Annotated in this window: 46 protein-coding genes and 2 pseudogenes; 25 read left to right on the forward strand and 23 right to left on the reverse strand. The window is 59.4% G+C overall.

The annotated features are described in order from the left end of the window. Positions 1-566 precede the first annotated feature (566 nt). From AEQ67_RS09445 to AEQ67_RS09465, 5 genes are all read left to right on the forward strand, one after another. The gene (locus tag AEQ67_RS09445; RefSeq protein WP_059403623.1) at positions 567-1,895 is read left to right on the forward strand and encodes a deoxyguanosinetriphosphate triphosphohydrolase; all 1,329 of its coding nucleotides are present in this window, start codon (positions 567-569) and stop codon (positions 1,893-1,895) included. 180 nt (positions 1,896-2,075) lie between these two features. After that, positions 2,076-2,468, forward strand: a complete 393-nt coding sequence (locus tag AEQ67_RS33650) for a response regulator (protein WP_082377808.1) — start codon at positions 2,076-2,078, stop codon at positions 2,466-2,468. Between the two features lie 243 nt (positions 2,469-2,711). Next, a complete protein-coding gene (locus tag AEQ67_RS09455) occupies positions 2,712-3,338 on the forward strand; it encodes a response regulator transcription factor (protein WP_059403625.1) in 627 nt (208 codons plus the stop codon). A gap of 8 nt (positions 3,339-3,346) precedes the next feature. Continuing rightward, the gene (locus AEQ67_RS09460) at positions 3,347-7,018 is read left to right on the forward strand and encodes a transporter substrate-binding domain-containing protein (RefSeq protein ID WP_059403626.1); all 3,672 of its coding nucleotides are present in this window, start codon (positions 3,347-3,349) and stop codon (positions 7,016-7,018) included. A 49-nt stretch (positions 7,019-7,067) separates the two neighbouring features. Continuing rightward, complete coding sequence (locus AEQ67_RS09465; RefSeq protein WP_059403627.1) at positions 7,068-10,013, forward strand: HD domain-containing phosphohydrolase; 2,946 nt, start codon at positions 7,068-7,070, stop codon at positions 10,011-10,013. Here the strand turns inward: AEQ67_RS09465 and AEQ67_RS09470 are convergent, their stop codons facing one another. Further along, positions 10,014-10,496: a GAF domain-containing protein gene (locus AEQ67_RS09470; protein WP_059403628.1), complete on the reverse strand. Its 483-nt coding sequence runs from the start codon at positions 10,494-10,496 to the stop codon at positions 10,014-10,016. Then, entirely contained in the window at positions 10,493-11,383 is an 891-nt protein-coding gene (locus AEQ67_RS09475) for an ATP-binding protein (RefSeq protein WP_059403629.1), read from the reverse strand. Before AEQ67_RS09475 ends, AEQ67_RS09470 begins: the two co-directional genes overlap by 4 nt. Before the next feature lie 165 nt (positions 11,384-11,548). Here AEQ67_RS09475 and AEQ67_RS09480 point away from each other — a divergent pair, with 165 nt between their 5' ends. After that, positions 11,549-13,870, forward strand: coding sequence for a hybrid sensor histidine kinase/response regulator (locus AEQ67_RS09480; protein WP_177333639.1), 2,322 nt, complete (start codon positions 11,549-11,551; stop codon positions 13,868-13,870). On the opposite strand, the gene AEQ67_RS09485 is transcribed toward AEQ67_RS09480, so the two are convergent. The 3 genes from AEQ67_RS09485 to msrB all read right to left on the reverse strand — a co-directional run bounded on the left by AEQ67_RS09485 (position 13,854) and on the right by msrB (position 15,553). Continuing rightward, on the reverse strand, positions 13,854-14,315 hold the full coding sequence (locus AEQ67_RS09485) for a MarR family winged helix-turn-helix transcriptional regulator (protein WP_059403631.1): 462 nt from the start codon (positions 14,313-14,315) through the stop codon (positions 13,854-13,856). The genes AEQ67_RS09480 and AEQ67_RS09485 overlap by 17 nt on opposite strands. Continuing rightward, complete coding sequence (locus AEQ67_RS09490; protein WP_059403632.1) at positions 14,312-14,797, reverse strand: glutathione peroxidase; 486 nt, start codon at positions 14,795-14,797, stop codon at positions 14,312-14,314. Before AEQ67_RS09490 ends, AEQ67_RS09485 begins: the two co-directional genes overlap by 4 nt. A 360-nt stretch (positions 14,798-15,157) precedes the next feature. Next, the gene (gene msrB / locus AEQ67_RS09495; protein WP_059403633.1) at positions 15,158-15,553 is read right to left on the reverse strand and encodes a peptide-methionine (R)-S-oxide reductase MsrB; all 396 of its coding nucleotides are present in this window, start codon (positions 15,551-15,553) and stop codon (positions 15,158-15,160) included. 226 nt (positions 15,554-15,779) lie between these two features. Here msrB and AEQ67_RS09500 point away from each other — a divergent pair, with 226 nt between their 5' ends. Continuing rightward, entirely contained in the window at positions 15,780-16,991 is a 1,212-nt protein-coding gene (locus tag AEQ67_RS09500; protein WP_059403634.1) for a pyridoxal phosphate-dependent aminotransferase, read from the forward strand. A gap of 317 nt (positions 16,992-17,308) precedes the next feature. Next, a complete protein-coding gene (gene htpX, locus AEQ67_RS09505) occupies positions 17,309-18,196 on the forward strand; it encodes a protease HtpX (protein ID WP_059403635.1) in 888 nt (295 codons plus the stop codon). A gap of 203 nt (positions 18,197-18,399) precedes the next feature. On the opposite strand, the gene AEQ67_RS09510 is transcribed toward htpX, so the two are convergent. Further along, the gene (locus tag AEQ67_RS09510) at positions 18,400-19,053 is read right to left on the reverse strand and encodes a thiopurine S-methyltransferase (protein ID WP_059403636.1); all 654 of its coding nucleotides are present in this window, start codon (positions 19,051-19,053) and stop codon (positions 18,400-18,402) included. A 103-nt stretch (positions 19,054-19,156) separates the two neighbouring features. On the opposite strand from AEQ67_RS09510, the gene AEQ67_RS09515 reads away from it, so the two are divergent. Then, positions 19,157-19,924, forward strand: coding sequence for a DODA-type extradiol aromatic ring-opening family dioxygenase (locus AEQ67_RS09515; protein ID WP_059403637.1), 768 nt, complete (start codon positions 19,157-19,159; stop codon positions 19,922-19,924). A gap of 156 nt (positions 19,925-20,080) precedes the next feature. On the opposite strand, the gene AEQ67_RS09520 is transcribed toward AEQ67_RS09515, so the two are convergent. Next, a complete protein-coding gene (locus tag AEQ67_RS09520; protein WP_059403638.1) occupies positions 20,081-21,754 on the reverse strand; it encodes a DEAD/DEAH box helicase in 1,674 nt (557 codons plus the stop codon). A gap of 422 nt (positions 21,755-22,176) precedes the next feature. Here AEQ67_RS09520 and AEQ67_RS09525 point away from each other — a divergent pair, with 422 nt between their 5' ends. Continuing rightward, a complete protein-coding gene (locus AEQ67_RS09525; RefSeq protein WP_059403639.1) occupies positions 22,177-22,968 on the forward strand; it encodes a crotonase/enoyl-CoA hydratase family protein in 792 nt (263 codons plus the stop codon). A 117-nt stretch (positions 22,969-23,085) separates the two neighbouring features. Here AEQ67_RS09525 and AEQ67_RS09530 read toward each other — a convergent pair whose 3' ends face one another. After that, positions 23,086-23,841, reverse strand: coding sequence for a spermidine synthase (locus AEQ67_RS09530; protein WP_059403640.1), 756 nt, complete (start codon positions 23,839-23,841; stop codon positions 23,086-23,088). Between the two features lie 147 nt (positions 23,842-23,988). On the opposite strand from AEQ67_RS09530, the gene AEQ67_RS09535 reads away from it, so the two are divergent. Beyond that, positions 23,989-25,335 carry a class II 3-deoxy-7-phosphoheptulonate synthase gene (locus tag AEQ67_RS09535; RefSeq protein WP_059403641.1) on the forward strand — a complete coding sequence of 449 codons (1,347 nt, stop codon included), beginning with the start codon at positions 23,989-23,991 and terminating at the stop codon, positions 25,333-25,335. Positions 25,336-25,466: 131 nt separating this feature from the next. On the opposite strand, the gene AEQ67_RS09540 is transcribed toward AEQ67_RS09535, so the two are convergent. Continuing rightward, positions 25,467-26,696 carry a winged helix-turn-helix domain-containing protein gene (locus AEQ67_RS09540; RefSeq protein ID WP_059403642.1) on the reverse strand — a complete coding sequence of 410 codons (1,230 nt, stop codon included), beginning with the start codon at positions 26,694-26,696 and terminating at the stop codon, positions 25,467-25,469. A 64-nt stretch (positions 26,697-26,760) separates the two neighbouring features. Continuing rightward, entirely contained in the window at positions 26,761-26,976 is a 216-nt protein-coding gene (locus AEQ67_RS09545) for a DUF1127 domain-containing protein (RefSeq protein ID WP_059403643.1), read from the reverse strand. Positions 26,977-27,071: 95 nt separating this feature from the next. Here AEQ67_RS09545 and AEQ67_RS09550 point away from each other — a divergent pair, with 95 nt between their 5' ends. Continuing rightward, positions 27,072-27,926, forward strand: a complete 855-nt coding sequence (locus AEQ67_RS09550; protein WP_059403644.1) for a LysR substrate-binding domain-containing protein — start codon at positions 27,072-27,074, stop codon at positions 27,924-27,926. On the opposite strand, the gene AEQ67_RS09555 is transcribed toward AEQ67_RS09550, so the two are convergent. Further along, positions 27,916-28,665, reverse strand: a complete 750-nt coding sequence (locus AEQ67_RS09555) for a sulfite exporter TauE/SafE family protein (protein WP_082377809.1) — start codon at positions 28,663-28,665, stop codon at positions 27,916-27,918. The genes AEQ67_RS09550 and AEQ67_RS09555 overlap by 11 nt on opposite strands. A 110-nt stretch (positions 28,666-28,775) precedes the next feature. On the opposite strand from AEQ67_RS09555, the gene AEQ67_RS09560 reads away from it, so the two are divergent. The 4 genes from AEQ67_RS09560 (at position 28,776) to AEQ67_RS09575 (ending at position 32,056) form a co-directional block, all read left to right on the forward strand. Continuing rightward, positions 28,776-29,732: a LysR family transcriptional regulator gene (locus tag AEQ67_RS09560; protein WP_059403646.1), complete on the forward strand. Its 957-nt coding sequence runs from the start codon at positions 28,776-28,778 to the stop codon at positions 29,730-29,732. Positions 29,733-29,800: 68 nt separating this feature from the next. Then, complete coding sequence (locus AEQ67_RS09565) at positions 29,801-30,262, forward strand: MarR family winged helix-turn-helix transcriptional regulator (protein WP_059403663.1); 462 nt, start codon at positions 29,801-29,803, stop codon at positions 30,260-30,262. Positions 30,263-30,587: 325 nt separating this feature from the next. Next, a complete protein-coding gene (locus tag AEQ67_RS09570) occupies positions 30,588-31,007 on the forward strand; it encodes an organic hydroperoxide resistance protein (protein ID WP_059403647.1) in 420 nt (139 codons plus the stop codon). Positions 31,008-31,039: 32 nt separating this feature from the next. Next, positions 31,040-32,056: an alpha/beta hydrolase gene (locus AEQ67_RS09575; protein WP_059403648.1), complete on the forward strand. Its 1,017-nt coding sequence runs from the start codon at positions 31,040-31,042 to the stop codon at positions 32,054-32,056. 204 nt (positions 32,057-32,260) lie between these two features. Here the strand turns inward: AEQ67_RS09575 and AEQ67_RS09580 are convergent, their stop codons facing one another. Beyond that, the gene (locus AEQ67_RS09580; RefSeq protein ID WP_007943632.1) at positions 32,261-32,830 is read right to left on the reverse strand and encodes an elongation factor P; all 570 of its coding nucleotides are present in this window, start codon (positions 32,828-32,830) and stop codon (positions 32,261-32,263) included. A 48-nt stretch (positions 32,831-32,878) separates the two neighbouring features. Further along, the gene (gene earP / locus AEQ67_RS09585) at positions 32,879-34,021 is read right to left on the reverse strand and encodes an elongation factor P maturation arginine rhamnosyltransferase EarP (protein ID WP_059403649.1); all 1,143 of its coding nucleotides are present in this window, start codon (positions 34,019-34,021) and stop codon (positions 32,879-32,881) included. Between the two features lie 124 nt (positions 34,022-34,145). On the opposite strand from earP, the gene AEQ67_RS09590 reads away from it, so the two are divergent. Next, positions 34,146-34,556 (forward strand): hypothetical protein, encoded by a 411-nt coding sequence (locus AEQ67_RS09590; protein ID WP_059403650.1) that lies wholly within the window; start codon positions 34,146-34,148, stop codon positions 34,554-34,556. A gap of 2 nt (positions 34,557-34,558) precedes the next feature. Next, positions 34,559-35,041 (forward strand): GreA/GreB family elongation factor, encoded by a 483-nt coding sequence (locus AEQ67_RS09595; protein WP_059403651.1) that lies wholly within the window; start codon positions 34,559-34,561, stop codon positions 35,039-35,041. Between the two features lie 8 nt (positions 35,042-35,049). On the opposite strand, the gene cysB is transcribed toward AEQ67_RS09595, so the two are convergent. From cysB to AEQ67_RS09620, 5 genes and pseudogenes are all read right to left on the reverse strand, one after another. Continuing rightward, positions 35,050-36,024, reverse strand: a complete 975-nt coding sequence (cysB, locus tag AEQ67_RS09600) for an HTH-type transcriptional regulator CysB (RefSeq protein ID WP_008148549.1) — start codon at positions 36,022-36,024, stop codon at positions 35,050-35,052. A 137-nt stretch (positions 36,025-36,161) separates the two neighbouring features. Further along, on the reverse strand, positions 36,162-36,665 hold the full coding sequence (locus AEQ67_RS09605; protein WP_059403652.1) for a universal stress protein: 504 nt from the start codon (positions 36,663-36,665) through the stop codon (positions 36,162-36,164). A gap of 95 nt (positions 36,666-36,760) precedes the next feature. Then, positions 36,761-37,666, reverse strand: a complete 906-nt coding sequence (locus AEQ67_RS09610) for a 5'-nucleotidase (RefSeq protein WP_059403653.1) — start codon at positions 37,664-37,666, stop codon at positions 36,761-36,763. Between the two features lie 25 nt (positions 37,667-37,691). After that, on the reverse strand, positions 37,692-38,648 hold the full coding sequence (locus tag AEQ67_RS09615; protein WP_059403654.1) for a putative 2-dehydropantoate 2-reductase: 957 nt from the start codon (positions 38,646-38,648) through the stop codon (positions 37,692-37,694). Then, positions 38,645-39,029: pseudogene (locus AEQ67_RS09620) on the reverse strand (thioredoxin). The gene AEQ67_RS09615 and the pseudogene AEQ67_RS09620 overlap by 4 nt, the downstream one beginning before the upstream one ends. On the opposite strand from AEQ67_RS09620, the gene AEQ67_RS09625 reads away from it, so the two are divergent. Next, complete coding sequence (locus tag AEQ67_RS09625; protein WP_059403655.1) at positions 39,028-39,471, forward strand: PilZ domain-containing protein; 444 nt, start codon at positions 39,028-39,030, stop codon at positions 39,469-39,471. The pseudogene AEQ67_RS09620 and the gene AEQ67_RS09625 sit on opposite strands and share 2 nt — an antisense overlap. A gap of 161 nt (positions 39,472-39,632) precedes the next feature. After that, complete coding sequence (locus AEQ67_RS09630) at positions 39,633-40,709, forward strand: 3-deoxy-7-phosphoheptulonate synthase (protein ID WP_059403656.1); 1,077 nt, start codon at positions 39,633-39,635, stop codon at positions 40,707-40,709. Positions 40,710-40,772: 63 nt separating this feature from the next. Here AEQ67_RS09630 and AEQ67_RS09635 read toward each other — a convergent pair whose 3' ends face one another. After that, positions 40,773-41,060 carry a GNAT family N-acetyltransferase gene (locus AEQ67_RS09635; protein ID WP_020800382.1) on the reverse strand — a complete coding sequence of 96 codons (288 nt, stop codon included), beginning with the start codon at positions 41,058-41,060 and terminating at the stop codon, positions 40,773-40,775. Between the two features lie 638 nt (positions 41,061-41,698). On the opposite strand from AEQ67_RS09635, the gene oprI reads away from it, so the two are divergent. Beyond that, complete coding sequence (gene oprI, locus AEQ67_RS09640) at positions 41,699-41,950, forward strand: outer membrane lipoprotei OprI (RefSeq protein WP_003199355.1); 252 nt, start codon at positions 41,699-41,701, stop codon at positions 41,948-41,950. Between the two features lie 122 nt (positions 41,951-42,072). On the opposite strand, the gene AEQ67_RS09645 is transcribed toward oprI, so the two are convergent. From AEQ67_RS09645 to AEQ67_RS09655, 3 genes are all read right to left on the reverse strand, one after another. Beyond that, positions 42,073-43,044, reverse strand: coding sequence for a L,D-transpeptidase family protein (locus AEQ67_RS09645; protein ID WP_059403657.1), 972 nt, complete (start codon positions 43,042-43,044; stop codon positions 42,073-42,075). Between the two features lie 102 nt (positions 43,045-43,146). Further along, positions 43,147-43,440 (reverse strand): hypothetical protein, encoded by a 294-nt coding sequence (locus tag AEQ67_RS09650; protein ID WP_003226812.1) that lies wholly within the window; start codon positions 43,438-43,440, stop codon positions 43,147-43,149. 56 nt (positions 43,441-43,496) lie between these two features. Then, positions 43,497-44,102: an arylesterase gene (locus AEQ67_RS09655; protein ID WP_059403658.1), complete on the reverse strand. Its 606-nt coding sequence runs from the start codon at positions 44,100-44,102 to the stop codon at positions 43,497-43,499. Positions 44,103-44,112: 10 nt separating this feature from the next. Here AEQ67_RS09655 and AEQ67_RS09660 point away from each other — a divergent pair, with 10 nt between their 5' ends. Genes AEQ67_RS09660 through greB form a run of 3 tightly spaced genes read left to right on the forward strand, consistent with a single transcriptional unit; the run spans position 44,113 to position 47,836 of the window. After that, complete coding sequence (locus AEQ67_RS09660; RefSeq protein WP_059403659.1) at positions 44,113-44,796, forward strand: ABC transporter ATP-binding protein; 684 nt, start codon at positions 44,113-44,115, stop codon at positions 44,794-44,796. Further along, the gene (locus AEQ67_RS09665) at positions 44,796-47,300 is read left to right on the forward strand and encodes an ABC transporter permease (RefSeq protein ID WP_059403660.1); all 2,505 of its coding nucleotides are present in this window, start codon (positions 44,796-44,798) and stop codon (positions 47,298-47,300) included. The genes AEQ67_RS09660 and AEQ67_RS09665 overlap by 1 nt, the downstream gene beginning before the upstream one ends. 38 nt (positions 47,301-47,338) lie before the next feature. Further along, positions 47,339-47,836 carry a transcription elongation factor GreB gene (greB, locus tag AEQ67_RS09670; protein ID WP_059403661.1) on the forward strand — a complete coding sequence of 166 codons (498 nt, stop codon included), beginning with the start codon at positions 47,339-47,341 and terminating at the stop codon, positions 47,834-47,836. Positions 47,837-47,839: 3 nt separating this feature from the next. Here greB and AEQ67_RS09675 read toward each other — a convergent pair whose 3' ends face one another. Further along, positions 47,840-48,148, reverse strand: a complete 309-nt coding sequence (locus AEQ67_RS09675; protein WP_059403662.1) for a hypothetical protein — start codon at positions 48,146-48,148, stop codon at positions 47,840-47,842. A 735-nt stretch (positions 48,149-48,883) separates the two neighbouring features. Here AEQ67_RS09675 and AEQ67_RS34910 point away from each other — a divergent pair. Continuing rightward, positions 48,884-49,049, forward strand: a pseudogene (locus AEQ67_RS34910) (IS5/IS1182 family transposase); the annotation flags it as partial.

Genomic DNA, 49,049 nt, shown 5'->3' on the forward strand with positions numbered 1-49,049 from the left:
CGGTTATCCTGTTGAAACGCGTCATCGTTAACGACCTTCGCTGGCAAGCCAGCTCCTACAGGTCGAGCGTTAGCTCGCCCACAGCTTTTGCGAGCAAGCTCGGCTCCTACGGAGCAGCGAACGCAACACCTGAAAACCACCACCCTCTGTAGGAGCTGGCTTGCCAGCGAAGCATTCGAATGCGCCACGGTTGTCCTGTTGAAACGCGTCATCGTTAACGACCTTCGCTGGCAAGCCAGCTCCTACAGGTCGAGCGTTAGATCGCCTGCAACTTTTGCGAGCAAGCTCGGCTCCTACGGAGCAGCGAATGCAAACCTGAAAACCACCACCCCCTGTAGGAGCTGGCTTGCCAGCGAAGCATTCGAATGCGCCATGGTTATCCTGTTGAAACGCGTCATCGTTAACCTCCTTCGCTGGCAAGCCAGCTCCTACAGGTCGGGGGGCATCTGTGAGAAAGACATCACCGGCAAGCCGTGCACCTACAGCTGCGTGCGTGTTTTTCCCTTGCAGGTCCAGACGCGAACCCGGAAGCTAGGGATTCAGTCACCTGACGGAGAGAACCAGCCTTGGATTGGCAAACCCTGCTTACCCGCGAACGCCTCGGAAAGCCTCTGCACAGCCCGCAAGAACTCGGCCGCAGTCCTTTCCATAAAGACCACGACCGCATTATTTTCTCGGGGGCGTTTCGCCGTCTCGGGCGCAAGACGCAGGTCCATCCGGTCTCCAGCAACGATCACATCCACACGCGATTGACCCACTCGCTGGAAGTCAGCTGTGTCGGTCGTTCACTGGGCATGCGTGTCGGTGAAACCATCCGTAGCGCCCTGCCCGACTGGTGCGAACCGAGCGATCTGGGGATGGTCGTGCAATCGGCCTGCCTGGCCCACGACATCGGCAATCCGCCCTTCGGTCACTCCGGCGAAGACGCGATTCGCCACTGGTTCCAGCAAGCTGCCGGCCGTGGCTGGCTGGATGCAATGAGCGAAGTCGAACGCGACGACTTCCTCAATTTCGAAGGCAACGCACAAGGCTTCCGGGTACTCACCCAGCTGGAATATCACCAGTTCGACGGCGGCACCCGGTTGACCTATGCCACCCTTGGTACTTATCTCAAATACCCATGGACGGCCAAACACGCCGATTCGCTGGGCTACAAGAAACACAAGTTCGGCTGCTATCAGAGTGAGTTGCCGTTGCTGGAGCAGATCGCCCATAAACTCGGCCTGCCGCAACTCGAGGAACAGCGCTGGGCCCGCCATCCGCTGGTTTATCTGATGGAGGCTGCGGATGACATCTGCTACGCGCTGATCGATCTGGAAGACGGTCTCGAGATGGAATTACTGGACTACGCCGAAGTCGAGTCCCTGTTGCTGGACCTGGTAGGCGATGATCTTCCGGAAACCTATCGTCAGCTCGGGCCGAAAGATTCGCGGCGACGCAAACTGGCGATTCTGCGCGGCAAAGCCATCGAGCACCTGACCAACGCCGCCGCCCGCGCCTTTGTCGAGCAACAGGACGCATTGCTCGCCGGTACGCTGCCTGGCGATCTGGTGGAGCACATGCACGGTCCGGCCAAGCGTTGCGTACTGAATGCCAAGGACATGGCGCGCAAAAAAATATTCCAGGACAAGCGCAAGACCCTCCACGAAATCGGCGCGTACACCACGCTGGAAATTCTGCTCAACGCCTTCTGCGGCGCGGCGCTGGAACAGCACAACGGTCGAACACCCTCCTTCAAGAGTCGCCGCATCCTCGACCTGTTAGGCAACAATGCGCCCGACCCGAATGGCCCGTTGCACACCTCGTTTCTGCGCATGATCGACTTCATTGCCGGCATGACCGACAGCTATGCGAGCGACATGGCGCTGGAGATGACCGGGCGATCAAGCCGCTGATGACAATGGTCGATCAGCCATTACGCCGTACGGAATGGCTGATCAGCCACTAAAAACCCAACTGCATTCAACGCGTGCTGAATCGCCCTACATGTCATGGCGAGCGAACTGATCGATTGCCCGGTATTCTCGCGAAATAATTCCGCTTCCCTCTGTTCGACAGATGAGTGTGAATAACCAATGTTCAAAGACGATCTACGCATCTTGCTGGTGGAAGATCATCCCTTTCAACTCAGGGCGACTCAGTACCTGCTTGAGAGTTACGGCTTCACCCAACTGACCACCACTGACAGTGCCGAAGGTGCCTTGCATCAGATGCTCGGTGCTGTGCAACCATTCGATATTCTTTTGTGTGACCAATGCCTTCCCGACCTTCCCGGAATTGAATTGGTTGAATTGGCCAGTCATCGAGGGATGATCAGACAAGCCATACTTCTAAGCAGCCTGACGCCGATTGAACTGGACGGACTTGAAAGAATGGCGCACAAACATGGGCTGCCCTTACTGGGCTACTTGATAAAACCACTGAAACAATCAGAATTTAGAAACTTATTGACCTTGGCATCTTTATAAAAACCCATCTAAAAACCACTCAAAACCAAACTTGAAACTTACATCTGAAAAACTTTATAAACGTTGACCAAACACCCATAACTTTCAGCTAGCATCATAGAAAACCTTGTTGATGCGTAGTCCTTTTCCTCTTACTTTGTAGGATTATTCCTATATTGCTGCTACGGGTCCGTCAGATCATGTGTCACCTCAACTATCTGAGCTAAGGTGCGCGCTTTATTTGAACTCGCATGGGATTTGATTATGAACTCCGTTTTTATTGTCGACGATCACCCTGTCATCCGCCTTGCCGTTCGAATGTTGCTTGAACACGAAGGTTACAAAGTCGTCGGTGAAACTGATAATGGGGTCGACGCCATGCAGATGGTTCGCGAATGCATGCCCGATCTGGTCATACTCGACATCAGCATTCCGAAACTGGATGGGCTGGAAGTTCTCTCACGCTTCAACGCAATGAGTACCCCCCTAAAAACTTTAGTGTTAACTGCGCAGTGCCCGACGATGTTCGGTATCCGTTGCATGCAATCCGGTGCATCAGGGTATGTGTGCAAACAGGAAGACCTGAGTGAACTGGTCAGCGCCATCAAAGCGGTATTGTCAGGTTACAACTACTTCCCAAGTCAGGCCTTGAACCCTGTTCGCAGTGAAGACGCACGTTACGCCGACCTGGAGTTGTTCAAGTCAGTCAATGACCGGGAGTTGATGGTATTGCAACTTTTCGCCCAAGGCCGAACCAACAAGGAAATTGCCAAAGGCATGTTCCTGAGTAATAAAACCGTCAGCACCTATAAAAAACGACTCATGCAAAAGCTCAAGGCTCAATCGCTGGTCGAGCTCATCGAAATGGCAAAACGTAACGCGTTAGTGTGAGAGACAGGATGCCCAGTCGTATAAAGGATTATCTGCTACTGATGGCCGCGGGCGTATGCCTGAGCACTTCGGTGGCCGCTGCGCAGACCGCCAGCGAGCACTACACCCTGCTCAGTCGCTCAACGACCGGAAACCTGGAAGTCCAGCTGGATAAATCACAACGGCAATGGGTCAAGAATAAACGTGAACTGATCCTCGGCACCTCAGCCCCGGATTATCCTCCCTTCGACTTGACTATCAGCGGCCACGACTATGAAGGTTTCACCGCCGATTACGCGGGCATCCTCAGCAAGACCACCGGTTTGCCAATCAAGGTTCAGCGCTTCGCCTCCCGCGGTGCGGCGATCGAGGCGCTTGAAAACGGCGAAGTCGACCTGCTCGGCACCGCCAATGGATTCGAGGCACGCAACGCCGACATTGTGCTTTCCACGCCCTACGCCGTGGATCAACCGGTTCTGGTAACGCGCGAAGGGGAAACCCGGTCCCTGACCGATGGCCTTGCCGATTTGCGGCTGAGCATGGTGTATCACTATTTGCCGCTGGAAGAGGTCAAGGCGATGTATCCGAAGGCGATCATCACCTCCTATCCGTCCTACCAGAATGCGATCAACGCGGTGGCCTTCGACCAGGCTGACGTGTTTCTCGGCGACACCATTTCTACCCATTACATGATCAACAAGGGGTATCTGAGCAACATCCGCATGGCCAACTTTGGCAAACACGAAGCCCACGGTTTCAGTTTTGCCGTGCACAAGAACAACCCGGAACTGCTGGGCATCATCAATGCGATGCTCATGCTCGTACCCACCAGCGAGCGAGAAAACATTGCCAAGCGCTGGAGTGCCGGCAGTGACATTTTGCTCACCGATCAAAAGCTGGATCTCAGCTACAGCGAGGAACGCTGGCTGGCGCAACATCCGGTGGTACGCGTAGTGGTCAATGAGGCCTTCGCACCGCTGACGTTTTTCGACAGTGACGGCAATTTTCGTGGTGTCACCGCCGACCTGCTCGAGCTGATCAGATTGCGCACCGGCTTGCGCTTCGACATCCATCGCAGCCGAACCAATGGCGAGATGATCGAGCAGATCGAGAACAATCAAGCTGACCTGATCCCCGCCCTGCTGCCCAGTACCTCACGTGAAACGACGTTAAACTTCACCCGTCCCTATCTGCAAAACTCTTTCGTCCTGCTGACGCGCAAAGCCGCTGACAGCCCGAAAAATCTTGCGCAACTCCAGGATAAACGCCTGGCCATCACCCAGGGCAATCCGTTGCTCGACTACCTGCGCAGCGAGTTCCCGCGAATCCACCTGATTGAAACCGCAGACACATTCAGCGCCGTGGAATTGCTCGCCGAGGGCAAGGCGGAAGGTGCGGTGAACTCGCTGGTGATTGCCAACTACTTCATCTCATCGCGCCTGTTCGAGCACACACTTCAAATCAGCACCACCATCGGCACCCGACAAGCCGCATTCGCGCTCGCCACCAGCCGCGACGCCAAAGAACTTAACTCGATTCTCAACAAGGCGTTGCTGAGCATCGCGCCAGAAGAGCTGGGCATCATCAACAGCCGCTGGCGTGGGTATTCGGCGTCTTCGCAAAGCACCTGGCGCAGCTATCACCGAGTGTTCTTTCAGGTCGTTATCGGTGCCGGTGTCCTGCTGCTGATTTCCGTTGCCTGGAACGCCTACATGCGTCGTCAGATCAACCAGCGCAAGGCGGCCGAGCGTGCGTTGAACGATCAATTCGAATTCATGCGATCACTGGTCAACGGCACGCCCCATCCGATTTACGTGCGTGATCGTCAGGGCCTGCTGCAAAGCTGTAACGACAGTTACCTGGAAGCCTTCTGCGCAAAACGTGAGGACGTGATCGGTAAAAGCGTCATGCAGGGCAACATGAGCAATGCGTTCGAAGCCTGGGAATATCAGGCCGACTATCAGCGCGTCGTGGCCGAGGGCATCCCGTTGATTCTCGACCGTGCGCTGCATATCGGTGGCCGCAGGCTGACGATTTACCACTGGATTCTTCCCTACCGTGATTCGAGCGGTGAAGTGCAAGGCATCATCGGTGGCTGGATCGACATCAGCGAACGTCGGCAACTGTTCGATGATCTGCGCTGCGCGAAAGAGCGCGCCGATGAAGCCAATCGAGCCAAAAGCACGTTTCTGGCCACCATGAGTCATGAGATCCGCACCCCGATGAATGCAGTCATCGGCATGCTCGAGCTGACACTAAAGCGTATCGAACACAACCACCCGGATCGTCCGGCCATCGATGTGGCGTACAACTCGGCAAGGGACCTGCTGGAACTGATCGGCGACATTCTCGATATTGCACGGATTGAATCCGGACACCTGAGCCTGAGCCCGGAGCGGGTCAATCCAGGAGAGATCATTGCGTCGGTGGTGCGGATTTTCGATGGACTGGCTCGCCAGAAGAATCTCGAACTGCGAGTGGAGTTCCACCCTGCCAACCCGGCGATCGACGTCTTGCTGGACCCGATGCGTTTCAAGCAGGTGTTGTCCAACCTGATCAGCAACGCCATCAAGTTTACGGAGCAGGGCCAGGTAAGGATTACCGTCGACCTGCACCCGACCGTCGACCCTGAACGGGTGCAGATGCAGTTACATGTTCAGGACAGCGGCATCGGCATCAGCGAACAGGATCAGCAGCGCTTGTTCGAACCCTTCGCCCAGGCCAGTGATACGGGCCAGTCAGGCCGAGGGGGCGCAGGGCTCGGGTTGGTGATCAGCCGCAGCCTGTGCGAAATGATGGGTGGCAGTCTGCACTTGAGCAGCCAGCCGGGTTTCGGCACTCGTGTCCAGGTTTCGTTGAACCTGGCAACACTGCCACTCGAGCCGTTGCTGGCAACACTGCCACTCGAGCCGTTGCTGGCAACTGCTGAAGCGCACATCCACACCACCACGACCCCGTTGAACGTTTTAGTGGTCGATGATCACCCGGCCAATCGCTTGCTCATGTGCCAGCAACTGGAGTTCCTGGGGCATCGATTCAGCGTCGCCGTTGATGGCCAGGCGGGATTCGAGGCGTGGAAAGCCGAGCCGTTCGATCTGGTGATTGCCGATTGCAACATGCCAACCCTCAATGGATACGAACTGGCCCGCGCCATTCGTCACCATGAACGACAAACCCGACGCCTGCCCTGCACCCTCCTGGGGTTCACCGCCAACGCACAACCGGAAGAAGTACAACGCTGCAAACAGGCCGGGATGGACGACTGCCTGTTCAAACCCCTCACCCTGACAGCGTTGAGCCAATGGATTGAAGGGCTCGAGCCAACCGTCCGCGATCCGGCCTTTAGTCTGCAAGGGCTGCGCCTGTTGACGGGGGGTAACCCGGCATTGGACCTGCGTTTACTGACCGAACTGCTGAGCAGCAACCGTCAGGACCGAGAAGCCTTGTTGGTGCTGTCCCAAGCCGAGGGCGCGCAGTCATTTCTCGACATTGCCCACAAAATCAAGGGCGCCGCACGAATCGTCCAGGCCTCCCGGTTGATCGATAGCTGCGAGGCGCTGGAGAAGGCCTGCCATCACGTGTTTGACCACCAGGAAGTGGCCGATTGCAGCAAGGCCTTGGAGCGCACCATGCTCGAACTGGAGCACGCGTTGCAGCAACAAATCGGAGAAAACGACAAAAGCAGAATGACAGAGCCTTAACTATGCTTGATCGCTGAGCAGTGTGTTAACCATCATGGAGAGACCTGCAATGCCCAGCCCACTGCGCCCGGATCAACGGCAGTTGCCGCTGCACGTCCATATCAGTGTGATGTTCACCTTCCTGCTGTTGCTGACCGGGGTGGTGCTGGGGATTTTCAACTACGGACAAACCACGCAGATCATTCTTTCCAGCAGTGAGAAGCTCTTCAACCGCATCGAGCAGGAAGTGCGCCTGGACCTGCACAACACCTATGAACCGATTCGTCACCTCTTAAGCCTGCTGGTGGAAAACCCGGCGGCCCAGGCACCGGACCTGGAACAACGCCTGGCCCTGCTCAAACCCTTCAGTCAGTCCCTCAAGGACAACCCCGATCTGGCATCGCTGTACCTGGGCTATGGCAACGGCGATTTCTTCATGGTTCGTCCGCTGCGCACCGCCGAGCTGAAAACCCTGCTCAAGGCCCCGCAGACGGCGGCCTATCAAGTGTGGAGCATTGAGCGAAACAGCAGCGGCCAGGACCATTCCCAGGGATTGTTTTTTGATCAGGACCTGGCTCTCATCAGTCGCCAGGACAATCCCGACGAAACCTTCGATCCACGAACCCGCGCCTGGTTCTCCAGCGCCAGCCGCGACCGCGATCAGATCACCACCGAACCTTACCTCTTCTTTTCCACCCATCACATCGGCACCACCCTGGCCCGGCGCAGTGGCGACAACGTGGTCATGGGCGCCGACCTGACCCTGGCCGAACTTTCCGCGACCCTGGCCAAACATGTCGTCACCCCCAGTACCGAAATCGTGCTGTTCGATGCCGAAGGCAATGCCATCGCTTATCCCGACAGCCGCAAACTGATCATCGACGATCAAACAGCGCATCTGGCCAAGGCGGCTGACCTGAGCCCCAGTCTCGGCGCATTGCTCAACCATCCCCCGGCAGGCAATCGCCTGGATGCGGCCGGTCGGCAATGGATCGTCGCCCGCAGCACCATGCAGGAGGGCGGCCCTCAAGGACTGCAACTGGCGCTGTTGGTGCCGGAAGATGAATTGCTCGTCGATGCCTATCGCATGCGCTGGCAAGGTGCGCTGATCACCTTGGCCACGCTGTTGTTGTGTCTGCCGTTGGGCTGGCTGACCTCCAGAATCCTGGTCAAACCCTTGCGCGCTCTGGTGCAGGAAGCCGATGCGATTCGCAGCTTCAATTTCAATTTCCCGGCATCCCGTCGCTCTCTAGTGCTTGAGGTCGACCAATTGAGCCTCTCGATGCTGCGCATGAAGGACACCCTGGCGAGCTTTTTTCAGATCACCGACAGCCTGAGCGCCGAGACCCGCTTCGCTCCGTTGCTGGAAAGGGTGCTGTTTGAAACCGTGAAAATCGGTCAGGCGCAGGCGGGTCTGCTCTACCTGCGCGAAAGTGATGGCGATCTCATGGAGCCGCAGGGGCTGGTGATCAACGGCACGTCACAGGCATTGTCATCGTTCGACATTCGGGCACACGAACTCCAGAGTCCACGCAGCCCCGCATGGCTGCAACAACTGGCGAATGCCGACAATGTAGTGGTCAATCTCGGTTTCGAACAGGCCGGGGATTTGCAGAGGGTCTTGCTTGCGCTGGAATCTCCCCGGGTTCACCTGATCGGTATCCGGTTGCACAACCGTCATAACGAAACCGTGGGCCTGCTGATCCTGTTGTTGGCCGACAGCGGCCATGAGAGCGATCTGGAAAAACTACGGCCGGACCGCATCGCGTTTCTCCAGGCCGTCTCCGGCGCGGCTGCGGTGAGCATTGAAAGCCAGCGTCTGCAGGCCAAACAAAAACAGCTGCTGGATGCCTTCATTCAATTGCTCGCCGGTGCGATTGACGCCAAAAGCCCCTACACCGGCGGTCATTGCCAACGAGTACCGGCATTGACGCTGATGCTCGCCCAGGCTGCCGCTGCCAGCCAGGACCCGGCCTTCAGCGGCTATCAACCCACCGAAGACGAGTGGGAGGCGTTGCACATCGCCGCCTGGCTGCATGACTGCGGCAAGGTCACCACCCCGGAATACGTCGTCGACAAAGCAACGAAACTAGAAACCCTGAACGACCGTATCCACGAAATCCGCACCCGTTTCGAAGTGCTCAAGCGCGATGCCTGGATCAACTACTGGCAAGCCATTGCCCTGGGCGGTGACGAGCAGCACCTGGCCGAACAGCGCAATGCCACGTTGGCGGGGCTGGACGATGATTTTGCCTTCGTTGCCCGTTGCAATCTGGGTGGCGAGGCGATGGCCGAGTCCGACCTGCAACGCCTAAGCAGCCTGGCCCAACGCACCTGGACCCGGACGCTGGATGACCGGCTGGGCGTTTCCTGGGAAGAGAACCGACGCCAGGCCCGTACCCCGGCGCCGACCCTGCCAGTCAGCGAGCCGCTGCTGGCGGATAAACCCGAACACCTGTTCGAACGTGCCGAAGCCGAACGGATTCCCGAAGACAATCCCTGGGGTTTCAAGCTCGATGTGCCGCGCTACAAGTACAACCGGGGCGAGCTGTACAACCTGAGCATTGCCCGAGGCACCCTGACGCGGGAGGAGCGTTACATCATCAATCACCACATGGTGCAGACGATCCGGATGCTCAGCCACCTGCCCTTCCCCGCCCATCTCAACAACGTCGCGGAAATCGCCGGCGGCCACCACGAAAAAATGGACGGCACCGGATATCCCAAACGGTTGAAGCGCGAAGAAATGAGCCTGCCGGCGCGGATGATGGCGATTGCCGATATTTTCGAAGCGCTGACCGCCGCCGATCGCCCCTACAAGAAAGCCAAGACGTTGAGCGAAGCGCTGGGGATCATGGCAACGATGTGCCGTGACGCCCACATCGATCCGCAATTGTTCGAGCTGTTCATCAATGCGCACATCTATCTGCAATACGCCAATCGATTTCTCGACCCACAACAGATTGACGCGGTGGACCCGACAAGCCTGCTGGTCAAGGCAGGCTTGAGGGCATGATCAGCAGTCGGTCAGACGCAGGAAAATCGCGGCCAGTTGCTCGATGCCTGCCTGATCTTCTGCGGTAAAACGTGCCAGGCTCGGGCTGTCGAGGTCCAGCACACCGATCAATCGACCGTCCTTGACCAGTGGCACGACCAGTTCGCTGTTCGACGCGCTGTCGCAAGCGATATGCCCGGGGAACGCGTGCACGTCTTCGACGAGCTGGGTCTGCAAGCTCGCCGCCGCCGCTCCGCAGACACCGCGACCGAAGGGAATCCGCACGCAGGCGATCTGCCCCTGAAACGGGCCGAGCACCAGTTCTTCGTTGCGATTGAGGTAGAAACCGGCCCAGTTCAGGTCTTCGAGCTGGTTGTACAGAAACGCCGAAAACTGTGCGGCGTTGGCAATGAAATCCCGCTCGTCCGCCAGCAATGACTCCAACTGTGCCGACAGCATGCCGTAGCCTTCGAGGCCCTGGCCGCTCTGTTTTAAATCGATCATGCCTTGTGCTCCAACAGCTTGAGCCCGACCCAATAGCGGGCAAATTGATACGCGCAACGTCCGTTGCGATTGCCCCGCCCCGTTGCCCAGCGCACCGCGAGGATGTCCAGTTCCTCGTTACGCTGCCACTCAAGGCCCGCCTTGTCGGCCAGTTGACCGATCCAGTGTTCGACGACGTTGAGGAAGTGTTCCTGGGTAAACGGATAGAACGACAGCCACAGGCCAAAACGATCCGACAGCGCGATCTTGTCTTCCACCGCCTCGCTGGGATGCAGTTCGCCGTCGACCCGTTTCCAGTTTTCGTTATCGCTTTCCTTTTCCGGCACCAGGTGGCGACGGTTGGACGTGGCGTACAGCAACACGTTATCCGGGGCCTGTTCGAGAGAACCGTCGAGCACGCTTTTAAGCACGCGATAATCGCCTTCGCCCGATTCGAACGACAGGTCGTCGCAAAACAGCACGAAACGCTGGGGCAACCTGGCAATCTGTTCGACCACGCGCGGCAAGTCTGCCAGGTGATCGCGTTCGATCTCGATCAGCCGCAGACCGTCCTCGGCGTGTTCGGACAGTAACGCGCGAACCAGCGACGACTTACCGGTGCCGCGCGAGCCCCAGAGCAGCGCGTGGTTGGCGGGCATGCCATCGAGGAACTGTTGGGTATTGCGCCCCAGTTGCTCCACTTGGCGGTCGACACCGATCAGGTCGGACAACCGCGTGTCGAGGCTGACTTGCAACGGCAGCAGAAAACCGCTGCGCCCTTCGCGTTGCCAGCGTGCGGCCAGGCAATGATTCCAGTCGATGGCTTGCCGAGGTGCGGGCAGCAGCGGTTCGATACGGGCCAGGACGGCATCGGCGCGTTCAAGAAAAGCATTTAATCGGGAATCCACGTCTTCTCCTCGGGCACGTTCACAGTGATGATGATGCTACAGCACCGAAACAAGCGATCAATGCCCTGTTCATCCCTTGATACAAGGACTCGCGAGAACATCGGTATCCATGCATGATCGGCTATGCTTGAGCAGCGAAGGGAAACGGAAGTGGTTCAACACCCCATGGATATCAAGTTCACCAACCGGCTGTCGTACAAACAAGCCCGGCTTACCGTGCTCGTCGGTTTCATTCTGGGCACGCTGCTCAGCCTGCTGCAAATAGGCATCGATTATGCCAGTGAAGACGCCTCCATCAACCGTGAAATACGGTCTTTGCTGGAAATCAGCCATAACCCTGCCTCACGCATCGCTTACAACATCGATGCCGAACTCTCTCAGGAATTGACCCTAGGCCTGCTGCGCTCGCCCGCCATCGTCGGCGCACAGTTGACCGACAACAACGGCACCGTGCTCGCCAGCGTCAAGCGACCGGGGCTGCAAAGCGACTATCGAATGCTCAGCGACGCCCTGTTCGGCGCCAACCGGCAGTTCGAAGACCGTCTCTATCTGGATCACTTGCCGGCAGAGTCCCTCGGCACCCTGAGACTGGATGTCGACACCTTCTCATTCGGCAGCCGCTTCCTGCGTCGGGCCGAAGTGACCCTGCTCAATGGCTTCGCTCGCAGCCTGCTGCTGACCGGGATCCTGCTGGCACTGTTCTACGTGATGCTGACCAAGCCGTTGGTGCGGGTCATCCGCGAACTCAGTGGCCGCGATCCGCGCAGCACGGAGCCGACCTCGCTGGAGTGTCCGACGGGCCATGAGAACGATGAGATCGGCGTACTGGTGGAGGCCGCCAACCAGCAATTTGAAAACACTGCCACCGAAATCCAGCAACGGCGCAACGCTGAAAATCGCCTGACTGATTACCTCAGCGAACTGGAAAACATCGTCTCGGCCCGCACGGCGGAACTCAAGGCGATCAATGCCAGGCTCAGCCAATCCAATCGAGAGCTGGAAGTCGCCCGCAGTACGGCGCTGGACATGGCCGAAGCGCGCTCGGTGTTCCTGGCCAACATGAGCCACGAGATCCGCACGCCCCTCAACGGTTTGCTGGGGATGATCGCGCTGTCCCTGGACGGCCCGCTCAATGGCGAGCAACAGCAACAGCTGTCCATCGCCCATGACTCGGGCAAAGTGCTGGTGGAACTGCTCAACGATATCCTCGATCTGTCGAAGTTCGATGCCGGCCAACTTGAGCTTGAACATATTCCGTTCGACCTCGGCTCGCTGATCGAGGACACCGCCAACCTGCTGTCGCAGAACGCCGCGCCGAACGTTGAGCTGAGCTGCCTGATCGATCCGCAGTTTCCGGCCCTGGTGCTCGGGGATCCGACCCGGGTCCGGCAGATCGTCAGTAACCTGTTGTCCAACGCCCTCAAATTCACCCGATTCGGTCGGGTCGACGTACGCCTGTCGACGTTCGAAGACGGTGTCAGAATCGAAGTCTGCGACACCGGCATCGGTATCGCACAGGACGCCCAGGTCAAGATCTTCCAGCCCTTCACCCAGGCCGGCGCCGGCATTACCCGGCAATTTGGCGGGACCGGGCTCGGGTTGGCGCTGACCTACAACCTCTGCGAAGCCATGCAAGGGCGCCTCACCATCAGCTCGGAAGCGGGCTTCGGAAGCCAGTTTTGCGCCGACCTGCCGCTGCCTAGCCACACCCGAGCCCTTGCGCCAGCAACGTTGCAGGGCAAGGTCATCGCCATCACCAGCTCCAGCAGCGGTCTGGCAGAACTGTTGAAAACCTTGTTGCCCGGTTGGGGGCTCGACTATGAACAGCGTTCCATCGACGAGCCGATGATTGGCCTGAACCCCGATGTATTGATCACCGATTGCCCCGAATGCCTGTTTGGCCTGCGCACCACCTGCGCGGCGCCGATTCTGCTGGTTACCGCCTACGGCAACTTCATGCCCAGCGAAGAAGCCAGCGCCCTCGCCCCCTTGCAGCAACAGGCGCGGCCGCTGGCGCGCAACGCGTTGTACCAGACCCTGCGGCGCGTGCTGCAACCGGAACTGAACACAATCAACGGAGCCCGGCTCGAGACCCTTTCACCCCTGCGCCGCGGACGGGTGCTGCTGGTGGAGGACAACCCGGTCAACCAATTGGTGGCCAAGGGCATGCTCGGCAAACTCGGCTGCGAGGTGATTGTCGCCGCGCACGGTGGCGAGGCCCTGGATCAGCTTGAGCACAAGGAATTCGATCTGGTCCTGATGGACTGCAACATGCCGGTGATGGATGGCTACGAAGCCAGTCGGCAAATCCGTCGCAGCGGCCGCTGGCCACAACTGCCCATTGTCGCCCTGACCGCCAACGCCATGTCCGAAGAACGTGAACGCTGCCGTGCGGCGGGCATGAGCGATTACCTGGCCAAACCCTTCCGCCGGGAAGAACTCGCCGCCCTGCTGGACGTGTGGATTCCCGCTACGACAGTGCTTTGATCTGCCCCAACAGGTGATCGAGGCCGTCGCGCAGATCGTTCAGGCGATCCAGATCAACCCCGCTGTCGCATAACAGGCGAGCCTTGAGCGGCCCGACCTGATCGCGCAGCGCCTTGCCGGTGGGCGACAAACTCAAATGCACCTCACGCTCATCCCGAGCCGAACGCTGACGCTGGACCAGTTGCAGTTGCTCAAGACGCTTGAGCAGCGGCGTCAGCGTGCCGGAGTCCAGTGCCAGGCGTTCGCCCAACGCCTTGACCGTCGGCTGCTCCGGGGCGGTTTCCTGCCATTCCCACAACACCAGCATCGCCAGGTATTGCGGGTACGTCAGGCCGAGCTGATCGAGCATCGGCTTGTAGGCGCGGATCACCGCCCGGGAAGCGGCGTACAGCTTGAAGCAGAGCTGGCTGTCGAGCTTCAGGGAATCGACTGACAACGTGTTCATTTGAGCAGGGCTTCAATCTCGCGGCTCAGGTCCTGCGGCTTGGTCGCCGGCGCAAAGCGTTTGACCAACTGGCCGTCCTTGCCGATCAGGAACTTGGTGAAGTTCCACTTGATGCCTTGGGAACCGAGCACACCCGGGGCGCGTTTCTTCAACTGAACGAACAGCGGATGGGCACCGGCGCCATTGACTTCGATCTTTTTGAACAGCGGGAAGCTGACGCCGAAATTCAACTCGCAGAATTCGGAAATCGCCCCTTCGTTGCCGGGCTCTTGCTTGCCGAACTGATTGCAGGGAAAGCCGAGCACCACCAGACCTTGATCCTTGTAGGTCTGCCACAGCTCTTCGAGGCCTTTGTATTGTGGCGTGAAACCGCATTTGCTCGCGGTATTGACCACCAGCACGGCTTTGCCGGCGAAGTCCGCCAGGGTCTTTTGTTCACCTTTGATGGTGGTCACCGGGATGGTCAGCAGGTTGTCACTCATGATCCGGACTCTAAATGAAGGAAGATGAGGTAAACATAGCGAGCAATTGAATTGTGTGCAATTTAATAAATCGATCCCCGACGTATACCGCCAACCGTAGGAGCTGGCTCGCCAGCGAAGGCGGCCTCAAGCCCTGCATCGAAACTGCTGACGCCTTCGCCGGCAAGCCGGCTCCTACAAGGGCTGTGGTGAGCCGGCCCAATGCGCGGTTCCAGCCCCCCCCAACTGTAGGAGCTGGCTTGCCAGCGCAGGCGGCCTCAAGACTTGCCCCGAAAATGCCGACGCCTTCGCCGGCAAGCCGGCCCCTACAGGGGCTGTGGTGAACCGGTCCAATGCGTTGGGTCCGGTCAATTTCGCCGGTTATGCACGCGGCACCAGATCCAGGCACACCGAATTGATGCAGTAACGCAGACCGGTTGGCGGCGGGCCGTCCGGGAACACGTGCCCCAGGTGCGCGTCGCATTTGGCGCAGACCACTTCGGTGCGGATCATGCCGTGGCTGACGTCACGGATCTCGACCATGGCGCTGTCGCCGATCGGCGCGTAGAAGCTCGGCCAGCCGCAGCCGGAGTCGAACTTGGTCTTGGAGTCGAACAACGGCTCGTTACAGCAGATGCAGTGGTAAACACCGTCGACTTTGCTGTCGTTGTATTTGCCGGAGAACGGCCGTTCGGTGCCCTTGAGGCGGCAAACGTTGTACTGCTCCGGATCGAGCATCGCCCGCCATTCTTCCAGGGTTTTTTCCAACTTTTCCATTGTCACACCTCAGCAGCTGAAAAAGCCCGATCTGTACCTTTTCCACGGATCGGGCGGCACGTATGATTGCGCCTCGTCAAACGCCAGTCTGGCAGCCAGACCACGCGCATTCAAACGGATTTATGGGTGCTGCATCTCAAGGCGTCAGGCCTGTGTGAATACGCAGGATTCCCAGCCCGGTCGTTCATACGCCGCCTGGATCGTTCATTTTCGGGAACACATCGCCATGCAGGTCAGCAAATCGAACAAGCTCGCCAACGTCTGCTACGACATTCGCGGCCCAGTGCTCAAGCACGCCAAACGCCTGGAAGAGGAAGGTCATCGCATCCTCAAGCTGAACATCGGCAACCCGGCGCCCTTTGGTTTCGAGGCGCCGGACGAAATCCTCCAGGACGTGATCCGCAACCTGCCGACCGCCCAGGGTTACAGCGACTCCAAGGGCTTGTTCAGCGCGCGCAAGGCCGTCATGCAGTATTACCAGCAAAAGCAGGTGGAAGGTGTCGGCATTGAAGACATCTACCTGGGCAACGGCGTTTCCGAACTGATCGTGATGTCGATGCAAGCCTTGCTCAACAACGGCGACGAAGTGCTGGTGCCGGCTCCGGACTACCCACTATGGACCGCCGCCGTGAGCCTGTCGGGCGGTAACCCGGTGCATTACCTGTGCGACGAGCAGGCCAACTGGTGGCCGGACCTGGCCGACATCAAGGCCAAGATCACGCCGAACACCAAGGCGCTGGTGATCATCAACCCGAACAACCCGACAGGCGCGGTGTATTCGAAAGAAGTCCTGCTGGGCATGCTCGAATTGGCCCGCCAGCACAACCTGGTGGTTTTTTCCGACGAGATCTACGACAAGATTCTGTACGACGACGCCGTGCACATCTGCACCGCTTCGCTGGCGCCAGACCTGCTGTGCCTGACCTTCAACGGTCTGTCCAAATCTTATCGCGTGGCCGGTTTCCGTTCCGGCTGGGTCGTCATTTCCGGCCCGAAACAGCACGCTCTGAGCTACATCGAAGGCATCGACATGCTGGCCAACATGCGCCTGTGTGCCAACGTGCCGAGCCAGCACGCGATCCAGACCGCACTCGGTGGCTATCAGAGCATCAATGACCTGGTGCTGCCGCAAGGTCGCTTGCTGGAACAGCGCAACCGTACCTGGGAGCTACTCAACGACATTCCCGGCGTGAGCTGCGTCAAGCCGATGGGCGCGCTGTATGCGTTCCCGCGCATCGACCCGAAGGTCTGCCCGATCCACAACGACGAGAAGTTCGTGCTCGACCTGCTGCTCTCCGAGAAGCTGCTGGTGGTTCAAGGCACCGCCTTCAACTGGCCATGGCCGGACCACTTCCGGGTCGTGACCCTGCCTCGCCTGGATGACCTGGACATGGCCATCGGACGTATTGGCAACTTCCTCAAGTCCTATCGCCAATAAGTGGCCTGTCGCCGTGCGATGCTTGCGCAGGTCGCACGGTGATTGATTCTGCAACACATCTTTGCGCCCTGCCTGACCTCGCGACTTCAATCGCTGACTGATGACACTTTGCGTGCTCGCGTCCAACAACGACGGGGGTGGCGATGTGAATCAGCTGACAAGACACTTCCTGCATCGACGTCGGAAATGCCCTTCAAACAGCTAGACTATTGCCGTAGGACACAGTTTGAAATAGTCACTCGGTTGAATAGCCCGGTGCAGCACCTTATATACCCCGCAGTACGCTACATCTTTAGCATGAGGAGATTTCTACAACCATGATGCGCATCCTGCTGTTTTTGGCCACTAACCTGGCGGTCGTGCTGATTGCCAGCATCACCCTGAGCCTTTTCGGCTTCAACGGGTTCATGGCGGCCAACGGGGTTGATCTCAACCTCAATCAGCTGCTGATTTTCTGTGCGGTCTTTGGTTTCGCCGGTTCCCTGTTCTCGCTGTTCATCTCCAAGTGGATGGCGAAGATGAGCACCAGCACCCAAATCATCAGCCAGCCGCGCACTCGCCATGAACAATGGCTGCTGCAAACCGTTGAGCAACTGTCCCGCGAAGCCGGGATCAAGATGCCCGAAGTCGGGATTTTCCCGGCCTACGAGGCGAATGCGTTCGCCACCGGCTGGAACAAGAACGACGCACTGGTCGCGGTCAGCCAGGGCTTGCTCGAACGGTTCTCGCCGGATGAAGTGAAAGCCGTCCTGGCCCACGAAATCGGCCACGTGGCCAATGGCGACATGGTGACGCTGGCCTTGATCCAGGGCGTGGTGAACACCTTCGTGATGTTCTTCGCCCGGATCATCGGCAACTTTGTCGACAAGGTGATCTTCAAGAACGAAGAAGGCCAGGGCATTGCCTACTACGTGGCGACCATCTTCGCCGAACTGGTCCTGGGTATCCTGGCCAGCTCCATCGTCATGTGGTTCTCGCGCAAACGCGAATTCCGCGCCGACGAAGCCGGTGCACGCCTGGCCGGCACCAGCGCGATGATTGGCGCCCTGCAACGCCTGCGTGCGGAACAAGGGCTGCCAGTGCACATGCCGGACACCCTGAACGCCTTTGGCATCAACGGTGGCATCAAACAAGGGTTCGCCCGCATGTTCATGAGCCACCCGCCGCTGGAAGAGCGTATTGACGCACTGCGTCGTCGGGGCTGAAAGGTTCCGCGCTAAAAGAAAAGGCCTGCAGCGATGCGGGCCTTTTTTTGTCTGCTTGATTGCTATGGTGTTCTTCAGGGCCCCTTCGCGGGCAAGCCCGCTCCCACATAGGCCCTGTGCCGATCACAAAATTGTGATTCAACCCGGTTAACTGTGGGAGCGGGCTTGCCCGCGAAGGGGCCGGCACAACCACCACACATCTATCAGATGGAAACCCGATACACCCGCTCTTCAAGTCGAGTGACACCACTCTCGATAAACTTCCAGCTCTCGCCCAGAACGTCCTGATCCTCCAGGATCTTCAGCTCCCACGAAGCTGCGAACAACCGTTGCACTTCGTCGTCCAGCACTGCGAAGGGAGGACCGTCCTTTTGCGCCTGGTCGTAATCCAGGGTAATCAACAGCCCCAGAGAATCCTTCGGCACAATCCGCTTCAAGTGCTCGGCGTATTGCTCGCGCATCTTCGGCGGCAACGCGATCAACGCAGCACGGTCGTACAGCGCGCTGCAATCGGCGACATCGCCGGCCGTCAACGCGAAGAAATCACCGCACCAGATCTCGATTGAACCCGCACGATAGACGGTGAAGGGGCCTTGATCGCTGACGTCCGGGTCAAATTGATGCTCGTGGAAAAAGTCTTCCACAGCCTTTTCCGACAATTCGACACCCAACACCTCGTGACCGCACTTCGCCAGCCACAGCAGATCCAGGCTTTTCCCACATAAAGGCACCAGTACGCGCGAGCCCTCCTCCAGGCCCAGCTGCGGCCAATACCGTTGCAGGTATGGATTCACTTCCGGCAGGTGAAAGCCGATCTGATTCGACGTCCACCGCTTGTGCCAAAACTCCGGCTGCATAATTAATCCCGAAAATTCGATCAAAAGACCCTAAAACTTATATTAGATTTAGATCAATGATCTGACTGAAGATGGTGCCATCTTACCCCTCAGGAGCTCGTTCATGTTCCCCAGCCTTTATATATCCCATGGTTCGCCCATGTTGGCACTGGAACCGGGCGCCAGTGGCCCGGCCCTTGCGCGACTGGCCGCCGAATTACCGAAACCCAAGGCCATTGTGATCGTCTCCGCGCACTGGGAAAGCAACGAACTGTTGGTCAGCGGCCATCCACAGCCTGACACCTGGCATGACTTCGGCGGCTTTCCAAAGGCGCTGTTCGAGGTGCAATACCCCGCGCCCGGCGATCCACAATTGGCGGCCGAGGTGGTCGAACTGCTGAAGTCCGACGACCTGCCCGCACGCATCGACGCCAAACGGCCGTTCGACCATGGCGTCTGGGTGCCGTTGTCGCTGATGTACCCGCAGGCCGATATTCCGGTGGTGCAAGTCTCTCTACCGACCCGTGGCGGCCCGGCCCTGCAAACCCGCGTCGGCCATGCCCTGAGTAGCTTGCGCAAACAGGGCGTGCTGTTGATCGGCTCTGGCAGCATTACTCACAACCTGCGTGAACTGGACTGGCACGCCGGCCCGGAGAGCGTTGAGCCGTGGGCGAAGACGTTTCGAGACTGGATGATTGAGAAGCTGGCCGCCAACGATGAAGTCGCGCTGCACGATTATCGCCAGCAGGCACCGAATGCGGTGCGCAATCATCCGAGCGATGAGCATTTGCTGCCGCTGTACTTTGCTCGTGGCGCCGGGGGCGAGTTCAGCGTTGCCCATCAAGGGTTCACCATGGGTGCCTTGGGCATGGACATTTATCGCTTCGGATAAGGTCAGGATCAAAAGATCGCAGCCTTCGGCAGCTCCTACGGGTGTATCCCATTCCCTGTAGGAGCTGCCGCAGGCTGCGATCTTTTTAAAAGGCAAAAAAAAACCCCCGAACCAGTCGGGGATTTTTTATGTTCGATCAATCAACTCAAGAGTCGATTAATCTTCGCGATAGCGACGCAGCTTCAACTGCTTACCAGCAACGCGAGTGTCCTTCAGTTTGGTCAGCAGACGCTCCAGACCATCTTCCGGCAGCTCGACGAGGCTGAAGCTGTCACGCACCTGGATGCGACCGATTGCTTCGCGAGCCAGACCACCTTCGTTGAGGATGGCGCCCAGCAGGTTCTTGGCAGCGATACCATCACGCGCACCCAGCGCGGTACGGCAACGAGCACGACCTTCGGCCAATGGAACCGGAGCACGACGCTCACGATCACCACGGTCCGGACGATCACCGGTACGCTCTGGACGATCGCCACGCGGTGCGTTGTTCGGCACCAGTGGACGTTCTTTCTCGATCGCAGCCAGGGTCAGCGCCTGAGCGTTGGTGGCCTTGCGCAGCAGCGCAGCGGCCAGGGCACGCGGGGTGCAACCGATGTCGGCAGTCAGACGATCGAGCAACTCACCGTGAGTCGATTCGGCATCGGCGACCAGCGGCGACAGGCTGTTGGTCAACTTCTTGATGCGAGCATCGAGAACAGCTTGAGCGTCCGGCAGGCGAACTTCGGCAACTTTCTGACCGGTTACGCGCTCGATCACTTGCAGCATGCGGCGCTCACGCGGAGTCACCAGCAGCAGTGCACGACCTTCGCGACCGGCACGGCCGGTACGACCGATACGGTGAACGTAGGACTCTGGATCGTAAGGCATGTCAACGTTGAACACGTGAGTGATGCGCGGAACGTCCAGGCCACGAGCAGCAACGTCGGTCGCCACAACGATGTCCAGACGGCCATCCTTGAGGGATTCGATCACGCGCTCACGTTGGTTCTGAGCAATGTCACCGTTCAGCGCAGCGGCTTTGTAGCCTTTGGCTTCCAGGGCACTGGCCAGGTCCAGGGTCGCTTGCTTGGTGCGCACGAACATGATCAGGGCGTCGAAATCTTCCACTTCCAGCAGGCTCAATACAGCCGAGGTCTTCTGGTCAGCGTGAACCAACAGGTGAGCCTGTTCGATCGCGGTAACGGTCTGAGTCTTGGTCTGGATCTTCACGTGTTGCGGATCGCGCAGATGGCGTTCGGCAATGGCACGGATCGACTGTGGCAGGGTGGCCGAGAACAATACGGTCTGACGGGTAGGTGGCAGAGCCTTGAAGATAACTTCGAGGTCGTCCATGAAACCCAGTTTGAGCATTTCGTCCGCTTCGTCGAGAACCAGGTGGTTCACGGTCGACAGGACTTTTTCGTCACGACGCAGGTGGTCGCACAGACGGCCCGGCGTGGCGACAACGATCTGTGCGCCATTACGGATTGCTTTCAGTTGTGGGCCCATAGGGGCGCCGCCGTAAACGGCCACAACGGTAACGCCCGGCATTTGCTTGGCGTAGGTTTCGAAAGCGGTTGCTACTTGCAGCGCCAACTCACGGGTTGGCGCCAGGATCAGGGCTTGCGGCTCGCGCTTTGCAGGATCGATGCGGTGCAGGATCGGCAGGGCGAACGCAGCGGTTTTACCCGTACCGGTTTGCGCCTGACCAATCATGTCGTGACCGGCCATGATGATCGGGATCGATTGCTGCTGAATAGCCGAAGGCTCTTCGTAGCCAGTCGCGATGACGGCTGCAAGAATATTCGGATTAAGATTAAAAGCGGCGAAGCCGCCGGTTTCCTGGGTCATGGGTCTGCCTCTAAGTGCATCCGCAAAGACCCATGCTCCAAAGCTGCGCATGCCGTGTAAGACTCAAGAGTCGCCCTGGCTGCTTTGTCGGCGGGGATTTGCGAAAACGAATGAATGAAAAAGATTCGTCAAGGGAGAGTCCGCTGTGCGGACGTGCAGCCGAAGCTGACTTCGGGGAATTGCGCTACCTAAACGCGGCCCGGTTAAAGGCCGGCGCGCACTATACCGGAATTCGCCCAAAAAGGGAGCATTATTTGTCGGAAAACTGACGGATACACCGTTGTGTCACAGGCTTTGCGGATAATCGTGCAACGGTCTATTTTTCAAAGGCCCGGCCCGGCTGACGATAGCGCTAAAACGGTTCACCCTTGTGACGCAGACCTGCGGTCTGACACAACCTCCCTCGCCCAAGGAAATGCCCTATGAATGAGCCCAGTTCGAGTCGTGTCAGCCGTGAACGACACGGTCATGTCCTGTTGATCGGCCTGGATCGGGTGGCCAAGCGCAATGCCTTCGACCTTGCGCTGCTCAACGAACTGAGCCTGGCCTACGGCGAGTTCGAGGCCGACAGCGAACTTCGCGTGGCGGTGGTGTTCGGCCATGGCGAGCATTTCACCGCCGGGCTCGATCTGGTCAGTGCCAGCGCAGCCCTCGCCGACGGTTGGCAGGCACCGCCTGGCGGCTGTGATCCGTGGGGAGTATTCGCCGGCCCCAGGGTCAGCAAACCGGTGATTGTCGCCGCGCAGGGCTATTGCCTGACCATCGGCATCGAATTGATGCTGGCCGCCGACATCAACCTGTGCGCCAGCAACACCCGCTTCGCGCAGAAAGAAGTGCAGCGCGGGATCTTCCCGTTCGGCGGCGCCACGTTGCGCCTGCATCAGGTCGCCGGTTGGGGCAATGCCATGCGCTGGTTGCTGACCGGCGATGAATTCGATGCGCATGACGCCTTGCACCTGGGCTGGGTGCAGGAAGGCATGGCCAGCGAGGATCTGTTGCCGCGGGCGATCGAGTTGGCAGAGCGGATTGCCCGGCAGGCACCGCTGGGGGTTCAGGCGACGTTGATGTCCGCACGACAGGCGCGTTATGAAGGGGAAACAGCTGCAGCGCAGGCGTTGCCGCCGATGGTGAAAAAGTTGCTGGCCAGCGAGGATGCCAAGGAAGGAGTGCGGTCGATGGTCGAGAGGCGGCCTGGAGTGTTCAAAGGGCTTTGAGAGATGTATTGGCTGTAAGGGCCTCATCGCGGGCAAGCCCGCTCCCACAGGTTTTATGAACGACGCAAATCACTGTGGGAGCGGGCTTGCCCGCGATAAGGCCCACACCGACGATACTTATGTGGCCGGGCGAATCGCCTTGATCAACGACTGCAACGAATACCCCAACCGCGGCGCCAGCCCTTCGGCACGGGCGATCAGGCCTTCCATGTCCAGTTCCTGATCCAGCTCCGAAGGCACGATCAGAATCACATTGCCCTCCTTCACCGGCAGTTCCCAGTAATGCCGGTGATACAGCCCGCGCAACAACGCCGCACCCAACGGTTTGCCGTCATCGGTAGCCCATTGGTTGATCACCAGCCAGCCGCCCGGCGTCAGGCGTTTCTGACAGTTTTCGAGGAAATTCCACGCCAGATGCCCGACGCCCGGGCCGACATCGGTATAGAGGTCGACGAAAATCAGGTCCGCCGGCTCAGCGGTATCGAGCAGTTCCAGCGCATCGCCGACGCGGATGTACAGCCGCGGATCGTCATCCAGGCCCAGGTATTCGATGGCCAGGCGTGGCACGTCGGGGCGCAGTTCGATCGCTTCGACATCTTCCAGCGGCAGGAACTTGAGGCAGGCCTGGGTCAGCGTGCCGGCACCGAGGCCGAGGAACAGCGCGCTTTCGGGTTGCTCATGACATAACGCACCGATCAACATGGCCCGGGTGTAATCGTATTCGAGCCAGCTCGGATCGGCAGTGAACACGCAGCTCTGTTCGATGGCATCACCGAATTCGAGAAAACGGTAATCGGCCACTTCCAGCACGCGAATCACGCCGAACTCATCCTGTACCTCGGCGAGCAGATGCTCGACGCGCTCCTCAGTCATTTCGTCTCCTGATCGTTACCGGCCCGGCAACGCGACAAGCCGCAACATGAAGCGGCAAAGGCGCGATTGTCCGCGAAGCGACGGGAACAGGTCACGCACTAATTACTGATAACATGAGCGTCCGAGCGTAAAACATTAGAGACCGTGATGAGCCAACCCTGGAGCCCTGACAGCTGGCGCGCCCTGCCGATCCAGCAACAACCCCACTACCCCGACGCGGCGCATTTGCGGCACGTCGAGCAAACCCTGGCCAGCTATCCGCCGCTGGTGTTTGCCGGTGAGGCCCGGGAGTTGCGCCGTCAGTTTGCCGAAGTGACCCAGGGTCGAGCGTTTCTGCTGCAGGGTGGCGACTGTGCCGAAAGCTTCGCCGAGTTCTCCGCCGCGAAAATCCGCGACACCTTTAAAGTGCTGCTGCAAATGGCAATCGTCATGACCTTTGCCGCCGGCGGCCCGGTCGTGAAAGTCGGGCGCATGGCCGGGCAGTTCGCCAAACCGCGTTCGGCCAACGACGAAACCATCGATGGCGTGACCCTGCCCGCCTACCGCGGCGACATTGTCAACGGCATCGGTTTCGACGAAAAAAGCCGCGTGCCGGACCCGGATCGTCTGCTCCAGTCCTATCACCAGTCCACCGCGACCCTGAACCTGTTGCGCGCTTTCGCCCAAGGCGGTTTTGCCGATCTGCATCAAGTGCACAAGTGGAACCTCGACTTCATCGCCAACTCGGCGCTGGCGGAAAAGTACAGCCACCTGGCCGATCGTATCGATGAAACCCTGGCCTTCATGCGCGCCTGCGGCATGGACAGTTCGCCGCAATTGCGCGAGACCAGTTTCTTCACCGCCCACGAAGCGTTGCTGCTGAACTACGAAGAAGCCTTCGTGCGCCGCGACAGCCTGACCAACGATTACTACGATTGCTCGGCGCACATGCTGTGGATTGGCGACCGCACCCGTCAGCTGGACGGCGCGCACGTCGAATTCCTGCGCGGGGTGAACAACCCAATCGGGGTCAAGGTCGGCCCAAGCATGAACCCCGAAGACCTGATCCGCCTGATCGACGTGCTCAACCCGGACAACGATCCGGGCCGCCTGAACCTGATTGCGCGAATGGGCGCGAACAAGGTCGGCGACCATCTGCCGCAACTGATCCGTGCGGTGCAACGCGAAGGCAAGCAGGTGCTCTGGAGTTCCGACCCGATGCACGGCAACACCATCAAGGCCAGCAGCGGCTACAAGACCCGAGATTTCGCGCAGATCCTGGGCGAGGTGAAGCAGTTCTTCCAGGTGCACGAAGCGGAAGGCACGTATGCCGGCGGGATTCACATCGAGATGACCGGGCAGAATGTTACCGAGTGCATCGGTGGTGCGCGGCCGATTACTGAAGACGGGTTATCGGATCGCTATCACACCCATTGCGACCCACGGATGAATGCCGATCAGTCGCTGGAGTTGGCGTTTTTGATTGCTGAAACCCTGAAACAGGTTCGGCGGTGAATCTGTAAGGAAATTGTTGCCTGACAGGCCGTCATCGCGGGCAAGCCCGCTCCCACAGGAATTGCGCCGTACATTTAATTTGTGATCGGCGCGGTCATTGTGGGAGCGGGCTTGCCCGCGATAGCGTCAGATCAATCACCACCGAACTGTGCCAATGCCACTCTCAACCTATCCGCACTCGCCCGCGGGCAATTGAGCTGAACCTGCGCCAGCCCCAACCAATCCGCCATCCGCCGCAGATTGACCGCCAACGCCATCATCCCCTCCTCGTCCAGCCCCGGCTCTTCCTCATGCACGGCATGCACCGCCAGCCTGCCCAACGCTCGCTCGGCGCGCAGGTCAACCCGCGCGGCAATCCGTTCGTTGTGCAAAAACGGCAACACGTAATAACCGTAGACCCGCTTGTCCTGCGGCGTATAAATCTCCAGCCGATAGCGGAAATCGAACAGGCGCTCGGTGCGGCTGCGTTCCCAGATCAGCGAATCGAACGGTGAAAGCAACGCACTGGCCTCGACCTTGCGCGGCACCTTGGGCTCGGGCAGGCAATAAGCCGGCTGTCGCCAGCCCTGGACTTCACAGCTCAATAGCTCGCCAGCCTCGACCAATTCCGCCAGGCGTGGACGCGTGTCGGCCGGGCTCAAACGGAAATAGTCCCGCAAATCCTTCTCCGTACCGACGCCCAAGGCGGTCGCGGCGTGCAACAACAGGCCCCGCTGGGCTTCGGCCTCACTGAGCAACGGTTGCGCAAGAATCGCCGAGGGGATCACCCGCTCCGGCAGATCATAAAGCCGCTCGAATCCGCGCCGGCCGGCCACGGTCACTTCGCCGGCGGCAAACAACCATTCCAGCGCATGCTTTTCAGCGCTCCAATCCCACCATGGCCCGGCCCGCTCCTGACGGGTCGACAGGCTGCCGGCACCCAGCGCGCCCAGTTCCTCCACCGAAGCCAGCACCCGGCGAATCGTGTCCTGCTGTTCACGACCGAAACGCGCCAATTGCTGATAGATGTCTTCACCACGGGTCGCCCGCAGCATGCGCCAGCGCATCAAGGGATACATCGACAAGGGCAGCAACGAGGCTTCATGGCCCCAATACTCGAACAACGTGCGCCGCCGGCCCGAACTCCAGGCAGCCTGGTCGAGCAAGTCGGATGAGTAATTGCCAAGACGGGAAAACAAGGGAAGGTAGTGCGAACGCACTAACGCATTGACCGAATCGATTTGCAGAATGCCCAGCCGCTCGATCAGTCGGTTGAGCTGAACCGGCTTGATCGTCGCTGGCGGCTGACGCCCGTTGAACCCTTGGGCAGCCAGCGCCAGACGCCGAGCCTGTTTGAGGGTAAAGGACAGTGTCGCGGGCATGAGCATCTCCTTGTCTGCTCGCAACCTACCTCACCGGTAAGGGGTTTGTGTAGCATCGGAATCATCATTTATGCATCGGATCATTCCAGAAGGGTTTGACCGACTCGAACTCCACGTCCGCACGGCTCATGCCGATATCTTTCAATGCTTCGTCGCTCAAACTCGCCAACAGCTCGCGCTCCCGGTGAAGTTCGTACCAGCGACTGAATTTGTGCAGCAGATCGGATACCAGGTGGATGGAGTGTTTTTCTACTGCTGGATGTTGATGTTGACCTTTCATCTTGTTGCCCTCCGTTTGGATAGCTCCAGTCTCGCCCCGGGGCTAAGATCAATCCAACGAATGTTTCTGATGTCACATATCTCGGAGATTGATGAATGTCCGCCTTCCCAAGTATCGACACCGAAGTGCTGCGCACCTTTGTCGCCATCGCCGACCAGGGCGGTTTTACCCGGGCTGGCGAACTGGTCAATCGCACCCAGTCGGCTGTGAGCATGCAGATGAAGCGACTGGAAGAGGATGTGTTGCAGCGCCAATTGTTCCAGCGCGACGGACGACAAGTGCGCCTGACGGCCGAGGGCCAGGTGCTGCTGGGTTACGCCCGGCGCATCCTCAAGCTGCACAGTGAAGTGTTCAATACCCTGCGCGAACCGCACATGGTCGGCATGGTGCGCATTGGCACCCCCGACGATTATGTGATGCGTTTTCTGCCGGGGATTCTGCGACGATTTGCGCAGTCGTATCCGCTGATCCAGATCGAGGTGCACTGCGAATCGTCCAAGCAATTGCTGATGCGCCAGGACCTGGACTTGTCCATCGTCACCCGCGAGCCGGGCAACGAAATTGGCCAGTTGCTGCGCACAGAGCGCTTTGTCTGGGCCGAGGCGCAATGCTACAGCGCCCACGAACAAACCCCGTTGCCGCTGGCAATGTTCAACAGTGATTGCTTCTGCAGATTATGGGCCTGCAACGCCCTCGATGCCATGGGTCGCGATTACCGCGTGGCGTATAACAGCGACAGCCTGTCGGCGATCATGGCCGTGGTCAGCGCCGGCCTGGCGGTGACCGCGCAACTGGAAAGCCTGGTCACCCCGGACATGCGCATCCTTGGTGAGGCCGAGGATCTGCCGATCCTGCCCGAGGCCAGCATCATGCTGGTGCGTAACCTGCACAACCCGTCGCCGATCACCGAGTGCCTGGCCGAACACATCGTCGAAGGCTTCAAACTTTAAACGCGAGTGTCACCGCACAGAACACCAGGAAGCCACAAAACAGCCCGCGCAGCAGCCGCTCCGGCATGGCGTGGGCAATCCTCACGCCCCAACTGATGCTCATCAGACCGCCGACCGCCAAGGGCACGCCGATCATCCAGTCCACCTGATGGTGCACGGCATAAGTGACGAGCGTGACGCCCGTGCTGGGCAATGCCAGCGCCAGCGACAATCCTTGCGCAACCACCTGAGTGGTGCCGAACAGGCTGGTCAGCACCGGCGTCGCCACCACCGCCCCACCCACGCCAAACAACCCGCCCATGGTGCCAGATGCCGCGCCGAGCACGCCCAGCCATGGCCACGAGTAATTCATCTGCGTAGAAGCAGGCGAATTCGCGCAGAACATGCGCGCCAGGTTGTAGGCCGACAGCGCGATCAGGAACGCGACAAATCCGACGCGCATGGTCTGCGCATCAATGCCCACCGCCCAGATCGAACCGATCCACGCGAAGCAGAAACCCATGGAGGCCAGCGGCAGCGCATGGCGCATTTCGATCCGGTTGCGCTGGTGATAACGCCACAGCGCCAGCATGACGTTGGGCACTACCATCACCAGTGCCGTGCCTTGGGCAATTTGCTGATCGAGGCCGAAGAGCACGCCCAGCAGCGGGATCGCGATCAGGCCACCACCAATGCCAAATATTCCGCCCAGGGTTCCCAGGGCAGCGCCAAAGACCAAATACATCAACAACTCAATCACAGGCGAATTCCCCTCACGTCAGGCGATTCATCCTACGCAGTCGGCTCTGGCACGGAAACGCACAGCAACGCACAATGGCTGTGCCTACTTCGCATAAGCAGCGACAAACCATGAACCCCAATCAACTGACAGAACAACTGGGCCTGTTCCTCGACGTGCTGGAAACCGGCAGTTTTTCCGCCGCGTCCCGCCGTCATCCACTGACCCCTTCGGCGGTGGCGCGGCGCATCGACAGCCTGGAAAACGCCGTCGGCAGCCAATTGTTCATCCGCAGCACCCACGCGGTGCGCGCGACACCGGCAGGGTTGGCATTTGCCGAGCGTGCGCGGCGCATCGTCGCGGAACTGCGGCTGGCTCGGGCTGAAGCGGTGTCGTTGAGCAGTGCGCCGGAAGGCTTGATCCGGATCGATGCACCCGCAGCCTTCGGGCGGCGGCACCTGGCACCGGTGATTGCTGATTTTCTGATGCTTTACCCTGGCCTCGACGTGCAATTGCACCTGATCGACAGTTTTGTCGACATGCAGGGGCTGAATCTGGGCAAGGTCGATCTGGTGCTGCGCGCCGGGCAAATGGCCGATACCCGGCTGGTGGCCACACCGCTGGCGAGCATGGTGCGCATTGCCTGCGCCAGTCCTGACTACCTGAAACATCGTGGCGTGCCGACCGATCCGGCGCAGCTGATGGAACACGATGGCCTCGATTGGGAGGGTCTGGCCCCGCCGTTCGCCTGGCGCTTCGAACGGGATGGGCAGATGCATTTGCACCGTCCGGCGCGCATCCGCATGAGCGCCAATAATGCCGAGGCGCTGGTCTGCGGTGCATTGGCCGGATTGGGTATTGCACACTTGCCGACCTGGCTGGCCAGCGAGTACCTGCTGCGCGGCGAACTGCTGCCGCTGTTCTGCGAAAACGGCCTGCCACCACCGGAAAGCACCGGCATTTACGCGCTGCGCCTGGAGCAACAACCCAATTCCCGCAGCCGCTTGTTGCTGGAATACCTGAAAACCCGCTTCAGTCCGATCCCGCCGTGGGATCTGGCGCTGCAAAACACGCTGGATCGCCACTAGGCAGAATTATCTGGCGCGTTAAAGATTCGTCCGCTAGATTCATGACGATCACTGATCAAGGCTTCCAAATGACTACCGAGCGCAACATCCCGGATAACTGCGACCACCTGCTGCTGGATAATCAGGCCTGCTTCGCTCTGCATTCCACTTCGCTGATGATGACCAAGGTCTACAAACCGCTGTTGCAAGCGCTGGGGCTGACCTACCCGCAATACCTGGCGATGATGGTGTTGTGGGAACAGGATGGTTTGACCGTAGGTGAAATCAGCACGCGACTGCTGACCGATCCCGGCTCTATGACGCCATTGCTCAAACGCCTGGAGGTCGAAGGTTTGATCAGCCGCACCCGCAGCCGCGAAGACGAGCGGGTGGTGATTGTCGAACTCACCGAACAGGGCCGCGCCTTGCGGGAAAAGGCGCGGGATATCCCCCAGTGTATCCTCGGCGCCAGCGGGATGACCCTGGAGAGACTGAACAAACTGCAAGCGGAGCTGCAAGAGCTGCGTAGCCACCTCCAGGACAGTCTCTGACTTTCCAGTCCCAATGGTCCCTGTAGGAGCAAGCTTGCTCGCGATGAGGTGTGACATTCAGCACTGTGTTGGCTGATATATCGCCATCGCGAGCAAGCTTGCTCCTACAGGGGTTTCGGTGTTTTTTACCGTCTCCACTCGCTCCCCCCAACTGGCTCTAGTCCGGCACTCTCACACCTGTTCGCTTAACCCTGCATGGGCCCTCGCCAAACTTTTTTCAAAATTTATCTTGCGCGCAAAATATTCACGAGCTACATTTATCTCGCACTTACTTAGCGCGCAAGCATTTAGCGCATAACAGCACAATCCAAACGAGGCTTACATCATGCAAACTCTCTACACCGCAATCGCAACCTCCACTGGCGGCCGTGACGGCCGTGCGGTTTCCAGCGACAACATCCTCGACGTCAAACTCGCCACCCCGAAAGAACTCGGCGGTGCTGGCGGCGCAGCAACCAACCCTGAGCAGCTGTTCGCAGCCGGCTACTCCGCCTGCTTCATCGGCGCGCTGAAGTTCGTTGCCAGCCAGACCAAACGCACCATCCCGAACGATGCCTCGATCACCGCCCATGTCGGTATCGGCCAGATCCCTGGCGGTTTCGGTCTGGACATCGACCTGCACGTCAGCCTGCCCGGCCTTGAACAAGCCGATGCGCAAAGCCTGGTCGACGCTGCCCACCAGGTCTGCCCGTACTCCAACGCCACCCGTGGCAACGTCGATGTGCGTCTGCACGTTACCGTCTAACCGCTGATTACCAGGCCGAACAGGAAACGAACATGAACACTTTCAGCAAAGTCTTGACCGGTACTCTTCTCGCCTTATCCATCGGCAACGCGTTTGCAGGCGATGGGGTTGAACACAACACCCAGGCGTTTCTTGATGTGTTGAATGCGGGCACCGGCAAGCCGCTTGAGCAGCTCAGCCCGAAAGATGCCCGCGCCGTCCTGGTGGGCGCTCAAGCCGGGGTGAAGCTGACGCTGCCAAAAGCCGATGTCAGCCAGAAGACCATTCAAGTCGACGGCCAACCGCTGAGCCTGACCATTGTCCGGCCGGCCGGGGTCAAGGGCGAGCTGCCGGTGTTCATGTTTTTCCACGGCGGCGGCTGGGTGCTGGGGGATTTCCCGACTCACGAACGTCTGGTTCGGGACTTGGTGGTGGGTTCGGGTGCGGCGGCGGTGTTCGTCAATTACACGCCGTCGCCGGAAGCGCATTACCCGGTGGCGATCAACCAGGCGTATGCCGCGACCCAATGGGTGGCTGAGCACGGGAAAGAAATCAACGTCGATGGCAAGCGTCTGGCCGTGGCCGGTAACAGCGTCGGCGGCAACATGGCGGCCGTGGTTGCGCTGATGGCCAAAGACAAAGGCACACCGGCGATCAAGTTCCAGGTATTGCTGTGGCCGGTGACGGATGCAAACTTTGAAACGGCGTCTTACAACCAGTTTGCCGAGGGGCACTTCCTCACGAAAAATGCAATGAAGTGGTTCTGGGATAACTACACCACCGACGCCAAGCAGCGTAACGAGATCTACGCCTCGCCATTGCGGGCCACCACGGCGCAACTCAAGGGCTTGCCACCGGCCCTGGTGCAGACCGCCGGCAACGACGTACTGCGTGATGAGGGTGAAGCCTACGCCCGTAAACTCGACCAGGCCGGTGTGCCGGTCACGTCCGTTCGCTACAACGGCATGATTCACGACTACGGTTTGCTCAACGTGGTGAGTCAGGTGCCGGAAGTACGCTCTGCGATGCTGCAAGCGTCCGAAGAGCTCAAGCAACACCTGAAGAAATAACACCGCCCCCTGTAGGAGCGAGGCTTGCCCGCGAAGGCGCCGTGTCAGACGACATCAATGTTGGATGATGCATCGCCTTCGCGGGCAAGCCTCGCTCCTACAGGGGATCGGGTTGTGCACCGGTCGCGCATCGGCCCGTGCATGTGCGACAGGCATAAAAAAGCCCGACTCAATGGTCGGGCTTTTTCATTCCTGAAGCTGTGCTTATTTAGCACGGCCTTTGTAGGAACCGCCTTCGCGGGTATCGATTTCGATCATGTCGCCGATTTCGATGAAGTCAGCAACCGACAGCTCAGTACCGTTCTTCAGTTTGGCAGGCTTCATCACCTTGCCGGAAGTGTCGCCGCGAGCGGAACCTTCGGTGTAGTCAACCTGACGCACGATAGTGGTCGGCAGTTCGACGGAAACCAGACGCTCTTCGAAGAAGATCGCTTCGCAAACATCGGTCATGCCTTCTTCAACGAAAGGCAGAACGGCTTCGATGTCTTCAGCGTTCAGTTCGTACATGGTGTAGTCGGTGGTGTCCATGAACGTGTAGGTGTCGCCGCTGATGAAGGACAGAGTCGCTTCTTTGCGGTCGAGGATTACGTCGTCCAGTTTGTCGTCGGCGCTGTAAACGATCTCGGTCTTGTAACCGGTCAGCAGGTTTTTCAGCTTGGTCTTCATGATCGCGCTGTTACGACCGGACTTGGTGAATTCAGCTTTCTGAACCAGCCAAGGATCGTTTTCGAGACGGATCACTGTACCGGGTTTCAGTTCTTTACCAGTTTTCATTGCGAATATCCGAATTTGGATGGGATTTACAAAAATCTAGGCCGCGTATCATATCCAATTTACATAAAACTGTACCAGCGCTGCGGCAAGATCGGCCTGCAAGGCCTGTTCCAGACACCACGCTTCGGCATGCTTTTGCAGTTCCGGCCAGTGTTTTCGGGTTGATTGCCAGTGCCCGGCCATATTGTCGCCGGCATTCCACGCCCGCCATAGACCGCTGATCGCCTCGCAGGCTGGTGCCGAAAGGCCTTTTACGTAGAGCGCCATGAACGCTTCAAGCTTGTCCAGATGCACATCTTCTTCCTGCTGATAGATGTGCCAGAGCAGCGGGCGGCCTGCCCATTGGGCGCGGACAAAGGAATCTTCACCGCGTACGGCGTTGAAATCGCAGCTCCAGAGCAGCAGGTCATACTGGTCCTGTCGGACGAACGGCAGGACTTGCACGGTCAAGGCGTCACGCACATGCACGGCACCGGCGGCCAGACCGTCCACCCCGAGCCAGCGCTCGACATCCCCAAGCACCCGACCTTCCGGCACTAACAGATGAGTGGGCGTCGCGTCGGTTGCCATGGCGTCGAGCCAACTGGCCAGCCCGGTATTTTCATAGGCAAACAATGAGATCAATTGCGCACCCAGCGCGCGATCAATCCCCAGACCTTGCAGGAATGCTCGCTGGGCTTCCGGGCTTTGCTGAAACTGCCGACGCCGTTCCAGCAATCCGCGCTCACGCAGCAAGCCTCCGGTGCCCTTCTGGAACCCCGGAAAGAAAAAGAACTTCTGTACGCTTTTGTACTTCACCGACGGCAAACCATGACAGCCGATGATCCAGTCCTCGGCACTCAGGTAGTCCAGGTTCATCCACAGTGGCGGCTTTGCCCGTTCGGCCATGGCGTCCATATAGGCACTCGGCAACTGGCAGGCGAATGCGGCGATCACCACATCGGCGGCTTCGGTGGGTTGCCAGTCGGCGGTCCACTGACGCACTTCGACGCCCTGCTGCCACTGCTGTGAAGCGTGGATGTCGATTTCAGGGCACATGCGCTCGAAAGCTCGCAGATCATCGACCCACAAGCGCACCACCACTGAGTGTTCGGCCACCAGTTGTCGGGCCAGACGCCAGGTCACACCGATGTCGCCAAAGTTATCGACCACCGTGCAAAAAATATCCCAGCGGGTTTTCAATTCAGGCATTCCAGGCTCCCGTTGGCAAAGGCGCCGATTGTCCGCATAAATTACCCCGTGCAGAAGAGCCGACGGCGATTAATCTTCATGCGACAATCGCCACTTGCCCGCGACCACCCGCCAGGAGGCAGCCATGCCCTACCGTCCAAACCCGCGCCGCCCCTTGCCGATCCAGCTCAGTGCCGTGCAACTGACCGGCAGTATTGCCCTGGGTATGTGGCTGGGGTTTATTGCCATCGCGTTGACCTGCTGGCTCGCCTCTCGCCTGTTGTTCAGCGAGCAACTGGCGCCAGTAGCGGCGGCGGTGGAGCAACTGGCCAAACCGCCAGTGGTGGTGCAACCGGTGCCGGACCTTCCGCCGCAGAGCCCGATTTTCGAACAATACGAACAGAACCTGCGCAAGAACGAGCAGCAGCAACGCCTCGATCAGGCCCGCAGCACGAGTCGCAACCTGTCGAACCCTAAATGCCAGTTCTGGTTGCAACAGGACCAGACTGCCCCGAGCGAAAAAAGCCGCGCCAATGTCCTGCAATTCTGCGATTGATCATGAATAAGCAAATCGTTCACCAATTGATTCTCGACAAACTGCGCGTCGATCTCGACATCGCCGAACGGGCCGCGCAAACCGCTTACGAAACCGCAACCCACGAAGAAAACATCGCCGAAAACAAGTACGACACCCTTGGACTGGAGGCGTCTTATCTGGCCGCTGGCCAAGCCAAACGGGTAGAAGAAATCAGACACTCACTGACGCTGTGCCAGAACCTGAGCCTGCGCCCATATGACGATCAGCGTGGCATCGAAGTAGGCGCCCTGCTCGGCCTGGAAGACGAAAAAGGTCGTGAGCAATGGCTGTTTCTGGCCCCGGATGCGGCCGGGTTGAAGGTCGATCTGGTGGGGCAATTGATCACCGTCATCACCCCTCGCTCGCCGCTGGGCAAAAGCCTGCTGGGCAAGTTCGAAGGGGACGAAGTGGAGATTCTGGTGGCGGGCGCTCGGCAACAGTTTGCTGTCACCGAGGTGGTCTAGACAGGACGTTAGTGGACCGGCAGTTCGACGCCGTCGAACAGTTCTTCCAACTCCTGCTTGTTGTGGCACTGGATGGCCTTGGCCATCACTTCGCGGGTCAGGTGCGGGGCAAACTTCTCGATGAAGTCGCACATGAAGCCACGCAGGAAGGTGCCACGACGGAAACCGATTTTGGTAATGCTCGATTCGAACAAATCGCTGGCATCGAGCATCACCAGGTCGCTGTCGAGTTTGGCATCGACCGCCATCTTCGCCACGATGCCCACACCCAGGCCCAGGCGAACGTACGTCTTGATGACGTCGGCGTCGGCGGCGGTGAACACCACTTTCGGGGTCAGGCCGCGGTGGCTGAAGGCTTCGTCGAGCTTCGAACGGCCGGTGAAACCGAACACGTACGTCACGATCGGGTATTCAGCGAGGGCTTCGAGGGTCAGCTTCGACAGCTTGGTCAGCGGGTGCCCCTGAGGCACGACCACGCAGCGGTTCCAGCGATAGCACGGCATCATCACCAGATCACCGAACAGCTCCAGGGCTTCGGTGGCGATGGCGAAATCCACGGTGCCGTCAGCGGCCATTTCGGCGATTTGCATCGGCGAACCCTGGTGCATGTGCAGGGCGACGTCCGGGTATTGCTTGATGAAATTGCTGATCACCGGTGGCAACGCATAACGCGCCTGGGTGTGCGTGGTGGCGATCGACAGGGTGCCTTTCTTCTCGTTGGAGAATTCCTGGGCGATCTGCTTGATGCTTTCAACTTTGCGCAGGATCTCGCCGGCGGTGGTGATGATGCGCTCGCCGGCCGGGGTGACGCGGGTCAGGTGCTTGCCGCTGCGGGCGAAGACCTCGACGCCCAGTTCGTCTTCCAGCAGTCGGATCTGTTTACTGATGCCCGGTTGCGAGGTGTAAAGGCTTTGGGCTGTAGCGGAAACGTTGAGGTCGTGGTGCGCCACTTCCCAGATGTAGCGCAATTGTTGAAGCTTCATATGAATCCCTCAAAGCAGGTAGACGCCACGGGCATCAGCGACGGTATATAACTATATTAATGGTTTGAAGAATAAATCTAGAACTTTTTTATCAAACCGCCACTATTCGTGCTCGGGTGTATTGGCGAGGCAGGACGCTAACGATCCCCTTGGCGACGGCGTTCCACCAGCGGCACCAGATAGACCGGCACTCTCGCCAACTGCAACACCCGCGCGGCGGTCCGGCCCAAGGGCGTATCCGCGCCAGCACCATGGCTATGACTACCTACGATCAACAAATCCACCGAGAGTTTCTGCGCCTGCTCGAGAATCACCTGCGACGGATCGCCCTGAAGCACCCGCACCGCTTGTATCCGCTCCAGATCCTGCGCGCCCTCGTCCCCCAGTTCTTCACGAAAGCTGTCGAGCACCCGCTGCTCGATATTGGCAATGACGGTGTTCAGGCCCTGACTGTGAAACTCATTCAGCGCCTGCTCGTCGAGGTAACTTTGAAGTACTGACTCGGCAAACAATCCCATGGGCTCAACCGCATGCACCACATACAGGTCGGCATTGAATGTCCGAGCCAGTGCCAGGGCATGCTGCATCACTAAAGGTGCGTACAGGCCGAGGTCAGTGGCATACAGCATCGAACGAATCATATGACCTCCTCGAGTGCCAACAATGGCGGAGATTGATTCAGCTTAGCAGTGCCTTGGCGAGTACGACGGACCGCGTAACGCGTTGAACGGCGGGCTTAAACCTTTTGCTCGTTGCTTATGCCATGCGGTACGTGACCGGTGGCGACGACTTCGCGGGCCAATTCGCAATGGCCGGCCTGGTCATCGAAAAACACGTCGGCGGCAAAGGCTTCGAGGAAGGCCGACTTGGTCAGGCCGCCGAGAAACAGCGACTCATCCAGACGAATATCCCACTCGCGCAAGGTGCGAATCACCCGCTCATGGGCCGGCGCCGATCGCGCCGTCACCAGCGCGGTGCGGATCGGACAGGCGTCATCCGGGAACTCGCGCTGCAACAAATTGAGGGCCGCCAGAAAGCCTTTGAACGGGCCTCCACGCAACGGCTCGCGGGCAGCTTCACGCTCGCTGGCCTGAAACGCTTCCAGGCCACCGGCCTGATAAACCCGCTCGGATTCGTCGGAAAACAGCACCGCGTCGCCGTCAAAGGCAATGCGCAATTCATCGCTGGCCGCGCGGCTGGCGCCCCCGGACAGAATGGTCGCCGCGGCGAATCCGGCATCCAGTGCGCTGCGCACGTCTTCGGCATGGGTGGAGAGAAACAGGTCGCAGCCAAAGGCCTTGAGGTACGGATACGGACTGCGCCCGCCGACAAACGCCGCACGGGAAATCGCCAGCCCATAGTGGTGAATCGAGTTGAACACCCGCAGACCGGTGTCGGCACTGTTGCGCGACACCAGGATCACCTCGACCCGGGCGCGGCCGAGGCTGGTGTTCAGGTTGAGGAGTTTTTGCACCAACGGAAAAGCGTCGCCGGGTTCGAGGATTTCGTCTTCGTGTTCGATTTGATATTGCCGATAGGCTTCGACGCCACTCGACAGATAGACCTTGTGGCTTTCGCTCAAGTCGAACAGCGCGCGTGACGAAATCGCCAGCACCAGCTTGTCGTCGATAGTCTTTGCCATGCCCTTCCCCCTCAGGTTGATCGACTCAAGTGTTACGTCGATCGATAAAACTCAAACTGCGATACAAGGCTTCGATGCGCGGCAACTCGCACCCGGCCGCTTTGGCCGCCGCCAATGGCCGGGCGTAAATCGCGGCCAGCTCCAGCGGACGCTTGTGCAAGAAATCGTGGTACATGCTCGGCCAGTAGTCGGGCATCTTCTCGGTCTCCATGAACAGATGGTCGGCATAACCGGCCGGCATGTCATGACCGCAGGCCTTGGCCCCCTGAACCACTTCGGCCATCAGCGCCTTGATCAGCTCCCGGCTGTCGGCATCGGCCATCAACGGCGTGGTGCTGGCCCCGAGCAGCACCGACAGACCGTTGTAAGGGATATTCCAGACCAGTTTTTGCCAGCGCGCCTGGTGCAGGTTCGGCATCGCCTGGGAGTCGATGCCGGCGGCGCGGAACAGTCCGGCACCCTCCTCGACAATCGCCCCGCGCGCCTGCTCATCGCTTGCGGGGCCGCTGTGATAGCCGACATTCACCGCGCCGAGCGCCTGATGGGTAATCACGCCGGGGCCCTCGCGGTGGACACAGATAAAGCAGAGCCCGCCGAGCAAGTGCAGCGAATCAGGAAGCACATCACGCAGGCTGTCTTCAACGTCCAGGCCATTTTGCAACAGCAGCACCTTGGCATTCGGCGCTGCAACTTGAGTGATGACCGGCGCCAGGTCCGCGTTACTGGTGGTCTTCGCGCCCACCAGCAGCCAGTCGCAGGGCGGCATGTCTTCAGCCGTCGAATAGGCCTGGACCGGATTCAACGTCAACGCGCCGTGTACCGCGCTGTCGAGTTGCAGCCCACGTTCGGCCACCGCCGAAAACTCGCTGCGCAACAGAAAATGCACGTCGAAGCCGGCGCGCGCCAGCATCAACCCGTAGAACCCGCCGATCGCACCGGTCCCGATAATACCGATTGTCGGTTTCGCAACTGCCCCCATCATGGCAACTCCTCTGCAATTCGACTCAGTGCCTGACCCACGGCCACATTGAGCTCGGTGCTGGTCAGGCGCGATTTAAGTGCCCCGAAGACCGCCCCGTCGCGCACCCAAACAGCGCCGGCAAATGAAAGCCTGATAACGCCCGCCCACCCCGCCATTGTTCCCGGCGTCGATCCAGCACAGTCGATCGACCTGCAGATCGAGCCGTGGCAATTGCTCACGGGCAAAACGGCAACTGGCACAGCCGACGCTGGTGAAAATCACCAGCGACACACCGCTCATCGCCAGCAGCCGCTGGTCGGCGTCGAAATCGGTCAGTTCCAATTCGACCACTATACTGGGGGAAACAATGTCAGATGGCCGACACATGGAGTCCGTGTTCATGGGACGTTTTATTCCTCACCCTGACGATGTGCCCGTTGAATTAACGTTGCTCAAACCCGAGTGTATTTCCCGGCAACAGCTGCACACTATCAGCCTCGGGGGCATGGCTTGCAATTACCACCGCGCCTGGCGCCACGGTACGGCGCTGGAAGTGCGCATGCCGACGTTGAACCCCGACCTGCGTTTTCTGGGCTATGTGGCCTGGTGTTTGCGACGCAAGCGCGGTTATCTGGTGGGCATTGCGTTTGTTGACGAGCAGATGATGTTCAGTGCGCGAATGGGTGAACAGGTGGTTCAGATCGAGCGTTACTGTCGCCTGCATGACGCGCACGATGACCTGCAGGAAACTCAGGCCCTGGCCCTCGAATGGGTCCAGCAGCATGCCGACGAGTTCTCTCACGAGACGGTTCGCAGGGCATTCGCGCAGGCGGTGCTGGATTAAAGGGCGTTCTCAATTGTTGCGATTGGCCCTTAAACCGGTGTCTGCCCATTGTCTAGCCACGGTGTAACGCGCTAAGGTTCTGCTCCCCGACGCGCTTAATTTGCTGTGCTCCGCCGCGCGGGTTCGCTGGCGGCCGGCACCCGTGACCTGACGAGTAAACGATGGCTGATTTACCGATCAACGACCTAAACGTCGCCTCCAACGAGACGCTGATCACTCCTGATCAGCTCAAGCGTGATATCCCTCTGAGCGACGCTGCCCTGCGCACCGTCACCAAGGGTCGCGAAGTCATTCGCAACATTCTTGATGGCACCGACCACCGGCTGTTCGTGGTTATCGGGCCTTGCTCGATCCACGACATCAAGGCCGCCCACGAATACGCCGAGCGCTTGAAAGCCCTCGCGGCGGAAGTGTCCGATACCTTGTATCTGGTCATGCGCGTGTATTTCGAGAAGCCACGCACCACAGTCGGCTGGAAAGGTTTGATCAACGACCCGTACCTGGACGACTCGTTCAAGATTCAGGACGGCCTGCACATTGGCCGCCAGCTGCTGCTGGACCTGGCCGAAATGGGCCTGCCAACCGCGACCGAAGCCCTCGACCCGATCTCCCCGCAGTACCTGCAGGACCTGATCAGCTGGTCGGCCATCGGCGCACGCACCACCGAATCCCAGACTCACCGTGAAATGGCGTCCGGCCTGTCTTCGGCGGTCGGCTTCAAGAACGGCACCGACGGCGGCCTGACCGTGGCGATCAACGCCTTGCAGTCGGTTTCCAGCCCGCACCGTTTCCTGGGCATCAACCAGGAAGGTGGCGTGTCGATCGTCACCACCAAGGGCAACGCCTACGGTCACGTGGTGCTGCGCGGTGGCAACGGCAAGCCGAACTACGATTCGGTCAGCGTCGCGCTCTGCGAGCAAGCGCTGAACAAAGCGAAGATCAAGCCGAACATCATGGTCGATTGCAGCCACGCCAACTCCAACAAGGACCCGGCCCTGCAACCGCTGGTGATGGAGAACGTCGCCAACCAGATCCTCGAAGGCAACAAGTCGATCATCGGCCTGATGGTTGAAAGCCACCTGAACTGGGGCTGCCAGTCGATCCCGAAAGACCTCGCCGACCTGCAATACGGCGTGTCGATCACCGATGCCTGCATCGATTGGTCCGCGACCGAAAACACCTTGCGCAGCATGCACGCCAAGCTCAAGGACGTGCTGCCGAAACGCGATCGCAGCTGATCGTTCTTTTTTCGGGCACAAAAAAACGCCGGGCTTAACCCGGCGTTTTTTTATGCGCAGCGTTTACTGGCTCAGTTTCGCAGCGTGCCGCTGATGACGCTCCATGTAGCGCTCCACGTAGGAGCACGATGGAATGACGGTGTAGCCCATTTCCTCGGCGTACTGCAGCGCCTGCTCGGTCAATGCCGCGGCGATGCCGCGCCCCCGCAGTGCATTGGGCACAAACGTGCGATAGATATCCAGGGTCTGTTTCCCCAGATCCATATAGGTCAGGTAGGCACGATGACCGTCCACATTGGTCTCGAACTGATGACCAGCCTGGTCATGGTGGATGGACAACGCCTCGCTCATCACTACTCCTCGCGGGTCTTGAATTCTGACCCCTACCTTACCGATGTTTTTCCGGCGAAGGAACATCTACGCCACCTCGTGCCTGAATGGACACCGAGAAGAGCTGCACCGATCTCGCGCAACCGAGCACGTATCAAATAGTAGGCACCATTGGCAAAAATGCTCAAGATACGCTCGTCATCACGCGGGTGGGCGGGTGCTGCTCCGGGTTACGCAGGGTAGGCTCGACCCAATGTAGCTGAAGGTCGATAGCCTGAACATTGCCGGATGTTGAGACTTAAGACGAGCGCCCTTTGTTAAAGTCACCTGAACATGGAGAAAGATATGAGAGGCGTCGCACGAAATCCGAACAAAAGTGTAGACGAATCCATATAGACAGACTTTAGCCAAGATGGCGAAAAGACTAGCGAGCGCTGGGAACTTTTCTTTCCCGGCTCGCTCAGCTCGGGCCTCCCAGCTGGATATTTTTTAAACAATGCAGTTAAAAGTTGCTCGAAAAAGAATCAACGCCTACAATTTTTTTTGCTTCTTGCTTTACGTCAGTTTACTTACGACAAGTAATGGGTAGTATGTACGCCGGCTATTTCCTCACTCTGAGGAGACAGCTACTTAATAGAAAGTCCTTGAAGGGGAACACGATGAACAACGTTCTGAAATTCTCTGCTCTGGCTCTGGCCGCAGTTCTGGCTACCGGTTGCAGCAGCGCATCGAAAGAAACCGAAGCACGTCTGACAGCTACTGAAGACGCAGCTGCTCGCTCCCAGGCTCGTGCAGACGAAGCTTACCGTAAAGCTGATGAAGCTCTGGCTGCTGCTCAAAAAGCACAACAGACTGCTGACGAAGCTAACGAGCGTGCTCTGCGCATGCTGGACAAAGCTAGCCGCAAGTAATAGTCCTTCGGGATTATTATCAAGCCGACCCATTCTTGGGTCGGCTTTTTTATTGCCCGGGGTTTGGTACAGGCAATAAAAAACCCGCCGGCGCGGTCAGCGTCGGCGGGCTTTTTCAAGCGTTACTGCAGCGGGTCGATCGGCGCGCTCGTCACCATCGTCGCGGATGTATTCGGCACGGCGATTTCCACCGGCAGGCCATCTTCAGCGGCGACCACGTCGCGCACCACGTCCCAGTTCATGCGCAAGTTGTTGGTGATGTCTTCACGCTTGAGCATCGCGTTGATCACCGCGGTGTGCTTGTCGACCACCGACGGGTTGCCGTTGTCATCCAGCGGCGTGTGCGCTTCGAGATACACCTTGCCGCCACTCACGCCAAACTTGTACGGGTCGTTGATGATCCGCACCGACGTACCCACCGGCACCATGCTGGCCATTTCCAGTACGTTGTTGTTGAACATCCGGAAGCAGCCGTGGCTGGTGCGCATGCCGATGCCGAACTTTTTGTTCGAGCCATGGATCAGGTAGCCCGGTGTGCCCAGGCTGAACTTGAACGGCCCCAGCGGGTTATCCGGGCCGGCTGGCACCACATTCGGCAACGGGTCACCATCGGCGGCGTGCTCGGCCTTGATCGACGCTGGAGGGGTCCAGGTCGGGTTCGGCGTTTTGGCGGTGATGGTGGTGTGGGCGATCGGCGACCCCCAACCCTCACGACCGATGCCCAGCGGGAAGGTGTACACCACGTTCCGGCCTTTCGGGTAGTAATAGAGACGGTACTCAGCCAGGTTGATCACGATGCCTTCACGCGGGCCCGGCGGCAAAATAAAGCGCGTCGGCAGAATGATTTCGGTGCCGGCGCCCGGCAGCCAGGCGTCGACGCCCGGGTTGGCCGCGACCATTTCCGAATAACCCAGATCGTAGGTGGTGCCAAGGTCAGCGAAGGTATCTTCGTACTTGGCCTTGATGACCTGCACCTGGCCGATGATGTCTTCACCGGGCGGTGGCAGAGGCAGCTCCAATGCTGAAGCGGGACCGGCCACACAGAGGGCGGCAAGAGTCAGGCAGCGGGTGACGGCAGGAAAACGCGGCAACATCCGGAAAATCCTTCGCATGATCGACAAGGGTATAAAAACGGGATTGTACACCGGCGTCCGGAATTTCGGGGAGTTGGCCGATAGCCAGCTATCTTTATCACTCTAAAGCTCGAAGCGCAGCTCCGGCCAGATCGGCGATGTGCCGCGTTTTTGCGATTCCAGAATGGCCCGGCACAGCGAACACAGGCGCTGGTCCTGGAACACTCTGCGGTCGACGCTCGACCAGCGCGGCTGTGCGGGCAACAGGCTGCCGCACAAGGTCCGGTCCGCCGAGCCACCCAGCTCCAGTTGACGGGTCACCAGATGTACCCGCACTTCCTGGCAGGCGAACAGATCCAGCTGTTCGTCAGGCTCGATCAGTTGATAGGCAAAAAGTGACCAGGCGGGACGCGGCATCGGGGGCTCCAAATCGGGGGCGCCACCTTAGCCGAAACACCGCCACGAGAAAAGCGTCAAAGCAGCGGTTTCAGTGTCGGCCAGACATTTTCCAGCAACTTGTCCTGAGCCCCGGCAGCCGGGTGCAAGCCATCGGCCTGCATCAAGTCCGGATGGCCGCCCACGCCATCGAGAAAAAACGGCACCAGCGGGATGTTTTTCTCGCTCGCGACGTTGGTGTAGACCTTCGCAAAAGCCTCGGTGTAACGCACGCCATAATTGGGTGGCAATTGCATGCCCAGCAGCAGCACTTTTGCGCCACTGGCGCGGGAGCTGTCGATCATCGCTGCAAGGTTTTGTTGCAATTGTGTTGGCAGCAATCCACGCAGCCCGTCGTTGCCGCCCAATTCGAGGATCACCAGTTCCGGCTTATGCTCTGCAAGCAGCGCTGGCAGGCGCGCCTGGCCTCCGGCACTGGTGTCGCCGCTGATGGACGCGTTGACCACTTTATCGTCGAAACCTTCGCGCTTGAGCCGTTGCTCGAGCAGCGACACCCACCCCAAGCGGGTATCCAGGCCGAAACCGGCGCTGATACTATCGCCAACGATCAGGACAGTACCCGCCGCTGCGTTCTGGGCCATGCACATCAAGGCCAGGCCAGCACTCAAAAACCACACACGCATCGGATTCTCCATGGGCGCAAGTATTCTCACCGCGAAGAACCTCAGCAAAGTGGTCCCCAGCGCGGAAGGTGAACTGACTATCCTGCACGAACTCAGCCTGGAACTGAACAAGGGCGACAGCCTGGCCATCGTCGGCGCCTCCGGTTCCGGCAAATCCACCCTCCTCGGCCTGCTCGCCGGCCTTGACCTGCCGAGCAGCGGCGAAGCCACCCTCGCCGGCCAGGCCCTGAGCAATCTCGACGAAGACCAACGGGCGCGCATCCGCGCCGAGCATGTGGGTTTCGTTTTTCAATCCTTCCAGTTGCTCGACAGTCTTAATGCCCTGGAAAACGTCATGCTGCCGCTGGAACTCGATGGCCGCAAAGATGCGCGTGAGCGCGCCACCGAGTTGCTGCAACGGGTGGGCCTCGGCCAGCGCCTGACTCACTCGCCGCGCCAGCTCTCGGGCGGTGAGCAGCAGCGCGTGGCGATTGCTCGAGCCTTTGCCGCCGAACCCGATGTGCTGTTCGCCGACGAACCCACTGGCAACCTCGACAGCCACACCGGCGAGCGCATCAGCGACTTGCTGTTCGAACTCAACCAGGAACGCGGCACGACCCTAGTGCTGGTGACCCACGACGAACGCCTGGCACATCGCTGTCGGCGCCTGATCCGCCTTGAAGCCGGCCTGCTGGTCGCCCCTCTGGAGCCTTGATGGCACGCCTGCCGCTGTTGCGCCTGTTCAGTCTCGCCATCCGCCAATTACTGCGCGATGCCCGCGCCGGTGAGTTGCGCGTGTTGTTTTTCGCCTTGCTGGTGGCTGTGGCGGCGAGTACCGCCATCGGTTACTTCGGCGCCCGCCTGAACGGCGCCATGATGTTGCGCGCCACTGAGTTTCTCGGTGCCGACCTGTTGCTCGAAGGCAGCTCGCCGGCGCGGCCCGAGCAGATAAAGAGCGGCACCGAGCTGGGCCTCGAACATGCGCAGGTGGTGGAATTTTCCAGCGTCATCGCCACCGACAACGGCATCCAGCTGTCCAGCATCAAGGCTGCCGATGATGTCTACCCCTTGCGCGGCGAACTGAAAAGCGCCCCCGCGCCCTTCGCCCCGGAAGAATCCGGCGGCGGACCGAAGCCCGGCGAAGCCTGGGTTGAAGCGCGGTTGCTGACTGCGCTGGACTTGAAGATCGGCGACAGCATCGACGTCGGCCTGCGCACCCTGAGACTGGCGCGAGTGCTGACCTACGAACCGGACCGCGCAGGCAATTTCTACAGCCTGACACCGCGAGTGCTGATCAACCTCAGTGACCTCGCCGCGACTGGCGTGGTGCAACCCGGCAGTCGGGTCAGTTACCGCGAACTCTGGCGGGGCAAAGCCGAGTCGCTGGAAACCTATCGTCAACTGATCAAACCCGGGCTGGCGCCCAACCAACGTATTCAGGATGCCCGCGACGGCAACCGACAGATCGGCGGTGCCTTGGGCAAGGCCGAGCGCTACTTGAATATGGCCAGTCTGGTGGCGGTTCTGCTGGCCGGTGGGGCGGTGGCCTTGTCGGCGCCGCGCTTCGCCCCCCGCCGCTTCGATGCCAGTGCATTGCTGCGATGCCTGGGACTTTCCCGTCGGGAAACCATGGTCCTGTTCAGTTTGCAGCTGACGGTGCTCGGACTGCTCGCCAGTATCAGCGGTGCCTTCATCGGCTGGCTGGCGCAGCTTGGGCTGTTCGCACTGCTGCATGATTTGCTGCCGACCGACGTACCACCGGGCGGTCTGTTTCCAGCCATTGCGGGGATCGGCACCGGGCTGGTGGCGCTGGCCGGTTTTGCCTTGCCGCCGCTGGCTGCACTCGGTCGCGTTCCGCCATTACGGGTTTTGCGCCGGGACATGCTGCCGATTCCATCCAGTACCTGGATGGTCTACGGCGCAGCCTTGGGCGCGCTCGGGCTGATCATGTGGCGCCTGAGCCTGGACCTGGTGCTGACCTTCGCCCTGCTCGGCGGTGGCGTGATCGCCGCGCTGGTACTGGGTGGTTTGCTGTTGCTGCTGCTGAAAAGTTTGCGCCGGATGCTCGCCCGCGCCTCCTTGCCGTGGCGCCTCGGACTCGGCCAGTTGCTGCGCCACCCGCTGGCGGCGGCGGGCCAAGCCCTGGCCTTCGGCTTGATTCTGCTGTCCATGGCGTTGATCGCCTTGTTGCGCGGCGAGCTGCTGGACACCTGGCAGAACCAGTTGCCGAAAAACGCTCCGAACTATTTCGCGCTGAACATCCTGCCCGCCGACAAACAGGCCTTCACCGATCGCTTGATCGAGCTGTCGGCGCAATCGGCGCCGCTTTACCCGGTGGTGCCGGGGCGACTGATCAGCATCAACGGCGAGCCGGTGCAAGCAATCGTCAGCAAGGATTCGGCCGGTGATCGAGCAATCCAGCGTGACCTGAGCCTGACCTGGGCCGCGGACCTGCCGGCAGGCAACAAGCTCACGGCGGGCAACTGGTGGACCGAACAAACGCCGGATGAGGTTCCCGGCGTATCGGTGGAAGGCAAAGTCGCCGAAAGCCTGAAACTCAAGCTGGGCGATCACATGGTCTTTACCGTCGGCGGGGTCAATCGCGAAGCGAAAGTCACCAGCCTGCGGGAGATCAACTGGGACAACTTCCAGCCGAACTTCTTCATGATCTTCCAGCCCGGCACGTTGAAGGATTTGCCGGCGACTTACCTGACCAGTTTCTATCTGGCAGCGGGTCATGATCAGCAAATCGTCGACCTGTCCCGCAGCTTTCCGGCGGTCACCATTCTGCAAGTCGAAGCCTTGCTGGAGCAGCTGCGCAGCATCCTCGCCCAAGTCACCCTGGCGGTGGAATACGTGCTGTTGTTCGTGTTGGCGGCGGGGATGGCGGTGTTGTTCTCGGGTCTGCAAGCAACGCTCGATGAACGCATTCGCCAAGGCGCCTTGTTACGCGCGCTGGGGGCCGAGCGGCAGTTATTGGTCAAGGCCCGGCGAATCGAGTTCGGTTTGCTCGGCGCGGTCAGCGGCCTGTTGGCGGCGCTGGGGTCGGAACTGGTGAGCCTGGTGCTCTACCGTTATGCCTTCGACCTGCCGTGGCATCCGCATCCGTGGTTGTTGGTGTTGCCGCTGATCGGCGCCGTGCTGATCGGCGGAGCCGGTGTATTCGGCACCCGCCGCGCCTTGAACGCCAGCCCCCTGACAGTCCTGCGCGAGGGTTGATAGACTCAGCCACAAGCACTTAACCACAAGAAGCTGTCATGAGCCGTTATCGCCCTCCCCGCCCCGCCGGCACCGCGCTGATCACCCCCGAGGGGGAAGCGCGGATGCGAGCCGAGTTTCATGAACTCTGGCATGTTCGGCGACCGCAAGTGACGCAGTCAGTCAGCGAGGCTGCGGCACAGGGCGATCGCTCGGAAAATGCCGAATACACCTATGGCAAAAAGATGCTGCGCGAGATCGACAGTCGCGTGCGTTTTCTCACCAAGCGGCTGGAAGCGCTCAAGGTTGTCAGCGAAAAGCCCAGCGATCCAAACAAGGTCTATTTTGGTGCCTGGGTCACGATCGAAAACGAGGACGGCAAAGAGTCGCGCTATCGCATCGTCGGGCCGGACGAGCTGGACTTGAAACTGGGCCTGATCAGCATCGACTCCCCACTGGCACGCGCACTGATCGGCAAGGCGCTCGACGCTGAAGTCCGGGTCCAGACACCTGATGGTGAGCAGTGCGTGTACATCGTGGCGATTGACTATCCCTGAACCTTAACGGCGGGTAATCAGTCCCTGCCGGGCAACGCGGGTCAGTTGTTTGATCACTTCGGGGGCGTCTTCGAGACTCGGTGATTGAATCACCGCCAGATCGAAGCTGTCGCTGGCAAATCGTGCCAGGGATTCGCCGTCTTCGACAAACTGGATCAGGAACGCGGCAGGTCCACCGGTACGACGTGGCCAGCCATCGAGATAACGCAAGAGCGTTGGCTGATGTTTGCCGCCAAGCAGGATCTTTGGATTGCGCTGGGTGAGATGTGCCGTGATCGGCGCGGGACGTATAACGGGGCTTAGTGCATTCATTGTGTCGTGTCTCTGCCTCAAAAGTCTGCATGGCAGGTGAGAGGCAACACCGAACCAGCGCTTTAGCGGTATTTCGAAGCTTGCTGCAAGCTTCTATCGGTAACTGGATGAGTTACCTGGCGCCCCGCAAGTAGCTGTTTAAATCGGCGCATGGGCAACATCCTAGAGAAGCTGACTGGACAGTGTCAAGAATTGCGGTTAACAAAAAGGCCTGTGCGGCGGGGCTGTTTGATTTGGGTGTATATCCGTTATTTGGGTGATGGCTGCTATTGGTTTCGCCCTTACGGCGAGTCACTTGGACGAGCCCCAAGTAACCAAGGGCTCTTGCCCCGCCATTCGGCCTCTCGAGGGTGCGGTGCATCAAAATCAAAAACACGGCGGCCTGGAGGCCGGCCTGATTGGGGAATACGCATTCCCCTGTAGGAGCGAGCTTGCTCGCGAAGAACGTCAACGATGACGCGTTTTAACAGGATAAACGCGGTGCCTGTGGGTCCATCGCGAGCAAGCTCGCTCCTACAGGGGGCGGCGATTTCAGACGCTGCGTTCGCTTTTGATCTTGCCGTTGCTTTGCTTTGGCTTCAGATCTGCCGCCCCTTTCCCAGAGGCCGAACGCAGGCGTTGCGCAGGGGGCACCGCGGCAAGGATGCCGCGGTAGCCGCCCCCGGCCCAGAGTGTGCAAAAACGTGGAAACAAACCCTTGCTATGATTTCCCAGAATTTATCGCAAGGGTCGCCCATGAAACGCTTCATCCAAGGTGAACATCGAGGTCAAAGTACCTTGCTCCCCGAGAGCCTGGACGATTACGTCAGCGACACCAATCCGGTGCGTGTTGTCGATGTCTTCGTGGATGAGCTCGACCTTATCACCTTGGGTTTTGAAAGCGCTGTTCCGGCTGAAACGG

Source organism: Pseudomonas sp. RIT-PI-q (assembly GCF_001297125.1).
Taxonomy (GTDB): Bacteria; Pseudomonadota; Gammaproteobacteria; order Pseudomonadales; family Pseudomonadaceae; genus Aquipseudomonas.

What these genes read in the sequence shown, in the direction of transcription:
- AEQ67_RS33650 (WP_082377808.1), top strand. Translation starts at nt 2,076, where the DNA reads ATGTTCAAAGACGATCTACGCATCTTGCTGGTGGAAGATCATCCCTTT.
- AEQ67_RS09455 (WP_059403625.1), top strand. Translation starts at nt 2,712, where the DNA reads ATGAACTCCGTTTTTATTGTCGACGATCACCCTGTCATCCGCCTTGCC.
- AEQ67_RS09460 (WP_059403626.1), top strand. Translation starts at nt 3,347, where the DNA reads ATGCCCAGTCGTATAAAGGATTATCTGCTACTGATGGCCGCGGGCGTA.
- AEQ67_RS09465 (WP_059403627.1), top strand. Translation starts at nt 7,068, where the DNA reads ATGCCCAGCCCACTGCGCCCGGATCAACGGCAGTTGCCGCTGCACGTC.
- AEQ67_RS09470 (WP_059403628.1), bottom strand. Translation starts at nt 10,496, where the DNA reads ATGATCGATTTAAAACAGAGCGGCCAGGGCCTCGAAGGCTACGGCATG.
- AEQ67_RS09480 (WP_177333639.1), top strand. Translation starts at nt 11,549, where the DNA reads ATGGATATCAAGTTCACCAACCGGCTGTCGTACAAACAAGCCCGGCTT.
- AEQ67_RS09485 (WP_059403631.1), bottom strand. Translation starts at nt 14,315, where the DNA reads ATGAACACGTTGTCAGTCGATTCCCTGAAGCTCGACAGCCAGCTCTGC.
- AEQ67_RS09490 (WP_059403632.1), bottom strand. Translation starts at nt 14,797, where the DNA reads ATGAGTGACAACCTGCTGACCATCCCGGTGACCACCATCAAAGGTGAA.
- msrB (WP_059403633.1), bottom strand. Translation starts at nt 15,553, where the DNA reads ATGGAAAAGTTGGAAAAAACCCTGGAAGAATGGCGGGCGATGCTCGAT.
- AEQ67_RS09500 (WP_059403634.1), top strand. Translation starts at nt 15,780, where the DNA reads ATGCAGGTCAGCAAATCGAACAAGCTCGCCAACGTCTGCTACGACATT.
- htpX (WP_059403635.1), top strand. Translation starts at nt 17,309, where the DNA reads ATGATGCGCATCCTGCTGTTTTTGGCCACTAACCTGGCGGTCGTGCTG.
- AEQ67_RS09510 (WP_059403636.1), bottom strand. Translation starts at nt 19,053, where the DNA reads ATGCAGCCGGAGTTTTGGCACAAGCGGTGGACGTCGAATCAGATCGGC.
- AEQ67_RS09515 (WP_059403637.1), top strand. Translation starts at nt 19,157, where the DNA reads ATGTTCCCCAGCCTTTATATATCCCATGGTTCGCCCATGTTGGCACTG.
- AEQ67_RS09520 (WP_059403638.1), bottom strand. Translation starts at nt 21,754, where the DNA reads ATGACCCAGGAAACCGGCGGCTTCGCCGCTTTTAATCTTAATCCGAAT.
- AEQ67_RS09525 (WP_059403639.1), top strand. Translation starts at nt 22,177, where the DNA reads ATGAATGAGCCCAGTTCGAGTCGTGTCAGCCGTGAACGACACGGTCAT.
- AEQ67_RS09530 (WP_059403640.1), bottom strand. Translation starts at nt 23,841, where the DNA reads ATGACTGAGGAGCGCGTCGAGCATCTGCTCGCCGAGGTACAGGATGAG.
- AEQ67_RS09535 (WP_059403641.1), top strand. Translation starts at nt 23,989, where the DNA reads ATGAGCCAACCCTGGAGCCCTGACAGCTGGCGCGCCCTGCCGATCCAG.
- AEQ67_RS09540 (WP_059403642.1), bottom strand. Translation starts at nt 26,696, where the DNA reads ATGCCCGCGACACTGTCCTTTACCCTCAAACAGGCTCGGCGTCTGGCG.
- AEQ67_RS09545 (WP_059403643.1), bottom strand. Translation starts at nt 26,976, where the DNA reads ATGAAAGGTCAACATCAACATCCAGCAGTAGAAAAACACTCCATCCAC.
- AEQ67_RS09550 (WP_059403644.1), top strand. Translation starts at nt 27,072, where the DNA reads ATGTCCGCCTTCCCAAGTATCGACACCGAAGTGCTGCGCACCTTTGTC.
- AEQ67_RS09560 (WP_059403646.1), top strand. Translation starts at nt 28,776, where the DNA reads ATGAACCCCAATCAACTGACAGAACAACTGGGCCTGTTCCTCGACGTG.
- AEQ67_RS09565 (WP_059403663.1), top strand. Translation starts at nt 29,801, where the DNA reads ATGACTACCGAGCGCAACATCCCGGATAACTGCGACCACCTGCTGCTG.
- AEQ67_RS09570 (WP_059403647.1), top strand. Translation starts at nt 30,588, where the DNA reads ATGCAAACTCTCTACACCGCAATCGCAACCTCCACTGGCGGCCGTGAC.
- AEQ67_RS09575 (WP_059403648.1), top strand. Translation starts at nt 31,040, where the DNA reads ATGAACACTTTCAGCAAAGTCTTGACCGGTACTCTTCTCGCCTTATCC.
- AEQ67_RS09580 (WP_007943632.1), bottom strand. Translation starts at nt 32,830, where the DNA reads ATGAAAACTGGTAAAGAACTGAAACCCGGTACAGTGATCCGTCTCGAA.
- earP (WP_059403649.1), bottom strand. Translation starts at nt 34,021, where the DNA reads ATGCCTGAATTGAAAACCCGCTGGGATATTTTTTGCACGGTGGTCGAT.
- AEQ67_RS09590 (WP_059403650.1), top strand. Translation starts at nt 34,146, where the DNA reads ATGCCCTACCGTCCAAACCCGCGCCGCCCCTTGCCGATCCAGCTCAGT.
- AEQ67_RS09595 (WP_059403651.1), top strand. Translation starts at nt 34,559, where the DNA reads ATGAATAAGCAAATCGTTCACCAATTGATTCTCGACAAACTGCGCGTC.
- cysB (WP_008148549.1), bottom strand. Translation starts at nt 36,024, where the DNA reads ATGAAGCTTCAACAATTGCGCTACATCTGGGAAGTGGCGCACCACGAC.
- AEQ67_RS09605 (WP_059403652.1), bottom strand. Translation starts at nt 36,665, where the DNA reads ATGATTCGTTCGATGCTGTATGCCACTGACCTCGGCCTGTACGCACCT.
- AEQ67_RS09610 (WP_059403653.1), bottom strand. Translation starts at nt 37,666, where the DNA reads ATGGCAAAGACTATCGACGACAAGCTGGTGCTGGCGATTTCGTCACGC.
- AEQ67_RS09615 (WP_059403654.1), bottom strand. Translation starts at nt 38,648, where the DNA reads ATGATGGGGGCAGTTGCGAAACCGACAATCGGTATTATCGGGACCGGT.
- AEQ67_RS09625 (WP_059403655.1), top strand. Translation starts at nt 39,028, where the DNA reads ATGGGACGTTTTATTCCTCACCCTGACGATGTGCCCGTTGAATTAACG.
- AEQ67_RS09630 (WP_059403656.1), top strand. Translation starts at nt 39,633, where the DNA reads ATGGCTGATTTACCGATCAACGACCTAAACGTCGCCTCCAACGAGACG.
- AEQ67_RS09635 (WP_020800382.1), bottom strand. Translation starts at nt 41,060, where the DNA reads ATGAGCGAGGCGTTGTCCATCCACCATGACCAGGCTGGTCATCAGTTC.
- oprI (WP_003199355.1), top strand. Translation starts at nt 41,699, where the DNA reads ATGAACAACGTTCTGAAATTCTCTGCTCTGGCTCTGGCCGCAGTTCTG.
- AEQ67_RS09645 (WP_059403657.1), bottom strand. Translation starts at nt 43,044, where the DNA reads ATGTTGCCGCGTTTTCCTGCCGTCACCCGCTGCCTGACTCTTGCCGCC.
- AEQ67_RS09650 (WP_003226812.1), bottom strand. Translation starts at nt 43,440, where the DNA reads ATGCCGCGTCCCGCCTGGTCACTTTTTGCCTATCAACTGATCGAGCCT.
- AEQ67_RS09655 (WP_059403658.1), bottom strand. Translation starts at nt 44,102, where the DNA reads ATGCGTGTGTGGTTTTTGAGTGCTGGCCTGGCCTTGATGTGCATGGCC.
- AEQ67_RS09660 (WP_059403659.1), top strand. Translation starts at nt 44,113, where the DNA reads ATGGGCGCAAGTATTCTCACCGCGAAGAACCTCAGCAAAGTGGTCCCC.
- AEQ67_RS09665 (WP_059403660.1), top strand. Translation starts at nt 44,796, where the DNA reads ATGGCACGCCTGCCGCTGTTGCGCCTGTTCAGTCTCGCCATCCGCCAA.
- greB (WP_059403661.1), top strand. Translation starts at nt 47,339, where the DNA reads ATGAGCCGTTATCGCCCTCCCCGCCCCGCCGGCACCGCGCTGATCACC.
- AEQ67_RS09675 (WP_059403662.1), bottom strand. Translation starts at nt 48,148, where the DNA reads ATGAATGCACTAAGCCCCGTTATACGTCCCGCGCCGATCACGGCACAT.